The 55,731-nt window shown below is 69.1% G+C and carries 58 protein-coding genes, 5 tRNA genes and 1 pseudogene (1 of these 64 only partly in view); 25 read left to right on the forward strand and 39 right to left on the reverse strand.

Annotation, left to right across the window (positions count from 1 at the left end; all coding sequences use genetic code 11):
* The 9 genes and pseudogenes from T333_RS30380 to T333_RS30420 all read right to left on the reverse strand — a co-directional run.
* On the reverse strand, window positions 1-854 hold an 854-nt coding region (locus T333_RS30380; protein ID WP_496426840.1), incomplete at its 3' end, for an FAD-dependent oxidoreductase.
* Window positions 855-874: 20 nt separating this feature from the next.
* The gene (gene fdxA / locus T333_RS30385) at window positions 875-1,210 is read right to left on the reverse strand and encodes a ferredoxin (RefSeq protein WP_354999539.1); all 336 of its coding nucleotides are present in this window, start codon (window positions 1,208-1,210) and stop codon (window positions 875-877) included.
* Entirely contained in the window at window positions 1,207-1,992 is a 786-nt protein-coding gene (locus T333_RS30390) for an ABC transporter ATP-binding protein (RefSeq protein WP_496426646.1), read from the reverse strand. Before T333_RS30390 ends, fdxA begins: the two co-directional genes overlap by 4 nt.
* Window positions 1,989-2,864, reverse strand: a complete 876-nt coding sequence (locus T333_RS30395) for an ABC transporter permease (protein ID WP_496426647.1) — start codon at window positions 2,862-2,864, stop codon at window positions 1,989-1,991. Before T333_RS30395 ends, T333_RS30390 begins: the two co-directional genes overlap by 4 nt.
* Window positions 2,865-2,896: 32 nt before the next feature.
* On the reverse strand, window positions 2,897-4,318 hold the full coding sequence (locus T333_RS30400; protein ID WP_357253860.1) for an ABC transporter substrate-binding protein: 1,422 nt from the start codon (window positions 4,316-4,318) through the stop codon (window positions 2,897-2,899).
* 21 nt (window positions 4,319-4,339) lie between these two features.
* Window positions 4,340-4,567 (reverse strand): 4Fe-4S dicluster domain-containing protein, encoded by a 228-nt coding sequence (locus T333_RS30405; protein ID WP_067782630.1) that lies wholly within the window; start codon window positions 4,565-4,567, stop codon window positions 4,340-4,342.
* Window positions 4,567-7,232 (reverse strand): annotated as a pseudogene (locus tag T333_RS30410) (fumarate reductase/succinate dehydrogenase flavoprotein subunit). Before T333_RS30410 ends, T333_RS30405 begins: the two are co-directional and overlap by 1 nt.
* An 11-nt stretch (window positions 7,233-7,243) precedes the next feature.
* Entirely contained in the window at window positions 7,244-8,029 is a 786-nt protein-coding gene (locus T333_RS30415; protein WP_357253862.1) for a GntR family transcriptional regulator, read from the reverse strand.
* A 134-nt stretch (window positions 8,030-8,163) separates the two neighbouring features.
* On the reverse strand, window positions 8,164-9,084 hold the full coding sequence (locus T333_RS30420; protein ID WP_357253864.1) for a LysR substrate-binding domain-containing protein: 921 nt from the start codon (window positions 9,082-9,084) through the stop codon (window positions 8,164-8,166).
* Window positions 9,085-9,205: 121 nt separating this feature from the next.
* On the opposite strand from T333_RS30420, the gene T333_RS30425 reads away from it, so the two are divergent.
* Both T333_RS30425 and T333_RS30430 read left to right on the forward strand, forming a co-directional pair.
* Window positions 9,206-10,408, forward strand: a complete 1,203-nt coding sequence (locus T333_RS30425; RefSeq protein ID WP_496426648.1) for a YeiH family protein — start codon at window positions 9,206-9,208, stop codon at window positions 10,406-10,408.
* A gap of 228 nt (window positions 10,409-10,636) precedes the next feature.
* Window positions 10,637-11,281 (forward strand): histone deacetylase, encoded by a 645-nt coding sequence (locus T333_RS30430; RefSeq protein WP_496426649.1) that lies wholly within the window; start codon window positions 10,637-10,639, stop codon window positions 11,279-11,281.
* Between the two features lie 136 nt (window positions 11,282-11,417).
* Here T333_RS30430 and T333_RS30435 read toward each other — a convergent pair whose 3' ends face one another.
* The 8 genes from T333_RS30435 to T333_RS30470 all read right to left on the reverse strand — a co-directional run bounded on the left by T333_RS30435 (window position 11,418) and on the right by T333_RS30470 (window position 20,128).
* Window positions 11,418-12,563: an acyl-CoA dehydrogenase family protein gene (locus tag T333_RS30435; RefSeq protein ID WP_496426650.1), complete on the reverse strand. Its 1,146-nt coding sequence runs from the start codon at window positions 12,561-12,563 to the stop codon at window positions 11,418-11,420.
* 204 nt (window positions 12,564-12,767) lie between these two features.
* Window positions 12,768-13,817 (reverse strand): alpha/beta hydrolase, encoded by a 1,050-nt coding sequence (locus T333_RS30440; protein WP_496426651.1) that lies wholly within the window; start codon window positions 13,815-13,817, stop codon window positions 12,768-12,770.
* Between the two features lie 67 nt (window positions 13,818-13,884).
* Window positions 13,885-14,745: a lysophospholipid acyltransferase family protein gene (locus T333_RS30445; RefSeq protein ID WP_354999529.1), complete on the reverse strand. Its 861-nt coding sequence runs from the start codon at window positions 14,743-14,745 to the stop codon at window positions 13,885-13,887.
* Between the two features lie 331 nt (window positions 14,746-15,076).
* The gene (hflX, locus tag T333_RS30450) at window positions 15,077-16,522 is read right to left on the reverse strand and encodes a GTPase HflX (protein ID WP_354999858.1); all 1,446 of its coding nucleotides are present in this window, start codon (window positions 16,520-16,522) and stop codon (window positions 15,077-15,079) included.
* Between the two features lie 172 nt (window positions 16,523-16,694).
* Window positions 16,695-17,576 (reverse strand): diaminopimelate epimerase, encoded by an 882-nt coding sequence (dapF, locus tag T333_RS30455; RefSeq protein ID WP_496426841.1) that lies wholly within the window; start codon window positions 17,574-17,576, stop codon window positions 16,695-16,697.
* Between the two features lie 31 nt (window positions 17,577-17,607).
* Window positions 17,608-18,444 (reverse strand): TrmH family RNA methyltransferase, encoded by an 837-nt coding sequence (locus T333_RS30460; RefSeq protein WP_354999528.1) that lies wholly within the window; start codon window positions 18,442-18,444, stop codon window positions 17,608-17,610.
* Window positions 18,441-19,361, reverse strand: coding sequence for a tRNA (adenosine(37)-N6)-dimethylallyltransferase MiaA (gene miaA, locus T333_RS30465; protein ID WP_496426652.1), 921 nt, complete (start codon window positions 19,359-19,361; stop codon window positions 18,441-18,443). Before miaA ends, T333_RS30460 begins: the two co-directional genes overlap by 4 nt.
* Entirely contained in the window at window positions 19,361-20,128 is a 768-nt protein-coding gene (locus T333_RS30470) for a class III extradiol ring-cleavage dioxygenase family protein (RefSeq protein ID WP_496426653.1), read from the reverse strand. Before T333_RS30470 ends, miaA begins: the two co-directional genes overlap by 1 nt.
* Window positions 20,129-20,394: 266 nt before the next feature.
* Between T333_RS30470 and T333_RS30475 the strand changes: the two genes are divergently transcribed.
* Both T333_RS30475 and T333_RS30480 read left to right on the forward strand, forming a co-directional pair.
* A complete protein-coding gene (locus T333_RS30475) occupies window positions 20,395-21,774 on the forward strand; it encodes a DUF349 domain-containing protein (RefSeq protein WP_354999525.1) in 1,380 nt (459 codons plus the stop codon).
* A gap of 48 nt (window positions 21,775-21,822) precedes the next feature.
* Entirely contained in the window at window positions 21,823-22,401 is a 579-nt protein-coding gene (locus T333_RS30480; RefSeq protein ID WP_496426654.1) for a VanZ family protein, read from the forward strand.
* Between the two features lie 165 nt (window positions 22,402-22,566).
* On the opposite strand, the gene T333_RS30485 is transcribed toward T333_RS30480, so the two are convergent.
* Both T333_RS30485 and miaB read right to left on the reverse strand, forming a co-directional pair.
* Entirely contained in the window at window positions 22,567-23,145 is a 579-nt protein-coding gene (locus T333_RS30485; RefSeq protein WP_496426842.1) for an Rv2732c family membrane protein, read from the reverse strand.
* 230 nt (window positions 23,146-23,375) lie between these two features.
* Window positions 23,376-24,908, reverse strand: coding sequence for a tRNA (N6-isopentenyl adenosine(37)-C2)-methylthiotransferase MiaB (gene miaB, locus T333_RS30490; protein ID WP_496426655.1), 1,533 nt, complete (start codon window positions 24,906-24,908; stop codon window positions 23,376-23,378).
* Between the two features lie 263 nt (window positions 24,909-25,171).
* Here miaB and T333_RS30495 point away from each other — a divergent pair, with 263 nt between their 5' ends.
* From T333_RS30495 to T333_RS30510, 4 genes are all read left to right on the forward strand, one after another.
* Window positions 25,172-25,900: an amino acid ABC transporter ATP-binding protein gene (locus T333_RS30495; protein WP_357254202.1), complete on the forward strand. Its 729-nt coding sequence runs from the start codon at window positions 25,172-25,174 to the stop codon at window positions 25,898-25,900.
* A gap of 49 nt (window positions 25,901-25,949) precedes the next feature.
* Window positions 25,950-26,783 carry a glutamate ABC transporter substrate-binding protein gene (locus T333_RS30500; protein ID WP_354999522.1) on the forward strand — a complete coding sequence of 278 codons (834 nt, stop codon included), beginning with the start codon at window positions 25,950-25,952 and terminating at the stop codon, window positions 26,781-26,783.
* Between the two features lie 98 nt (window positions 26,784-26,881).
* Complete coding sequence (locus tag T333_RS30505; protein ID WP_141809667.1) at window positions 26,882-27,553, forward strand: amino acid ABC transporter permease; 672 nt, start codon at window positions 26,882-26,884, stop codon at window positions 27,551-27,553.
* Window positions 27,550-28,446, forward strand: coding sequence for an amino acid ABC transporter permease (locus tag T333_RS30510; protein WP_354999521.1), 897 nt, complete (start codon window positions 27,550-27,552; stop codon window positions 28,444-28,446). The genes T333_RS30505 and T333_RS30510 overlap by 4 nt, the downstream gene beginning before the upstream one ends.
* Before the next feature lie 75 nt (window positions 28,447-28,521).
* Here T333_RS30510 and T333_RS30515 read toward each other — a convergent pair whose 3' ends face one another.
* From T333_RS30515 to T333_RS30540, 6 genes are all read right to left on the reverse strand, one after another.
* Window positions 28,522-29,376, reverse strand: coding sequence for a 3-hydroxyacyl-CoA dehydrogenase (locus T333_RS30515; RefSeq protein WP_496426656.1), 855 nt, complete (start codon window positions 29,374-29,376; stop codon window positions 28,522-28,524).
* 250 nt (window positions 29,377-29,626) lie between these two features.
* Window positions 29,627-30,217 carry a recombination regulator RecX gene (gene recX / locus T333_RS30520; RefSeq protein WP_354999519.1) on the reverse strand — a complete coding sequence of 197 codons (591 nt, stop codon included), beginning with the start codon at window positions 30,215-30,217 and terminating at the stop codon, window positions 29,627-29,629.
* A gap of 349 nt (window positions 30,218-30,566) precedes the next feature.
* Window positions 30,567-31,610: a recombinase RecA gene (recA, locus tag T333_RS30525; protein WP_067841747.1), complete on the reverse strand. Its 1,044-nt coding sequence runs from the start codon at window positions 31,608-31,610 to the stop codon at window positions 30,567-30,569.
* Window positions 31,611-31,827: 217 nt separating this feature from the next.
* A complete protein-coding gene (locus T333_RS30530) occupies window positions 31,828-32,280 on the reverse strand; it encodes a nuclear transport factor 2 family protein (RefSeq protein ID WP_354999518.1) in 453 nt (150 codons plus the stop codon).
* An 18-nt stretch (window positions 32,281-32,298) separates the two neighbouring features.
* A complete protein-coding gene (locus T333_RS30535; protein ID WP_496426657.1) occupies window positions 32,299-33,180 on the reverse strand; it encodes a pyridoxamine 5'-phosphate oxidase family protein in 882 nt (293 codons plus the stop codon).
* 16 nt (window positions 33,181-33,196) lie between these two features.
* Window positions 33,197-33,658 carry a VOC family protein gene (locus T333_RS30540; protein WP_496426658.1) on the reverse strand — a complete coding sequence of 154 codons (462 nt, stop codon included), beginning with the start codon at window positions 33,656-33,658 and terminating at the stop codon, window positions 33,197-33,199.
* A gap of 155 nt (window positions 33,659-33,813) precedes the next feature.
* Between T333_RS30540 and T333_RS30545 the strand changes: the two genes are divergently transcribed.
* The gene (locus T333_RS30545; RefSeq protein WP_357253891.1) at window positions 33,814-34,329 is read left to right on the forward strand and encodes a CGNR zinc finger domain-containing protein; all 516 of its coding nucleotides are present in this window, start codon (window positions 33,814-33,816) and stop codon (window positions 34,327-34,329) included.
* Window positions 34,330-34,332: 3 nt separating this feature from the next.
* Here the strand turns inward: T333_RS30545 and T333_RS30550 are convergent, their stop codons facing one another.
* Both T333_RS30550 and T333_RS30555 read right to left on the reverse strand, forming a co-directional pair.
* Window positions 34,333-35,574 (reverse strand): aminoglycoside 3'-phosphotransferase, encoded by a 1,242-nt coding sequence (locus T333_RS30550; protein ID WP_496426659.1) that lies wholly within the window; start codon window positions 35,572-35,574, stop codon window positions 34,333-34,335.
* Entirely contained in the window at window positions 35,571-35,765 is a 195-nt protein-coding gene (locus tag T333_RS30555) for a DUF3046 domain-containing protein (RefSeq protein ID WP_067782853.1), read from the reverse strand. The genes T333_RS30550 and T333_RS30555 overlap by 4 nt, the downstream gene beginning before the upstream one ends.
* A gap of 253 nt (window positions 35,766-36,018) precedes the next feature.
* Between T333_RS30555 and T333_RS30560 the strand changes: the two genes are divergently transcribed.
* Together T333_RS30560 and T333_RS30565 are read left to right on the forward strand one after the other, a co-directional pair.
* On the forward strand, window positions 36,019-36,627 hold the full coding sequence (locus T333_RS30560; protein ID WP_496426660.1) for a TetR/AcrR family transcriptional regulator: 609 nt from the start codon (window positions 36,019-36,021) through the stop codon (window positions 36,625-36,627).
* A complete protein-coding gene (locus tag T333_RS30565; RefSeq protein WP_354999512.1) occupies window positions 36,624-37,514 on the forward strand; it encodes an alpha/beta fold hydrolase in 891 nt (296 codons plus the stop codon). Before T333_RS30560 ends, T333_RS30565 begins: the two co-directional genes overlap by 4 nt.
* A 30-nt stretch (window positions 37,515-37,544) precedes the next feature.
* Here T333_RS30565 and T333_RS30570 read toward each other — a convergent pair whose 3' ends face one another.
* Both T333_RS30570 and T333_RS30575 read right to left on the reverse strand, forming a co-directional pair.
* Entirely contained in the window at window positions 37,545-38,708 is a 1,164-nt protein-coding gene (locus T333_RS30570) for a glycosyltransferase (RefSeq protein ID WP_354999511.1), read from the reverse strand.
* A 190-nt stretch (window positions 38,709-38,898) separates the two neighbouring features.
* Window positions 38,899-39,606, reverse strand: coding sequence for a PIG-L deacetylase family protein (locus T333_RS30575; RefSeq protein ID WP_354999510.1), 708 nt, complete (start codon window positions 39,604-39,606; stop codon window positions 38,899-38,901).
* An 81-nt stretch (window positions 39,607-39,687) separates the two neighbouring features.
* Between T333_RS30575 and T333_RS30580 the strand changes: the two genes are divergently transcribed.
* Window positions 39,688-40,275, forward strand: a complete 588-nt coding sequence (locus T333_RS30580; protein WP_496426661.1) for a peptidylprolyl isomerase — start codon at window positions 39,688-39,690, stop codon at window positions 40,273-40,275.
* 114 nt (window positions 40,276-40,389) lie between these two features.
* Here the strand turns inward: T333_RS30580 and T333_RS30585 are convergent, their stop codons facing one another.
* The 6 genes from T333_RS30585 to pgsA all read right to left on the reverse strand — a co-directional run bounded on the left by T333_RS30585 (window position 40,390) and on the right by pgsA (window position 44,531).
* Complete coding sequence (locus tag T333_RS30585) at window positions 40,390-40,563, reverse strand: hypothetical protein (RefSeq protein ID WP_169810825.1); 174 nt, start codon at window positions 40,561-40,563, stop codon at window positions 40,390-40,392.
* A gap of 149 nt (window positions 40,564-40,712) precedes the next feature.
* Window positions 40,713-41,594 (reverse strand): phage shock envelope stress response protein PspM, encoded by an 882-nt coding sequence (pspM, locus tag T333_RS30590; RefSeq protein WP_496426662.1) that lies wholly within the window; start codon window positions 41,592-41,594, stop codon window positions 40,713-40,715.
* 162 nt (window positions 41,595-41,756) lie between these two features.
* Window positions 41,757-42,584: a PspA/IM30 family protein gene (locus T333_RS30595; RefSeq protein WP_067782544.1), complete on the reverse strand. Its 828-nt coding sequence runs from the start codon at window positions 42,582-42,584 to the stop codon at window positions 41,757-41,759.
* 200 nt (window positions 42,585-42,784) lie between these two features.
* On the reverse strand, window positions 42,785-43,231 hold the full coding sequence (locus tag T333_RS30600) for a helix-turn-helix domain-containing protein (protein ID WP_496426663.1): 447 nt from the start codon (window positions 43,229-43,231) through the stop codon (window positions 42,785-42,787).
* Window positions 43,232-43,371: 140 nt separating this feature from the next.
* Window positions 43,372-43,863 carry a CinA family protein gene (locus T333_RS30605; RefSeq protein ID WP_354999506.1) on the reverse strand — a complete coding sequence of 164 codons (492 nt, stop codon included), beginning with the start codon at window positions 43,861-43,863 and terminating at the stop codon, window positions 43,372-43,374.
* On the reverse strand, window positions 43,860-44,531 hold the full coding sequence (pgsA, locus tag T333_RS30610; RefSeq protein ID WP_354999505.1) for a CDP-diacylglycerol--glycerol-3-phosphate 3-phosphatidyltransferase: 672 nt from the start codon (window positions 44,529-44,531) through the stop codon (window positions 43,860-43,862). Before pgsA ends, T333_RS30605 begins: the two co-directional genes overlap by 4 nt.
* Before the next feature lie 143 nt (window positions 44,532-44,674).
* Between pgsA and T333_RS30615 the strand changes: the two genes are divergently transcribed.
* The gene (locus tag T333_RS30615; RefSeq protein ID WP_354999504.1) at window positions 44,675-45,241 is read left to right on the forward strand and encodes an amino-acid N-acetyltransferase; all 567 of its coding nucleotides are present in this window, start codon (window positions 44,675-44,677) and stop codon (window positions 45,239-45,241) included.
* A gap of 26 nt (window positions 45,242-45,267) precedes the next feature.
* Window positions 45,268-45,552, forward strand: a complete 285-nt coding sequence (locus tag T333_RS30620) for a YciI family protein (protein ID WP_354999503.1) — start codon at window positions 45,268-45,270, stop codon at window positions 45,550-45,552.
* 68 nt (window positions 45,553-45,620) lie between these two features.
* On the opposite strand, the gene T333_RS30625 is transcribed toward T333_RS30620, so the two are convergent.
* Window positions 45,621-46,610 (reverse strand): TerC family protein, encoded by a 990-nt coding sequence (locus T333_RS30625; RefSeq protein ID WP_354999502.1) that lies wholly within the window; start codon window positions 46,608-46,610, stop codon window positions 45,621-45,623.
* A gap of 480 nt (window positions 46,611-47,090) precedes the next feature.
* Here T333_RS30625 and T333_RS30630 point away from each other — a divergent pair.
* From T333_RS30630 to T333_RS30670, 9 genes are all read left to right on the forward strand, one after another.
* Window positions 47,091-47,163: transfer RNA gene (locus T333_RS30630), tRNA-Trp, on the forward strand.
* Window positions 47,164-47,267: 104 nt separating this feature from the next.
* Window positions 47,268-47,341: transfer RNA gene (locus T333_RS30635), tRNA-Leu, on the forward strand.
* Between the two features lie 23 nt (window positions 47,342-47,364).
* Window positions 47,365-47,438, forward strand: a tRNA-Arg gene (locus tag T333_RS30640).
* Window positions 47,439-47,442: 4 nt separating this feature from the next.
* Window positions 47,443-47,515, forward strand: a tRNA-Gln gene (locus T333_RS30645).
* Window positions 47,516-47,521: 6 nt separating this feature from the next.
* A tRNA-Gln gene (locus T333_RS30650) sits at window positions 47,522-47,593 on the forward strand.
* A gap of 198 nt (window positions 47,594-47,791) precedes the next feature.
* Window positions 47,792-47,941 carry a hypothetical protein gene (locus T333_RS30655; protein WP_354999501.1) on the forward strand — a complete coding sequence of 50 codons (150 nt, stop codon included), beginning with the start codon at window positions 47,792-47,794 and terminating at the stop codon, window positions 47,939-47,941.
* 187 nt (window positions 47,942-48,128) lie between these two features.
* Window positions 48,129-48,377: a hypothetical protein gene (locus tag T333_RS30660; protein ID WP_496426664.1), complete on the forward strand. Its 249-nt coding sequence runs from the start codon at window positions 48,129-48,131 to the stop codon at window positions 48,375-48,377.
* 12 nt (window positions 48,378-48,389) lie between these two features.
* Window positions 48,390-48,953 (forward strand): class I SAM-dependent methyltransferase, encoded by a 564-nt coding sequence (locus tag T333_RS30665; RefSeq protein WP_496426843.1) that lies wholly within the window; start codon window positions 48,390-48,392, stop codon window positions 48,951-48,953.
* Between the two features lie 77 nt (window positions 48,954-49,030).
* Window positions 49,031-49,711 carry a GAP family protein gene (locus T333_RS30670; protein WP_354999500.1) on the forward strand — a complete coding sequence of 227 codons (681 nt, stop codon included), beginning with the start codon at window positions 49,031-49,033 and terminating at the stop codon, window positions 49,709-49,711.
* 7 nt (window positions 49,712-49,718) lie between these two features.
* Here the strand turns inward: T333_RS30670 and T333_RS30675 are convergent, their stop codons facing one another.
* A complete protein-coding gene (locus T333_RS30675; RefSeq protein ID WP_496426665.1) occupies window positions 49,719-52,283 on the reverse strand; it encodes a DNA translocase FtsK in 2,565 nt (854 codons plus the stop codon).
* A gap of 105 nt (window positions 52,284-52,388) precedes the next feature.
* Window positions 52,389-53,012, reverse strand: coding sequence for a TIGR03085 family metal-binding protein (locus T333_RS30680; RefSeq protein WP_354999499.1), 624 nt, complete (start codon window positions 53,010-53,012; stop codon window positions 52,389-52,391).
* A gap of 103 nt (window positions 53,013-53,115) precedes the next feature.
* Between T333_RS30680 and T333_RS30685 the strand changes: the two genes are divergently transcribed.
* Together T333_RS30685 and T333_RS30690 are read left to right on the forward strand one after the other, a co-directional pair.
* A complete protein-coding gene (locus T333_RS30685; protein WP_354999498.1) occupies window positions 53,116-53,484 on the forward strand; it encodes a DUF4189 domain-containing protein in 369 nt (122 codons plus the stop codon).
* Between the two features lie 59 nt (window positions 53,485-53,543).
* Window positions 53,544-54,095, forward strand: coding sequence for a WKL family lipoprotein (locus T333_RS30690; RefSeq protein ID WP_496426666.1), 552 nt, complete (start codon window positions 53,544-53,546; stop codon window positions 54,093-54,095).
* Between the two features lie 56 nt (window positions 54,096-54,151).
* On the opposite strand, the gene T333_RS30695 is transcribed toward T333_RS30690, so the two are convergent.
* Window positions 54,152-55,731, reverse strand: the 3' portion of a protein-coding gene (locus T333_RS30695) for a ribonuclease J (RefSeq protein WP_496426667.1). The gene runs 550 nt beyond the window's last position; 1,580 of the gene's 2,130 nt are visible here — the last part of the coding sequence; its start codon lies off the right edge, out of view; the stop codon is at window positions 54,152-54,154.

The raw sequence follows: 55,731 nt of genomic DNA on the forward strand, positions 1-55,731 counted from the left end.
TGGGTGCGCTCGGTGCGCAGACCGACGACCTTGCCGTTCTCGTCGCCGAGCACCTCGGCCGGGGACTCGAAGAAGTGCAGGAACAGCTTGTGCGGGCGGTTGCCCTGGTCGCGGATGGCCCACTGCTCGAGGGTGTTGGCGACCATGTCGACCTGCTTGGAGTGCCGCCGCGCGGCCTCCGAACCCTCGTCGTAGTCGATGTCCTCCGGATCGACGATGACCTCGATGGTCGGCGAATGATCCAGCTCGCGCAGCTCCAGCGGGGTGAACTTCGCCTGCGCCGGACCGCGACGCCCGAACACGTGCACCTCGACGGCCTTGTTCTGCTTGAGGCCCTGGTAGACGTTCGGCGGGATCTCGGTCGGCAGCAGCTCGTCACCGGTCTTGGCCAGCACACGCGCGACGTCCAGCGCCACGTTGCCCACACCGAGCACCGCGACCTTCTCCGCCTCCAGCGGCCACGAACGCGACACGTCCGGGTGCCCGTCGTACCAGGACACGAAGTCCGCGGCGCCGTAGGAGCCGTCCAGGTCGATGCCGGGGATCGGCAGCGCGCGGTCGGCGTTGGCGCCGGTGGAGAAGATCACCGCGTCGTAGAAGCGACGCAGGTCCTCCAGGGTGATGTCGGTGCCGTAGTCGATGTTGCCCAGCAGTCGCACCTGCTCCTTGTCGAGCACCTTGTGCAGGGCGGTGATGATGCCCTTGATCCGCGGATGGTCCGGCGCGACGCCGTAGCGGATCAACCCGAACGGCGCGGGCATGCGCTCGTAGAGGTCGATGCTCACATCGGCATCGGACTTCATCAACGCGTCGGCGGCGTAGATCCCGGCCGGTCCTGCGCCCACGATCGCGATGCGGAGCGGGCGAGCCGCGCTCACCGCTGGTACTCCGCGACGTACGGCGTATCCACCCCTAGTTCGCCCACCTTCGCGGCGCTGCCGGGCGAGCCGAGCGCGGCGTCGCGGCCGGGCAGTGGCTCGCCGAAGAACCGGGCGTTCTCGGCCACAAAAGCCCGTTGCGCTTCCGGGATGTCGTCGTCCAAGTAGATCGCCTCGACCGGGCAGACCGGCTCGCACGCACCGCAGTCCACGCATTCGGTGGGATGGATGTAGGCCATCCGCCCTCCGGTGTAGATGCAGTCCACGGGGCATTCCTCCACGCACGCCCGGTCCATGACGTCGACACAGGCGGCGCCGATCACGAAGGTCATGACGCGCTCCGCACATCGATCGCCGCGTCGGCCGTCTCGGCGGACTCGCCGAGCGCGGCCAGGATTTCGTAACGCCTGCGGGCGAATTCGGGTTCGAAGCGGGCGCCGGGCGCCCGCGGGTGCTCGATCTCGACGACACGCTGGATACGGGCCGGTCGCGGCGTCAACAAGACGATGCGGTCGGCGAGCAGCAGCGCCTCGTCCACGTCGTGGGTGACGAACAGGACGGTGGTCTCGTGCCGCTGCCACACCGAGATCAGCAGCCGCTGCATGTCCGCGCGCGTCTGGGCGTCCAGTGCGCCGAACGGCTCGTCCATCAGCAACACCCGGGGATGCGCGGCCAGGGTGCGGGCCAGCTGCACCCGCTGACGCATGCCGCCGGACAACGCGCCGGGCAGGTGATCGCCGAAGCCCGCGAGACCGACCTGATGCAGCAGGTCGAGCGCTTCGGCGCGGCGCCGCCCGCGCGGCACGCCCCGCAACTTCAACGCGAACTCGACGTTCTTGCGGGCCGTGCGCCAGGGCAGCAGCGCGTCCTCCTGGAACACCATGGCGCACTGATCGGCCGCCGCGCCGACGGTGGCGCCGTCCACCGACACGGTGCCGCCGATCGGCGGGAGCAGTCCCGCCATGGCCCGCAGGATGGTGGACTTCCCGCATCCCGAGGGCCCGAGCAGCACCACGATCTCTCCCGGATCGACCGTGAGATCGACTTCCGCGGCGAGGCTTTCGCCATAGGCGATGCGCAGACCGGTCAGCCGGACGGCCGCTCCGGCGCTCATCGGACGGCCCTAGGCAGCCAGCGGTTGACCCGGCGGCCGACCAGTTCGACGAGGAACGCGGTGGCCCAGCCGAGCACGCCGATGGAGAGCATGCCGACCACCACGCTCGGATAGTCGAGCAAACCGTAGGACTGCCAGGTGAAGTACCCGATCCCGAACTGGCCGGAGATCATCTCGGCACTGATGACGCAGATCCACGCGACACCCATGGCGACCGAGAGTCCGGAGAAGATGCCCGGTAGCGCACCCGGCAGTGCGATCTGGAACAGGATGGCCCCGCGGCGCGCACCGAGCGTGCGGGCCGCTTCCTCCCACACTTTGGGCAAGGCGTGCATGGCGTGGATGGTGCTGACCGCCACCGGGAAGAACGCGGCGAAGAACGTGATGAACACGATGCCCTGTTCGCCGGTGGGAAACAGCAGGATGGCGAGCGGCACCAGCGCGATCGCGGGAATCGGGCGGAACACCTCGACGACGGGGCGCACCAGCGCGCTGACCAGTGCCGACCGGCCGATGGCCATGCCGATCAGCACACCGGCGACGGTGGCGAGGCCGAAGCCGACCAGGATGCGCCGGGTGCTGGCGAGGATGTTGCTGTAGTACGAGCTGGTGCCCAGTTGCGCACGGAGCGACTCGAACACCGCACCTGGCGTCGGGATCTTGTCGAAGCGCAGCCAGAACACCACCTGGTTGATGGTCAGCAGATACCAGAGCAGCACCAGCGCCGCCAGCGGAATCGCGGTGAGCAGCGCGGCACGCAGCTTGGGCGGAATAGGGTTTCGGAGGGATCGCCCACTGCTCGGATGGGTCGTTGTCGCGGCGTCGGTGGACGCGGCGGGGACGGCGGAAATCGGTTCCGCGGATACCGTCATGGTCGGCTCCTCGATCTCGAAGATGATGCGGGTCAGCGCGCTTGGAGTGCGGCGCGGTAGTCCAGGACCGTGCTGCCCGGATGGGCCCCTGCGTACGCCTTGGCGTCGGCCTCGACGGCGAACGGCCGGAGCCGCTGCTCGGGCGCGGCGGCCGGATCGCTCACCCAGGTGGCGGTGGCGGCGAAGATCCGGATCCCGGTGGCGGCGTCGGGCACATAGGCGGCCCGGACCTCGCCGCCGCGCTCGGCGATCTGGCGCAGCAGACAACTCGGCGTCCTTGCGACGGAGGTGCCCTCCTGTCCGGCGAACCACACCTCCGAGGCGGTGGCCGGATCGTCCAGCTGCCCGCCGCAGACCGGGTCGACGCCGGTCAACGGGCTCGGCGGCGCGGTGCCGGCGCGCTCGGCGTCGTACTCGGTGCCGTAGAGCGCACGCAGATACTTGTCCTCGACGAATTCGTCCAAGTCCAGATCGGCCAGCGCGCCAAGGCTTTTCAGGAACGGCAAGAGCGTGCCGAGCCCGTCGACGAGCGGCTGCTTGATGGTTGGGTCGAAGCTGACCAGACCGTGCGGGCCGTTGTACAGGTAGACGACCTCGGCCGGTAAGCCGGTGATCTCGGCGACACGTTGCGCCGCGGCCAGCGGATTGCGGTTGAGATAGTCGGTCGTTTCGCGCTGCGCGGCCAAGAACGCCGCGACGACGTCGGGGTGATCGGCGCCGAACCGCTTGGTGGACACCACGGCGTGGAACGTCGGGATGTTCGCGTTGCCGCCGTCGTAGAGCAGCCGTGCCTTGCCGTCGAACACCAGCTTCTGCGGCCACGGCACGAACTGGGCCAGCGCGGCGACCTGGTCTCCCTGGAGCGCCGAGGCGCCGACAGGCGGATCCTGGCCGAGCAGCTTCACGTCGTCGAGGGTCATGCCCGCGGCGGACAAGCCGGTGGCGAGCATGCCGTGCGCGGCCGAACCGACGCTGGTCGAGACCACCTCGCCGCGCAGGTCGGCGAGCGTCGAAGCGGGCGAATCCACCGGTACCACGACCTGATTCAGTGAGCCACGCAGGTTGTAGCCGGTGACCGCGATCAGCTCCGAGGCGACGTCGGGATGATCGCGGGTCTTGGAGCCGTTCACCAGGATCGGAGCGTCGCCCATCGAGCCGATGTCGACCTGGCCGGCCAGCATCGCCGCGGTAAGTGGCGGGCCGGAGGCGAAGTCCTTCCATTCCACGCGGTAGCGCACGCCTTTGGCCTTGCCGAGTTCGTCCAGCTCGGCCTCGAAGGCGGCGCGGTCGCGCAGCAGCGTGCCCGCTGTGACGGTGTTGATGGTCTTGGACTGGTAGCCGATGTCGACGGTGATCGTGTTGTCGTCGCCGCCGGAGCCGCAGCCCGTGAGCAGTGTGGCCGCGGTGGCGGCGCCGAGCAGCAAGGCCGCGAGCCGGGTGGGTGGTTTCCTCATCGTGTGTTCCTCCGCCCGGATTCAGCGCAGCAGGTACGGGATGTTCACGGTGACCGCCCCGACCGGGCAGCGCGCGGCGCACGGTCCGCAGTACCAGCACTCGTCGACGTGCATGTACGCCTTGCCGGTGTCGGGGTGGATCGCCAGCGAGTCGAGCGGGCACATGTCGACGCAAAGCGTGCAGCCGTCGATGCACTTGGCTTCGTCGACGGTGACCGGGACGTCGATGCGGGTGGTGACCTGGGCCATCAGAGTTCCTTTCCGGAGTTGGCAATGCCGATGCGTGCGAAGGCGCGGACATCGGCGTCCGGGTCTTCCAGTGCGGTGCGGAGGGCGGCGGTGACCTCCGGTCGTTCGGCGATTCGCTCGGCCAGACCGCGCACGGCGGCCTTGCGGACGTCGAGGTTGCCGTCGATGACGGCCGAGATCAGCCGCGGGGCGGCGAGTTCGGGGTCGGCGACGGCCAAGGCGATCGCCGCGCCCTGGCGTACCTGCCAGGCGGGGTCGTCCAGGGCGGCCGACGCGACGGCCGCGGCGTCGTCCCCGCAGCCGGTCTGCGCGAGCGCGGTCAATCCCGCTGCCCGCACCAGCGGTTCCGGATCGCCCGCCAGCCGGAGCAGGGTCGCCGTGCCGCGCGGGTCACCCACCGCGGCAATGCCTTTCGCGACCGCGATGCGTACGTTCGGTGCCGGGTCGGCGGCGGCGGCGTCGAGTTCGACGAGCGCGTCCACCGAGGTGAGGCCCGCCACCACGGTGCGGCGCACCGCGGCGTTGGCATCGGCGAACCAGCCGGCCAGTTCTGTCGCGTCGGTGCGGCGGTGCCGCCACAGCGCCTCGATCGCGGCGGCGCGCACCGCGGGCTCCTGCGCCGTCGCGGCGGCACGCAGCGCGGCATCGAATTCCGTTCCGGCGACCAGCACTTCGAGAAGCTCGGTGAGCAGGCCGATGGCGGCGTGGCGCACGGACACGTCCGGATCGGACAGGCCCGCCGCGACCAGAGGTGAGGATTGCGCCCACTCCTCGGTGGTCTCGCTGAGCACCGAGAGCGCGGTGCGGCGCACCTCCGGGTCGGGGTCGGTCAGGAACGGCCGCAGCTCGGACAGCTGCGGGCATTCCTCGGCGAGGTCCATCAGCTCGAGCAGCCGGGCGCTCATCGGGCGCTCCACGCGCCGACCAGCTCCGGCGCCGCGACGTCGGGAACGCCGTCGGGCCGCGTGAAGCCGGGCACCGGAACGATGTAGGGCGCAACCGGACGGGTCAGGAACCGCATGTCGCCGGACTCACCACGGTAGAGGTTGAGGTGGCAGAACCACTCCGCGTCGTCGCGCGCGGGCCAGTCGGAGCGCTGATGGTAGAGGCCCCAGCGGCTTTCGGTGCGCCGCAAGGAGGCCCGTGCCGCCATCTCCGCGCAGTCGCGGATGAATGTCACCTCGGCGCAGCGCATCAGCTCGTGCGGGGTGTGCCCGCTCATCTGGGCGATGTCGGCGTGCATCCGCTCGAACGCGGCCAGACCGAGCGAGAGGTAGCGCTGGGTCTTCGGGGGTTGCAGGTAGTCGTTGACGAAGCGGCGCAGTTTGTATTCGACCTGCGACTGCGGCGGGCCGTCCGGATTGCTCAGCGGACGGTAGATCAGCGCGTGCGCCGCCTCGATCTGATCCTCCGGCAGCACGGGCCGCGCCGCGCCCCGCGCGTATTCGGTCGCGCTCTCGCCCGCGATGTCGCCGTAGACGAAGGCGCCGATCATGTAGTTGTGCGGCACCAGGGCCATGTCCCCCGCCGCGTAGAGCCCCGGCACGGTGGTCGCCGCGTGCTCGTCGACCCACACGCCCGACGCGGAATGTCCGCTGCACAGACCGACTTCGGAGATGTGCATCTCGATGTCGCTGGTGCGGTAATCGGTGCCGCGGCCCGCGTGGAAGGTGCCGCGAGTCGGGCGCTCGGTGGTGTGCAGGATACCCTCGATCTCCTGGATCGTGGCGTCGGGCAGGTGGCTCAGTTTGAGATAGATCGGGCCGCGCGCGCTGTCGAGTTCTCGCTTGACCTCGGCCATCATCTGCCCGGACCAGTAGTCGCAGTCGACGAACCGGTTGCCCTCGGCATTGACCTGGTAGCCGCCGAACGGGTTGGCGACGTAGGCGCAGGCGGGTCCGTTGTAATCCTTGATGAGCGGGTTGATCTGGAAGCACTCGATACCGGAGAGCTCCGCGCCCGCGTGGTAGGCCATCGCGTAGCCGTCGCCCGCGTTGGTCGGGTTCTCGTAGGTGCCGTACAGGTAGCCGCTGGCGGGCAGCCCGAGACGACCGCACGCGCCGGTCGCCAGGATCACCGCGCCGGCCGAGATGGTGACGAATTCGCCGGTGCGCGTATCGAATCCGACAGCGCCGACGGCTCGGCCGTCCACCGTGAGTACCCGCACGGGCATCACTCGGTTGCTGATGGTCACCTTGGCGCGGACGTCGCGGGCACGCAGGGTGCGATACAGCACTTTCTTCACGTCGCGTCCCTCCGGCATCGGCAGCACATAGCTGCCCGAGCGGTGCACCTTGCGCACCGCGTACTCGCCGTGCTCGTCCTTCTCGAACTTGACGCCGTAGCTCTCCAGCCGCTGCACCATCTCGAAACCGCGGGTCGCGGTCTGATAGACGGTGCGCTGGTTGACGATTCCGTCGTTGGCCACGGTGATGTCGGCGACGTAGTCCTCCGGAGTCGCCTTGCCGGGCACCACCGCGTTGTTGACCCCGTCCATGCCCATCGCCAGCGCCCCCGAATGGCGCACGTGCGCCTTCTCCAGCAGCAGTACGTCGGCGCCGTGCCTGGCGGCGGTGAGCGCGGCCATGGTACCCGCGGTTCCGCCGCCGACGACCAGTACATCGCAGCTCAGCTCCCGGCGCTCAGCGACGGGTGGAATGTCCATCGACATCCGGATCAGCTCCTTTCCTTCGGTTCGGCCGCACCGCGATTCGGTGTGACCGGGATGCGGTGCAGCCGGCCGGACAGCGAGAACCGGTCGCCGCGATAGCGCACGTACTCGAGGTCGACGGGCCGGCCGGAATCGGTGTAAGTGAGTCGTTCCAGGAACAGCAGCGGCGAGCCGGGCCGCACCGCGAGCAGCCCGGCTACCGTCGGATCGGCGGCGACGGCCTCGATGGAGACCGCGGCCGAGCCGAGCGGCAGCCCGAGTTCCGCCTCCAGCAGGCCGAAGACGTCGCAGCCGGTGAGATCGCACTGCAACAGCGGCGCGCCGACGTCGGCGGTGAGATAGCTGGCGTCCAGCGACAGCGGCGCGCCGTCGAGATGGCGGACGCGTTCCAGCGCCACCACCGGTGTGCCCGGCTCCAGCTCGAGCCGCTCGGCGACGATCGGTGTGGCGGGCACGAGTTCGGCCAGCAAGACCGTGTTGACCACGCGGGCGCTGCCCGTCTCGAAGGTCTCGGCCAGGCCGCGCAGTCGGTCGAGACCTTGCACTGCCTTGTCCGCCACCACGAAAGTGCCCGCGCCGGGCACCCGGTCGACGAGCCCCTCGTCGCGCAGCAGGGTGAGCGCGTCGCGCACGATATTGCGGCTTGTGTCGAAGTCGGCCGCGAGTTGGCTCTCCGAGGGCAACGGCAGATTGCCGTAAACACCGCTGCGGATCCGTGCCCGCAGAATGTCCCTGACCCGCCGGGCGGGCGCCGAGCGGCGTCCGGTGCCGGGATACGTTCTGCCTGTCATGCGGCAAATGCTGGGAACGGATCGTTACGCGCGACGTTTCCGGTGATTACCAGGTGGTTACGCCAGTTCCGTTTCCGAGCGCGGAGCTCTCACCTGCGAAAACGCGGGGGCTCCCGCGAGTATCACCAGTTGACTCAGCCGTCCGATTCGGTTCGCTCGGCGATCTCGGCCAGCAGACGCGCCGGACCCGAGAGCGGGAAGCGCGGCCGCCACACCACACGGAACCGCCGAGTCAGCGCGGTGGATTCGGTCAGCGATACCTCGACGAGCGTCCCGCGCTCGAGTTCGGGCGCGGCGATCAGCCTGCTGACCACCGCCGGCGCCACCGCGGTGCGTGCGGCGGCGATGATCGTGGCCGCCGAGCCCAGTTCCGCGGCCGGTCGGGCAGGCTCGCCGAATCCCTCCAGAACCTCCCGGACCGCGTCGCGAGTTCCGGATCCCGGCTCTCGCCACAGCAATGGAGTGGCGGCCAACTCCCGCGGCGACACCCCGCCGCGGCGGCGGCGTGCCCACGGGTGAGCGGGAGAAACCACGACGACGAGTTCGTCCGTACCGAGCACCCGGCTACCGAGATCGGCGGGCGGATGCGGCCCCTCGACGAAGCCGAGGTCGGCGGCCTCGCGGCGAACCAGTTCCAGCACTTGACTGCTGTTGGCCACCTCCAAGGCGACCGCCACTTCCGGGTGGGCGCCGCGCAGCACCTGCAACCACTGCGGAATCCGATGGTCGGCAATGGTTTTGGAGGCGGCGATGCGCAATCGCGGAACGTTGTCCGCGCGCAGGGCGGCGACCGCCGTGCCGAAGGAGCGAGCCGACTCGAGCACGGGGCGCGCGTGGTCGACCACCGCGCGACCCGCGTCGGTCAGCGCCGAGCCGGTCGGCCCGCGGTCCAGCAGCCGCAGGTGCAGCCTGCGTTCCAGTGCGCTGATTCGCATGCTCGCGGCGGGCTGGCTGATGCCGTGGCGGCGGGCCGCCGCGCCGAGACTGCCTAGTTCCGCGACAGAGACGAGCAGATCGAGAACATCCAGATCGGGCGTTCCCGGTGGCAGCGTCATGAGCACCGATTATGGGCCCGGCGGCGACCCGGTGCGTGACCCAAGGACATAAGCGAATCTTATGAGGTCCTCGGGATGCGCTCTCTACCGGGGTGGCCTGGGTGGCGCGAGGGTGACAAGCGTGCGCCGTCTACCTCGTCTTCTCCCCGGGCTCGCGCTGGTTGCCGGGCTCGCCACCGCCGCGACACTGATCGACCGGGCGGCGCCCGTCGTCGGGGCGCCGGTGTTCGCCCTCGGCGCGGGCGCGCTGGTCGGACTCGCGCGCAGAAGGGCGGTCGACGAGGACGGCGTGTTCGGCCCAGGACTGGCGGTGACCAGGCAGCGTGCGCTCGGGCTGGCCATCGTGCTGCTCGGATTGGGGCTGCCGTTCGGCGCGGTGCTGAGCGTGGGGCGGCAGACGGCGGTGGTGTTGGTCGGCACGGTGATCGCGGGCGCGACCGCCGCGGTCGTGGTCGGCAGGCTGCTGGCCCTCGACCGGGAATCGGCGACGCTCGTCGCGGTGGGGTCGACGATCTGCGGAGCGTCGGCGATCGCGGCGGCGACCGCCGTCATCAAGCCGGACCGGGAGCGGGTCGCCTACGCGCTCGGGACCATCTTCGTCTTCAATGTCCTTGCGGTGCTGGCATTTCCGCCGCTCGGCCGGTTGCTCGGCATGTCCGAGGAGGCGTTCGGGTTGTGGGCGGGCACGGCGATCAACGACACCTCCTCGGTGCTGGCGGCGGGCGCGATCTTCGGCCCCGCTGCGGCGCAGTTCGCGGTGATCGTGAAATTGGTGCGCAGTCTGCTGATCGTGCCGATGTGCGTGGGGTTGCATCTCGGGCAGCGGCGGGTTGGGACGTCCGGCGGTGGGCGACACGGCGCTTGGCAGCGCGACGACAGCCTGCGACTCAGCGCTGGCCATTGCGACGACAGCCAACCCGACAGCGGGCGATACAGCGCCGGGCAATCCGACAACAACCCATCCGACGACGGGCTGCACGGCGCATGGCAAGCCGACAGCGGACCCGGCAGTGGCCACCGCAGAACGCCGCAAGCCGAGGCCGACCACCGTCCAGCGGCATGGCGGGTGATCCCGCTGTTCGTGGTGCTCTTCGTGGCAGCCTCGGTGATCGCCGGGTTCGGGTTGGTGCCGGAATCGTGGTCCGGGCCGCTCGGCGCGGTGAGCGCGTGGTTGATCGCGGCGGTGCTTGCCGCCATCGGGACGTCGCTGTCGTGGCAACGGGTGCGAGCGGCGGGTGTTCGGCCGCTGGTCTTCGGGGGAGCGCTCAGCCTGGTACTTGCGTTGTCCTGCTTGGCCATCCAGCAAGTCACCGGGTGGTTGTGAGGACGTCGACCGGGCCCGAGCGAGTGTGCAGGTGATCGCCGCGCCCCGGACGGCGATCGAGACTCAGCTCTTGCTACGCAGCACACATAACGGCCGGTCCCGCTGGTCGCGGCGGGACGATCGGCCCGTTACGCGCGGTGTCCTGCCCTGAGACCGATCGGATGGCTATGCGGCCACCCGATCGCGGCCATCGAGCAGACATCCGCCGACACGAGGGACAATGTCAGGGTGACGTGCCTCGTGTGGTACGCCGCCTACGGCTCCAACATGCATCACCGCCGCCTGCACTGCTATCTGGAGGGCGGCCGACCCGAAGGCGGCGCGATCGAACTTCCCGGGTGCCGCGACCATTCCGCGCCGCGGCGATCCCGGCCGCTCATGCTGCCCGGCCTGCTCTACTTCGCCACCGAATCGCTCACCTGGACCGGCGGCCGCGGCTTCTACGCGCCGGACGCCGCGGGCGAGACCGCCGCCCGCGCCTACCTGCTGACGGCCGCGCAGTTCTCCGACATCGTCGCCCAGGAGATGTACCGCCCGCCGGGCGACGACCTCGACCTGACCGACGTGCTCGCCAACGGCCGCACCGCGCTCGGCCCCGGCCGCTACGAAACCCTGGTCCGCGCAGGAACTCTCGACGGCCACCCGATCCTCACCTGCACCGCCCCTTGGCGCCACACCGACCTCCCCGGCAACCCGCCCTCCCCCGCCTACCTGCGCCATTTGGCCGCGGGCATCACCGAATCACACGGCTGGCCGCTCCCCCGCACCGCCGCCTACTTGGCCACCCGCCCCGGCGCCGACCTGCACTGGACCCCGACTTCCGTCACCAACCTTCTCCGCACCACCGATCCCCCGCCGGTCCCCGCCGAATGATGCCCGCAGGTTCACAAGCCTGGCGGAGCTGTGCGGTCTGCGAGCGCCGAAGGGGTCCGCGTGGTCGTTCGCCCGCCACGGGAAAAGCGTCCGGCCGCACGGGTTTCCGTGCGGCCGGAGACGTACAGGCGAGAGATCAGAACAGGTTCAGCGAGCGGCCGATGATCTCCTTCATGATCTCGGTGGTGCCGCCGTAGATGGTCTGGATGCGTGCGTCCATGTAGGCCTTGGCGATCGGGTATTCCTTCATGTAGCCGTAGCCGCCGTGCAGTTGGAGGCAGCGGTTGATGAGGTCGAGCTGTTCCTCGGTGCTCCACCACTTGGCCATGGCGGCGTCTTCGACGGAGAGCTTGCCCGCGTTCAGGTCCTCGATGAAGCGGTCGACCATGATGCGCACGGCGGTGGTCTTGGTGGCCAGCTCGGCGAGCACGAAGCGGGTGTTCTGCAGGGCGCCGATCGGCTTGCCGAACGCCTTGCGGTCGCGCACGTACTGACAGGTCATCTCCAGGCAGGCCTCCATCGCGGCGGCGGCCATGACGGCGATGGACAGGCGCTCCTGCGGCAGGTTGTGCATCAGGTGGATGAAGCCCATGCCCTCGGTGCCGAGCAGGTTCTTGCCGGGCACCCGCACGTCGGTGAAGCTCAGCTCGGCGGTGTCCTGGGCCTTGAGGCCGATCTTGTCCAGGTTGCGGCCGCGCTCGAAGCCCGCCATGCCGCGCTCGACCACCAGCAGGCTGAAGCCCATCGCGCCCTTCTCGGGATCGGTCTGGGCGACCACGATGACGATGTCGGCGTTGACGCCGTTGGTGATGAAGGTCTTGGCGCCGTTGAGGATCCAGTCGTCACCGTCGCGGACCGCGCGGGTCTTGATGCCCTGCAGGTCCGAGCCGGTACCGGGTTCGGTCATCGCGATGGCGGTGATGATCTCGCCGGAACAGAAGCCGGGCAGCCAGCGCTGCTTCTGCTCCTCGTTGGCCAGATCCAGCAGGTAGGGCGCGATCACATCGTTGTGCAGCGTGAAACCGAGGCCGGAGTACTGGCCTTGCACGGTTTCCTCGGTGACGATCGCGTTGTAGCGGAAGTCCTTGACCCCGCCGCCGCCGTACTCCTCCGGGACGGCCATGCCGAGGAAGCCCTGCTTGCCCGCCTCGAGCCAGACCTCGCGGTCGACGATGCCCTGCTCTTCCCACTTCGCGTGGTTCGGTGCGACGTGCTGATCGAGAAACTTGCGGAACGACTCCCGGAACAAATCGTGTTCGGGCTCGAACAGTGTGCGCTCCACACCAACCTCCTAGTGACCACACCGGGCGGTCCACACCAGCCCGTCGTTACCGCATACGGTACCCGGAACCGGAATGGCAGTTCACTTCACGTCCGAAATTCGCGGGTTCACCTGGTCTGGCAGCTTCGAAACGGGCGCAGACGTGACGATTCGCGACAAACCTGAGGCAAGATTGATACATAGCGTTCCGCTATGAAAGTCGGTTCAGGCGGGTAAGTCGAGGCCCTTGGCCAGGATCGGCCAAGACGCGACGAGAGCGTCTTCCCAGTAACCCCACGAGTGTGTGCCGACCGGCTGAAAATCGAAGGTCGCGGGGATGCCGAGCTGGTTCAGGCGGGCCTGCATGTTGTGCGTGCAGTAGTTCGAGGCAGCCTCGAGCGCGCCGCCGACAGTGAGCTGATTGGCCAGCCCGCCGACGCCGGGCAGGGTGTACGGGCCATCGAGGGTGTCCCATTGTCCCGGGATGCCACTGCCCGTCGACAGGAACAGCTCGAGCCCGCGCAAACCCTCGGCGTTCAGGTAGGGATCATTGGCCGCCCACAGCGGATCACCCTGCGGGCCGTACATGTTCGCAGTGTCGCCGCCGCCCGCGGAGACCACCGTCCTGACGAAGTTGTAGCCGACCGGGTCGCTGATCTGGGCGCAGCCGCTGTAAGCCGCGGCCGCGCGGTACAGCCCGGGCGCGGCGATCGGCAGTTGCAGCACCGACGTGCCCGACATGGACAATCCCGCGATGGCGTTGGTGCCGTTCGTGCCGAGAGCGCGGTCGATCAACGGCGGCAGTTCCTCGGTCAGGAACGTTTGCCACTTGTTGACCCCGAGCGCGGGATCGGCCGAGCGCCAGTCGGTGTAGTAGGTGAACGCCCCGCCGACCGGCTGCACGACGTTGACATCCTTTCCGGCCAGAAACTGCAGCACGGTGGTGCGCTGTTGCCAGGTCGCCGTGTCCTCGCCACCGCCCGCGCCCGCGAGCAGGTACAGCGTCGGACGAGGCGACGAGGCGTCGGCCGGACGCTGCACGTCGATGTCGATGGTCCGGCCCATGGCCGCCGAATACACCTGAAGCCGCAGGTTGCGCTCGTCCAGCACGGTGGTGTCGACGATGCGGGAGCCGTCGGCTTGCGTCCTGAAGCCTTGCGCGGCGAGCGAATCGTCGGCTGCCGCGATCGGGTTCCCGCCGCCCGCCGTGGCCGCGCCGCAGAGAAGGGCGATGGCGGCGGCCGCGGCGGCCGATCTGCTTCGTTTCCTGCGCATCTCCCCACGCTACGTACCCGTAGCTGAGAGATTGCCAAGTGAATTCTCGAGATCTTCTCAGAAAGGTTCAGAACGGCAGCAAGCCGCGCACCCGACCGATCAGGGTGCGACCGGAATCACGGTCGCGCTCGCCGAACAGGAACTTCAACTCCTCTTCCAGCGCCTTGCGTACCACGTCGCGCAGGTCGGAAGCCGCGACGTCGAGGTCGTCGGCGTCGCACCACGGCGCCGGGTCGATCGGGGTGCCCGCGGAGAAGTAGAACCGTTCGGGGCGCGGGATCAGGGTCGGGCCGACGCCACGCAGTAGCGGCGGGGTGAGGTCGCGCTTGAGGCCGAGCGCCTCGACCGTCCAGCGCAGCGGACGCATCACCGGGTGATCGCCGTCGAAGACGATGTCGAAGGCGTCGTCCACGCCGATCATGGCGACCGGAACGATGGGCGCGCCCGCCTCGATCGCCATCCGGGCGAATCCGGTGCGCCCTTCCCATTTGAGCACGTACTTCTCGTTCTTGCGGCGCACCGCCTCGCGGCCGCCGCCGGGAAAGACGATGACCGCCTCACCCTTGGCGAGCAGCGCCATGCAGTTGTTCCGGTTGCCGCGGACCGCGCCGTAATAGTGCAGGAAGTGGCGCAGGCCGGGCACCGCGATCAGCACGTTCTCGGCGAGGCCGCGGATCAGCCTGCCGCGGCGGCGCAGCACCTCGGGCATCAGCAGCGGCGCGTCGATGCCGCCCATCAGGTTGTGGTTGCCGACCAGCAGCACCGGGCCGTCGGCGGGAATGTTGTCCAAGCCGTAGAAGCGCGGACTCGTCCACGCGCGCACCGGCGCGAGCAAGGCTTCGATCAGTCGGATGTCGGTCTCGTCGAGACGCACCTCCAGCGGCGCCCCGTCGGTCAGCACCGCCGCGGTAGGCGAGGATTCAGGCATTGGTGGCTACCCCATCGCATGTCGGATCCCGGCACATCGTCGTACGGAATTAAGGTCCCCTGCGCCGCAGTCGAATACGGCATCCGGGCCGATGCTACCGGATGACGTTGGAACAAGTTGCAACATGGGTGGTCGTCAAGTGTGACCCGCCACAACCTTTGCCACGACGGAGTGGCGACAGGGCCGCCAACCGAGCCTCGAAAAATACTGTGGGCGAACGGGATACGGCACCGAAACGGATGAACGCCCGGCGGAACGACAAACCGTCACGTCCGTTATCGGCACGAGAGCGAACGTGACGGTCGGTTCTATTTCCGTCCGATTCCGCGGTCTACGCGGACGGCCCTTCGTCGGGGCCCGCGCCGTCGCCGCCCGCGTGCGCGTATTCCGACAGCGCCGCGGCCAGCGCGTGCGGTACCCGCGCCCGGACCCGGGTGCCCGCCTCCTCGTGAGTGGAGGACAGGATCCGGCCGTCGGCGTGGATGCGCGCGAGCAGGTCGCCCCGGGTGTACGGCAGCAGCACGCCGACCTCGACGTCCAGTCCGCCGAGCACCTCGGCCAGCCGGTCGAGCAGGCTCTCGATGCCCTCGCCGGTCTGCGCCGAGACGAACTCGGCGTCCGGCAGCAGCGCGCGCAGCCTGGTCAGCTCCATCGGATCGACGGCGTCGATCTTGTTGAGCACCAGCAGTTCCGGCGGTGCGGCCGCGCCCTGCTCCTTGATCACGTCGGTGATCACCTCGCGCACGGCCTTGATCTGCTCCGCCGGCATCGAGTCGGAGCCGTCCACCACGTGCAGCAGCAGATCGGCGCCGGTGACCTCCTCCAGCGTCGAGCGGAACGCCTCGACCAGCTGGGTCGGCAGATGCCGCACGAAACCGACGGTGTCGGTGAACACGACCTCGCGGCCGTCGTCCAGATCGGCGCGCCGGGTGGTCGGATCCAGGGTGGCGAACAGCGCGTCCTGGACCAGGAGGCCCGCGCCGGTGAGCGCGTTCATCAGGCTGGACTTGCCCGCGTTCGTATAGCCGACGATGGCGACCTGCGGAATGCCCGAGGACGTCCGCCGTGCCCGCTTGGTCTCGCGCGCGGTCTTCATCTCCCGGATCTCGCGCCGCAACTTGGCCATCCGCTCGCGGATGCGGCGGCGGTCGGTCTCGATCTTGGTCTCACCGGGACCGCGCAGACCGACGCCGCCGTTGCTGCCCGCGCGACCACCGGCCTGCCGGGACATCGACTCACCCCAGCCGCGCAGCCTGGGCAGCATGTACTCCATCTGGGCCAGCGCGACCTGCGCCTTGCCCTCGCTGGAGGTGGCGTGCTGGGCGAAGATGTCCAGGATCAGGGCGGTCCGATCGATCACCTTGACCTTGACCACCTTCTCCAGCGCGGTCAGCTGGGCCGGGGTCAGCTCACCGTCGCAGATGACGGTGTCGGCGCCGGTCTCCAGCACCACCGAGCGCAGCTCGTCGGCCTTGCCGGAACCGATGTAGGTGGCCGGGTCCGGCCGGTCGCGGCGCTGGATGAGCGCCTCGAGCACCTCCGAGCCCGCGGTCTCGGCGAGCGCGGCGAGTTCGGCCATGCTCGCCTCGGCCTGGGCCGCCGAGCCCGAGGTCCACACGCCGACCAGCACGACCCGTTCCAGGCGCAGCTGCCGGTACTCGACCTCGGTGATGTCGGTGAGTTCGGTGGACAGACCGGCGACGCGGCGTAGCGAGCTGCGTTCGTCCAGCTGCAGCTCACCGACCGTCGGCTCCATCGTCCAGCCGTTGCGCTTCATTCGGGCGGCACGCTCGGCCACCACGTCACCGGAGCGCGCGGTGTCGTCGGCCGAGTCGACGAAGTCGAAGTCGTCGTCGGCCGGATTGATGTCGTACGTCTCTGAATTCCTCATACACCATCCATGCTGCCAGGTGCGACGACCCGGCGCATTCCGTTATTTCGGGGCGCGCTCAGCGCCCGTTCCACCACTGTTCGGCCAGCGTGCCGGTGGCGAGCAGCACCGAGGGTCCGCGCAGCCATGCCGCGCCGCCCTCGAGGCCCACGGTGACCGCGCCGCCGGGCACCCGCACCGTCACCTGGCCGGTGTCCTCGGCGATGTCGAAGCCGTCGGCGGCCAGCGCCGCCGCGGCCGCCGCGACGGTTCCCGTTCCGCAGGAACGGGTTTCGCCGACGCCGCGTTCGTAGACGCGCATGTCGACCGAACGGTCCGCGTCCAGGGAGGTCAGGATCTCGACGTTCACCCCGTGCGGGAAGAGATCCGGGTCGTAGCCGGGCGGGACGCTCAGATCGAGTTTGCCGAGCGCCTCGGCGGTCAGACCGGAGTCCACGCAGGCCAGATGCGGGTTGCCGACATCGATGCCGATCCCCTGATAAGCCCAACCGGCGATGGTCGCCGTTGATTCCCCGAGCTGCTTCACTCGGCCCATCGTGACGGTGACCTCGCCCACGACGGGCCCGCCCGCGTGCACCACGACCGGCCGAGCGCCCGCCCTGCTGCCCACCACGTACTCCGCGCGGGATTCGCGCCCGGTCGCGGTCAGGTAGTGGGCGAAGACGCGCACGCCGTTGCCGCACATCTCCGCGATCGAGCCGTCGGCGTTGCGGTAGTCCATGAACCAGTCGTCCGCGCCGACGCCCTCGGGGAGGTCCGCGAGCACGCCCGCGTCCCGCAGCGCACCGGCGCGCGCGACCCGCAGCACGCCGTCGGCTCCGAGGCCGCGCTGCCGATCGCAGAGCGCGGCGACGCGGTCCTCGGTCAGTTCGAGCCGGACATCCTCGTCGGGCAGCACCACGAAGTCGTTCTGGGTGCCGTGCCCCTTCGTGAACTCGATGTCCGTCACGTGTGTGTTCTCCTCGTCGTCGTCATCTGGCAAACGTCCGGCGCTGCCGGGAAATTTCGTACAGTGCGACCGCGGCCGCCGAGGGCGCGCCGAGCGAGCTGGCGGTGCCGCCCATGGGGATGGAGACCAGGTCGTCGCACGCATCCTGCCAGGCGGCGCTCATCCCGCTGGTCTCGTTGCCGATGACCAGGATGGTCGACTCGGTGAAGTCCTGGTCGAACACCGCGTGCGAACCGTGCTCGTCGGTGCCGACGATCCTGGTCGGGATGCCGCGGGCGACCTGGCGGTCGCGCAGCGCGAGCACCTGCGCGGGTCCGGCGGCGCGATAGACCGGGACCGCGAACAGCGAGCCGGTGGAGGCGCGCACGGACTGCGGGTCGTACTGATCGGCGCCGTGACCGGTGACGATCACCGCGCAGGCGCCGAAGGCGTCCGCGGACCGGATCAGGGTGCCGAGATTGCCCGGCGAGTTCGGGCGGTCGAACACCACGATCACCGGCGCGTCCTCGCCGGGTTCACCGGGTTCGAAGGTGTCCAGCTCGGGCTGGCGCGAGATCGCGACGGCGACCAATTCCGGTATGTTGCTCGCCTTCTCACCGAGTTCCGCCATCAGCTCCGGCACCAGCCCGACCTGCGGCACGTCGGTGGTGTCGAGCACCTCCCTGGCCCAGCCGGACAGGTCGGGCGCGCCGAGCCGGTAGAGCAGGGTCTCCAGCGGCCATCCGTTGGCGATCGCCTGGGTGATCGGTCGCACGCCCTGCACCAAGAACCGGCTGTCGCGGTGGCGCTTGGTGCGATTGTTCAAGTAGGCCTGCCACACCTGCACCGAGGCGTTTCGGGTGCTGACACGTCGGGTCACAGCGAGTTCCGTTCTGTGTTGTCGATCTGCCGCATCGCCGCGCCGAACAGGTCGGGATCGGCACCGTCCACCCAGCGCACCCTGGGATCGCGGCGGAACCAGGAACGCTGTCTGCGCACGTAGCGGCGAGTGCCGATCAGGGTGCGTTCCCTGGCGTGGTTCAGGTCGTATTCGTCGTCCAGGTAGGCGAGGACTTGCGCGTAGCCGATGGCGCGGCGCGCGGTGACGCCCTCGCGCAGGCCGTGCTCGAGCAGGCCGCGCACCTCGTCGACGAGTCCGGTCTCGAACATGAGCGCGGTGCGCCGCTCGATGCGCGCGTCCAGCTCGGCGGTGTCGCGGTCGACGCCGAGGATGACGGTGTCCCAGCGCGGCGCGCCGATGGTGGGCGCCGAGGCCGCGAACGGCTGCCCGGTGAGCTCCACGACTTCCAGCGCCCGCACCATGCGACGGCCGTCGGTGGGCAGGATGGTGTCGGCGGCGACCGGATCCGCCGCGCGCAGCGCCGCGTGCACGGCGGCGACGCCCTGCTCCGCGAGCACCTGCTCCCAGCGGGCGCGCACCACCGGATCGGTGGCCGGGAACTCCCATTCGTCCAGCAGCGCCTGCACGTACATCATCGAGCCGCCGACGATGACCGGCGTGCGGCCGCGAGCCAGGATGTCCTCGACGTCGGCGGAGGCCGCGCGCTGATAGGTGGCCACGCTCGCGGTCTCGGTCACCTCGAGCACGTCGAGCTGGTGGTGCGGGATGCCGCGGCGTTCGGCGACGGGCAGCTTGGCGGTGCCGATGTCCATGCCGCGGTAGAGCTGCATGGCGTCGATGTTCACGATCTCGCCGTCGAGGCGGGCCGCGAGATCCAAGCCCAGATCGGACTTGCCGGTGGCGGTGGGGCCGACCACCGCGATCGGCACTCTCATCACACCTCCCGTTCCGGTCGCCAGACACTCACGTGATAGCCAACTCCGAAAGGCGCGTCCCGGTAATGGGTTTCGACGGAAGGATCGGACGGATCCACGGCGAACAGACCGCCCAGAACTTGATAGGCGGCGCGCCCCGACACGGCCAGCTCGGCGCACAGCGCCGGATCGAGCGCGCGCAGCGCCGCCCGGTCCCCCGCGCTCAACGCCCGGTCGAGCTCGGCTTGCAGCGGGACCGCGCGCTCATCGAGATATCCGGGCGACTTGACGGTCAAGGTGGCGGCGCCGTCGGCGACGACCAGGACGCCGCGCGGCTCGTCGTCCGCGTCGAGCTCGGCGCGTAGTTCGGCGCCCAGTTCCAGGCACCGCGCCGCCGAAGTGTCGGCCGCGGTCAGGCGCGCGGTGGCGCGGGCGTCCGGCGCGACCCGTCCCCGCAACCATCCGGCGATCAAGACGGGCAGCGGCAGCCGCGGATCGGCGGCAAACCCGGGCGCGGTGGCCGAATCAGCCAGCGCGACACGGAGATCCACGCCGAAACCTTGGAAGGTTCCGGCGGATTCGGGTCCGAACACATCGTCGGCGGATCCGACGCCGAGCACCGTCCACCGCCGCGTCACCGCCGCGAGCGACCGGGCCGCGTCGAGCGCGGCGGCGCGCAGTACCGCGGGTGGGTCGTCCGGATCCGCCCCGCTGCCCACCGCCGCGGCGCCGCCTAGTTCGGGCACCAGGATCGGCGGCGACGGGACCAGGGCCGCAATACTGAACACGCGGTAAACCGTATCTGTTCGGGCAGCGGGGCCGGCGCACGGCGGTACCGAGACGCACCCCGGTCGGCTTCGAGTGTCTGTAGCGTCAATTCGCCATGAGATTGATAGTGTCGACATGCGACAACCCAGGTCACCACGGGTTGCCGGTCCCGGGTCCCAGCCCGGGAAGAGCGTAGATCAGATGGTCTCGAGGGCTCGGACCGGGTTCAATGGGATGAGCTAGGGCGTAACCAGGCAGCCGTGACGCGCGGCAGGGACGGAGAACAATGACCGACAGCAACGGAACCGCGAAGGCCAATCCCGGCACGACACCGCGCCCCTCCGGTGCCCCGAAGCCCGGTGGCCCGTCAGCCCATCCCAAGCCGCACGCGGTCAAGCCCGCCCCGGGCCCGGCCGCCCAGCAGCACCCGCATCCGGTGGTCGTACCGACCGTCACCGACCCCAGCCGCTGGGGCCGGGTCGACGAGGACGGCACCGCCTGGGTGAAGACGGCCGAGGGCGAGCGGATCGTCGGCTCCTGGCAGGCGGGCGACGCCGCCGAGGGCCTCGCGCACTTCGGCCGCCGCTTCGACGACCTCGCCACCGAGGTCGCGCTGCTGGAAGCGCGGCTCGCCGCGGGCGCCGACGCGCGCAAGACCAAGGCCGCCGCGCTCGCGCTGGCCGAATCGCTGCCCACGGCCGCCGTCATCGGCGACATCGACGAGCTGGCCAAGCGGCTCCAGGCGATCACCGAACACTCCGAGGAAGCGGCCGCGCACGCCAAGGAGGAGAAGGAGCGGGCCCGCCACGAGCACACCGAGCGCAAGGAAGCGCTGTGCGCCGAGGCCGAGCAGATCGCCGCCGAATCCACCCAGTGGAAGGCCGCGGGCGATCGGCTACGCGAGATCCTCGACGAGTGGAAGTCGATCCGCGGCGTGGACCGTAAGGTCGACGACGCGCTGTGGAAGCGCTACTCCAAGGCCCGCGAATCCTTCAACCGCCGCCGCGGCGCGCACTTCGCCGAACTCGACCGCGAGCGGGCCGCCGCCAAAGCGCGCAAGGAAGAACTCTGTGTGCGGGCCGAGGAGCTGTCCGGCTCCACCGACTGGGTCGGCACCGCGGCTGTCTTCCGCGATTTGCTGACCGAGTGGAAGGCCGCGGGTCGCGCCCCGCGCGAGGCCGACGAGGCGCTGTGGCGGCGCTTCAAGAGCGCGCAGGACGTGTTCTTCGCGGCGCGCAACGCCGCGGTTTCCGAGCGCGACGCCGAGTTCGAGTCGAACGCCGCCGCCAAGGAAGACCTGCTGCACCACTACGAGCACATCGACCCCGCGGGCGGTCTGGACACCGCGCGGGCGCAGCTGCGCGAGTTGCAAGACAAGTGGGACGCCATCGGCAAGGTCCCGCGCGAACGCATCCAGGAGCTCGAGGGCAAGCTGCGGACCATCGAGAAGCGGGTCCGCGACGCGGTGGACGCCCAGTGGCGGCGCACCGACCCGGAGGCCGTGGCGCGCGCCGCCCAGTTCCGCGAGAAGGTCGCTCAGTTCGAGGAGCAGGCGGCCAAGGCGCAGGCGGCGGGCAAGCAGCGCGACGCCGAGAAGGCGCTCGAGCAGGCCAAGCAGTGGCGCGAGTGGGCCGAGGCCGCCGAAGGCGCTGTCAGCAACCGCTGATTTCGCTGGCGGCCAAGGTTTTTCGGCCGCTCCGGTAGCGTCGGCCTGGTGCGACAGGTGTGGGATGCGTGGGGCCACGTATTGACCGTGTGGGCCTGCGCGGCGCCCGCGGTGCTCGCGGCGATCTGGTGGACGACGCGCTGGCGGCTGCGGCGCGGGTGGGACCGGAATCCCGCGTTGCGGTACACGGTGGCCGAGGTCGGTCTGGTCGCGGGCACGCTGCCGTGGATCTGGATGATCTTGACTCCGGTCGACGGCGTCGGCTCGATCAGCGCGGTGCCGCTGCGGGATCTCGTCGCGACGCTGACCGACTCGTCGTCGAGCGCGGTCGTTCAGGTCGGGGCGAACACGCTGCTATTCGTACCGCTTGGTTTCTTTCTTCCGCTGCGCCTGCCTCGGTTCGCGGGCGTGGCCCGGATGGTGTTGGTGGGCGCGACGGTATCCGCGACGTTGGAAATCGCCCAGTACGTGTTCGACCTGGGCCGAGTCTCGTCCGTGGACGACGTGCTCATGAACGCGGCGGGGGCGGGCTTGGGCGCGCTGCTCGCGCGGACGCATGTCACACGCCGCGAGACCGGCCGCTCACAGAGCGAGCGAATGTTGCTTCGCCTCGGCTGGAGCACCTGACAGCGCACATCGTGTAGATCAGCGCTGCGATCGACGCGCGCACGGGGCGGGATCATCGCGTCGAAGGCGCACGATCGCCGCGACGACAATCGCCTCACGCACGGCGCGGGATCATCGCGTCGAGGGCGGACAATCGCCTCGAGGCAATCGCCTCGCGGGGCGGATTCAGTCGCCGAGCAAACGGCGGCGGTCGCGTTCCTCGGCGGCGGCCGCGGCGTTGCGGCGCTGCTCCTCGGCGGCCAGTTGCATAGCCGTGCGGCTCCACACCACGCGGATCCAGTGGAAGGTGAGCACCATGACGGCCAGCGTGCCGAGGATCAGGCCGATACCGGGACCCGCGCCGATGTAGTTGCCGAGGCCCGGGGTCTGGCGGTGCCAGATGGCGAAGACGCCGAACACGCTGGCGATGGCCGAACCAGCGACCGCGATCCAGGCCAGCACCCACCGCCTGGTCATCAGCGCCAGCAGCGAGAAGCCGATGCCGAACACCACGACGAACCAGACGAAGATGCGCGAGGGCAGCCCGATGTGCTCGATGCGGGTGGTGTCGGTGCTGAGCAGCACGTCGAAACCGCGCGCGCTGCCCGCGTGCGAGAGCACCAGCGAGAACAGCAGCAGGAACACCGCACCGGCCACCACCATCGCGCGCACGCCGGGATCGATCTCCCCGGCGATGCGGCGCTCGACGGCGTCGAGGTCGTCGCGGAACTGCTCGAAGTCCCCGCTGCTCTCGACCGAGTTCACAGCACTGTTGTCTCCTTCGCGCACGGCGCTGTCGTCTCCTTCGACTGGATGATCGTGCTTGTCCGGGTCCACTGTGCCAGCACCGTCGGTCGCGGCGTCGGCCGACCCACTACGCGCGGTAGTACCGGATTCCGATTCGGGCGTCGCGCCTTGCACGGAGTCCGCGCCCCGCGCGGAATCGTCGGAGCCCTTGCGAGGGTTCTCGTCGTCTCCCGCGCCGGGGCGCGTGCTCATGCGTCGCAGCCTGTCGCACAGCCGGAGGCGACCGGCTCGAGGACCGGCGCGCCGATCGTCGGCAGTCCGAGGCCGACGCCGATCGGTTCGGTCTTCGGCGTGACGCCGCGCTCGTGCGCGTCGCCCGCGCGGGTGCGGCGGTGGGTCTTGATCGGCGCGTCCGCGATCAGGTGGTGCGGCGCGGCCTCGGTGATGTCGACGGTGATCACGTCTCCGGGGCGGACCGTCTCGGCGGTGCCGCCGGGCCGGAAGTGCACCAGCCTGCCGTCGCGGGCGCGCCCGCTCATCCGCGCGGTCGCGGCGTTCTTCTTGCCCGCGCCCTCCGCGACGAGCAGTTCGACCTCGGTGCCGATCAGCGCGCGGTTGGCCTCGAGCGAGACCTCCTCCTGCAGCGCGATGAGCCGGTCGTACCGCTCCTGAACCACCTGCTTGGGCAGCTGGTCGGGCATGTCGGCGGCGGGGGTGCCGGGCCGCTTCGAGTACTGAAAGGTGAACGCGCTGGTGAACCGGGCCTGCCGCACCACGTCCAGGGTCTCCTGGAAGTCCTCCTCGGTCTCGCCGGGGAAGCCGACGATGATGTCGGTGGTGATGGCGGCGTGCGGCATGGCCGCGCGGACCTTCTCGATGATGCCCAGGTAGCGGGCCTTGCGGTAGGAGCGCCGCATGGCCTTGAGCACCCGATCCGAGCCGGACTGCAGCGGCATGTGCAGCTGCGGGCAAATGTTCGGCGTCTCGGCCATCGCCTCGATCACGTCGTCGGTGAACTCGGCCGGATGCGGCGAGGTGAAGCGGACGCGCTCGAGACCGTCGATGTCGCCACAGGCGCGCAGCAGTCTCGCGAACGCGCTGCGGTCGCGCGGCTCGGTCGGGTCGACGAAGTTGACGCCGTAGGAATTGACGTTCTGACCCAGCAGAGTCACCTCGAGCACGCCCTGGTCGACCAGCGCCTGCACCTCGGCGAGCACGTCGCCGGGACGGCGGTCGACCTCCTTGCCGCGCAGCGACGGCACGATGCAGAAGGTGCAGGTGTTGTTGCAGCCCACCGAGATCGAGACCCAACCGGCGTAGGCGGATTCGCGCTTGGCGGGCAGGGTGGAGGGGAACGCCTCCAGCGATTCCAGGATCTCGATCTGGGCCTCTTCGTTGTGCCGCGCGCGCTCGAGCAACACCGGCAGCGAGCCGATGTTGTGCGTGCCGAACACCACGTCCACCCACGGCGCCTTGCGCACGACGGTGTCGCGGTCCTTCTGCGCCAGGCAGCCGCCGACCGCGATCTGCATGCCCGGTCTGCCCGCCTTGATCGGGGCGAGGTGGCCGAGCGTGCCGTAGAGCTTGTTGTCGGCGTTCTCGCGGACAGCGCAGGTGTTGAAGACCACGAGGTCCGCCGTATCCCCCGGCGCGGCCTTCACGTAGCCCGCGTCCTCCAGCAGGCCGGACAAGCGTTCGGAGTCGTGCACGTTCATCTGGCAACCGAAGGTGCGGACCTCGTAACTGCGTACTCCCGCCACAACCTGTTCGATCGAATCCACCCATTAAGGGTACGGGGGCCCGTCGAGCGGGCTTCCAGCGCATCGCCGCAGGCTCCGGGCCTCGCCGCGGTCGGAGCGCGGAAGCCGCCGCCAGGTTACAGAGCTGTGACGACGCGGTGTGGCGTCACGGTGTGTCGCGGAAACCGGGGCAAATTCGGTTTTTCCCCTTAAGGTCGAGAACCATGACCGACGCCGCCGCCGCGCCCGACACGACCGGGGACGCCACGAGCTTGGACAAGGGCCCCGCCACCAGCGCGCCGCCGATGATCTCGATGCGCAACGTTGACAAGCATTTCGGTGACCTGCACGTGTTGCGCGATATCAACCTCGAGGTCCCCAAGGGACAGGTCGTCATCGTCCTCGGCCCTTCGGGTTCCGGGAAATCGACCCTGTGCCGCACCATCAACCGGCTCGAGCCGATCGACTCCGGCGACATCGCCATCGACGGCGTGCCGCTGCCCGCGGAGGGCAAGGCGCTCGCCGCGCTGCGCGCCGATGTCGGCATGGTGTTCCAGTCGTTCAATCTGTTCGCGCACAAGACCATCGTCGAGAACGTGATGCTCGCGCCGCTCAAGGTGCGCAAAGTCAAGAAGGACCAGGCACGAAGCCGCGCCATGGAGTTGCTCGAGCGCGTCGGCATCGCCAACCAGGCCGAGAAGTACCCGGCCCAGCTCTCCGGCGGGCAGCAGCAGCGCGTGGCCATCGCCCGCGCGCTGGCGATGAACCCGAAGGTGATGCTGTTCGACGAGCCGACCTCGGCGCTGGACCCGGAGATGGTCAACGAGGTGCTCGAGGTGATGGTCTCGCTGGCCAAGGAGGGCATGACCATGCTGGTGGTCACCCACGAGATGGGCTTCGCGCGCCGCGCGGGCAACCGGGTGCTGTTCATGGCCGACGGTCAGGTGGTCGAGGACACCGAGCCCGAAACGTTCTTCACCGCGCCGAAGTCCGAGCGCGCCAAGGACTTCCTGGGCAAGATTCTCAGCCACTGACGCGCCCGGCACAGACGACGGCATCGAAACACAAGGAGTTAGGAACTCGATGAGGATCAACCGTGCACTTCGACTCGGTGTCGGGGCGATCGCCCTGGCTTTGGCCGCTACCGCCTGCGGCGGCGGTGACGAGGGCAGCGCCCTCGATCACGCCAAGGAAGGCAAACTGACCGTCGGCATCAAGTTCGACCAGCCAGGTCTCGGTCTGCGCAACAAGGACGGCTCCTACAGCGGCTTCGACGTCGAGGTCGCCAAGTACGTCGCCGGGAAGCTCGGCGTGCAGCCGGACGCCATCACCTTCAAGGAAGCGCCGACGCCGCAGCGCGAGACGCTGATCGAGAACGGCCAGGTCGATTTCATCGTCGCCACCTACTCGATCAGCGACAAGCGCAAGGAGAAGGTCGATTTCGCGGGCCCGTACTACGTGGCGGGCCAGTCGCTGCTGGTGAAGGCCGACAACACCGACATCACCGGCGTCGAATCCCTCACCGGCAACAAGAAGCTCTGCTCGGTGAAGGGCTCGACGCCCGCGCAGAACGTCAAGGAGAAGTACGCCAAGGACGTTCAGCTGCAGGAGTTCGACACCTACTCGCTGTGCGTGGAGGCGCTGCGCAACGGCTCGGTCGACGCGGTGACCACCGACGACATCATCCTCGCCGGCTTCGCCGCGCAGTCGCCGGGCCAGCTGAAGGTGGTCGGTAAGCCGTTCACCACCGAGAACTACGGCATCGGCCTGAAGAAGGGCGACCAGGAGACTCGCGACAAGATCAACGACGCCATCGAGGCGATGATCGCCGACGGCTCCTGGGCCAAGGCGATCCAGCAGACGGTCGGCGGCGCGAGCTTCACGCCCTCGCCCGCTCCGCAGGTCAACCGCTACTAGAGATTCCACACACGGGTGGTCCGGGGCGATCCTCCGGACCACCCGCTCGGCTCACCACCGATGAACCACACCGCACCGATGGGAGGGACGCGCCCGCCGTGTTCGATCTGATCTCGGAATACGACACCAAGATCCTGGAAGCCTTCTGGGTCACGATCAAATTGACCGCGTTCTCCGCGGTCGGGGCGCTGATACTCGGCACGATCGTCGCCGCGATGCGCGTGTCCCCCGTACCGGTCGCCCGCTGGGTGGGCACCGCCTACGTCACGATCTTCCGCAACACCCCGCTGACGTTGATCATCGTCTTCTGCTCGCTCGGCCTGTACTCCGCGCTCGGCTGGAAGCTGGCGGGAGATTCCATCGAGGACAACAACTATCGCTGGGCGATCGTCGGCCTCAGCGTCTACACCGCCGCGTTCGTCTGCGAGTCGCTGCGCTCGGGCATCAACACGGTGCCGCTCGGCCAGTCCGAGGCGGGCCGGTCGCTGGGCTTCAGCTTCACGCAGAACCTGCGGCTGGTGGTACTCCCCCAGGCCTTCCGTTCCGTGATCGCGCCGCTGGGCAGTGTGCTGATCGCGTTGACCAAGAACTCCACCATCGCCGCCGCGATCGGTGTCGCCGAAGCCGCCAAGCTCATGGCGGAGATGATCGAGGTGGAGGCCGCGCTGCTGGCCATCGGCGCGATCTTCGCCCTCGGCTTCGTCATCATCACCCTGCCGACGGGCCTGCTGTTCGGCTGGCTCGCCAAGCGATACGAGGTCGCCCGATGACCAGCGCTTCCGTTCTCTTCGACGCGCCGGGCCCGAAGGCACGGCTGCGCAACAACCTCTACACGGCGGTGGTCATCGTCGCCGTGCTGGCGGCCGGGTACTTCCTGTTCCGCGCCTTCGAGCAGAAAGGCCAGTTCGAGGCCGAGAAGTGGAAGCCGTTCCTGGAGGGCGACGTCTGGTCGACCTACCTGTGGCCGGGTCTGAAGGGCACCGTCGTCGCGGCGCTGATCTCGATCGTCTTCGCGCTGGTGATCGGCATGGTCTTCGGCATACTGCGCCTCTCGGAGCACCGCTCGGTGCGGCTGATCGCGGGCGCCGTCGTCGAGTTCGCCAGGGCCATCCCCGTGCTGATCCTGATGATCTTCCTGTTCGCCCTCTACAGCGAATACGACCTGTTCAAGTCCGACGACCTCGCGCTCGCCGCGGTGGTGACGGCGCTGACGATCTACAACGGCTCGGTCATCGCCGAGATCGTGCGCGCGGGTATCCGCTCGCTGCCCAAGGGCCAGACCGAGGCCGCGGTCGCGCTCGGCATGCGCAAGAACCAGCTGATGCGGCTGATCCTGCTGCCGCAGGCCATCACCGCCATGCTGCCCGCGCTGATCTCGCAAATGGTTGTGGCACTGAAGGATACGGCGCTGGGTTACCAGATCACCTACATCGAGATCGTCCGCTCGGGCCAGCAGCTCGGCGCGGCGGAGCGGAACACGATTCCGGCGCTGATCGTCGTCGCGATCATCATGATCGCGCTGAACAGCACGCTGACGCTGGTGGCGACCAAGTTGGAGCGACGGCTTCGGGCCCGCAAGCGCGGTAAGGGCGGGACCGTCCTGGCGGCGGATTCGATCATCACCGACGCCGCGCCGGGTGTCGACGTGGTGAAGAAGCCGTAAGGAAGTTCGGGAGAGAAGTGGTGGCTCGCCGTGGTGGGTTACCACTTCTCTCCCGTCGTTTTTCCAGGATGGGCGCTAGTACCGGTAGAACCCTTCGCCGGTCGCGATACCGAGCTTGCCCTTGTCGATGTAGTTGTCCTTGAGCCAGGTTGCCAGGCGCTGCGCGTCCTCGTCGCCGTGCACGAGGATGTTGTAGGGGGTGGTGAGGCCGATGACGTCGAGGATCTGGAACGGGCCCATCGGCGCGCCCGTGGCGATCCGCCAGGTCTTGTCGACCGCCTCCGGGTCGGCGTAGCCGCCCGCGCCGAGCGCCATGGCCGAGTTCAGGAACGGCACGAGCAGCGAGTTGAGCACGTAACCCGCCTTCTCCTTGTGCACTTCGATCGGGACCATGCCGATCGCCTCGGCGAAGTCGACGAGGGCGCGGAACACCGCGGGATCGGTCTCGGGTGTGCCCATGATCTCGGCGGTGTTGAACTTCCACACCATGTTCGCGAAGTGCAGCGCCAGAAACTTGTCGGGACGACCGGTGGAGTCCTTGATGTCGCTGGGCAGCAGGGTCGAGGAGTTCGTCGCGAAGATGGTCCGTTCGGGGGCGACCTCGCCGAGGTGGCGATAGAGCTCCTGCTTGAGGGTCAGCACCTCCGGCACCGCCTCGATCACCAGATCGGCGTCCTTCACCGCGCCCGCGAGATCGGTGGTGAGCGCGAGGCTCGACGCCGTCTGCTCCGCCTTGCCGCCCTCGGCGCCCGCCACCTCGGCCACGTAGATCGCCGCGAGCTTGGCGAAACGCTCCCGCGCGGCCTCCAGCGCGGGTTCGTCGATGTCGTAGGCCGTGACGTCGAAGCCGCGGAACGCGGTCTGAAACGCGATCTGTGAACCCAGCACCCCGGTCCCCAGGACCGTCACCTTACGAATATCGATGGCCATACTCGTTCTCCTCCCTTGTCGCGGGGCACGAACCACCCCGACATGTGCACGGCAGCGAGACGGACCCCACGATCACCGGAGCCACGGCGCGGACTTCGCGCGACACGACCCCACTTTCCGTGGACTCCATAACCTCATCATCGTCGCGCGCACCCCGTCCCGCCGCCGAACGACCGCCCGGTATCGGACATAAGCGACAGGCTCGAGTAACAATGCGGCAAACCGCCCGCCGCCCACCGGGCGAGGGAGATCAGTCCGGTGGGTCGTCCGGCTCGTCGAGCGGTTCGGAGGCCCAGTCGGCTTGGGCGAGTTCGGCTTTCACCACGGTGAAGGCGGTGGATTGGCCGTAGCCGCGGCGGGCGAGCATGCCGACGAGGCGGCGGATGGCCTTGTCACGATCGAGGTCGCGGGGCAGGGTCCGGAGTTTGCGGCGGACCAGTTCGATGGCGCGGGCTTGTTCGTCGTCGGAGCTGATCGCTTCCAGTGCGGGCGCGGCGTCAGCGGGGGCGACGCCCTTGCGGCGCAACTCCTGGGCGAGGGCCTGTTTGCCCTTGCCGGAGAAGGCATGCCGGGAGTGCACCCACTGTTCGGCGAAGGCGGCGTCATCGATGAGACCGACCTCGACGAGGCGGTCGAGCGCGTGCTCGGCGACCTCGGCGGTGTATCCCTTGGCGGCCAAGCGCTGCGCCAGTTCGGCGCGGCTGCGGGCGCGGACGGCGAGCAGACGAAGACACGCCTCCTTCGCCTGCTCGACCGTCCCGCCTTCGGGGGTGCGTTCCGACGTCGACCGGCTGGCGCCCGCCTCCGTCTCCCGCGCATCCCCTTCGGATCCGGCCGCCACCGGATCCACCCGTCGGCCGGTGTTTCGACCAGTATCGACCGATCGGGAGTCGTTGCGGCGGTAGGTGTTCCGCCGTTCGCGCCGGGACTGGTGCGGGGCCCCGGTCGAGCCCGCCCGCTGCGGATCGGGCGAGCTCGACCGGGCTCCCAGGATGTCCGAATCGGCCGAACCACCATCGGCCGACCGGACCGGTCCCGGCTCCCGTCCGACGGGGCGGGGTCCGCGGCTTTCCACGGATCGCCCCTCGGCGGACAGGAGTTCGTGCAGTCGGCGCCGCATGTCGTGCACCGGATCGGGCCGCTCGGTGGCGGCTCGATCGGTACGGCGTGGCGGCCGACCGGAGGCGGACTCAGAAATCGGCGGGCACCTCGCCCGCGGCGTCCGCGGTCACGTCGGCGCCGATACCGAGCTTCTCCTTGATCTTCTTCTCGATCTCGTCGCGCACGTCGGTGTTCTCCAGCAGGAACTTGCGGGCGTTCTCCTTGCCCTGGCCCAGCTGGTCGCCCTCGTAGGTGTACCAGGAGCCCGACTTGCGGATGAAGCCGTGCTCGACGCCCATGTCGATGAGCGAGCCCTCCTTGGAGATGCCGTGCCCGTACAGGATGTCGAACTCGGCCTGCTTGAACGGCGGCGAGACCTTGTTCTTGACGACCTTGACGCGGGTGCGGTTGCCGACCGCGTCGCTGCCGTCCTTGAGGGTCTCGATGCGGCGCACGTCCAGACGCACCGAGGCGTAGAACTTCAGCGCCTTACCACCGGTGGTGGTCTCGGGCGAGCCGAACATGACGCCGATCTTCTCGCGCAGCTGGTTGATGAAGATGGCCGTGGTGCCGGAGTTGTTCAGCGCGCTGGTCATCTTGCGCAGCGCCTGGCTCATCAGGCGGGCCTGCAGACCCACGTGGCTGTCGCCCATCTCGCCCTCGATCTCGGCGCGCGGCACCAGCGCGGCGACCGAGTCGATGACGATGATGTCGATGGCGCCGGAGCGGACCAGCATGTCGGCGATCTCCAGCGCCTGCTCACCGGTGTCGGGCTGGGAGACGAGCAGCGCGTCGGTGTCGACGCCGAGCTTGCGCGCGTAGTCCGGGTCGAGAGCGTGCTCGGCGTCGATGAACGCCGCGACGCCGCCAGCCGCCTGCGCGTTGGCCACCGCGTGCAGCGCGACGGTGGTCTTACCCGAGGACTCCGGGCCGTAGATCTCGACGACGCGGCCCCGCGGCAGACCGCCGATGCCGAGGGCGACGTCCAGCGCGATGGATCCGGTCGGAATCACCGAGATGGGCTGACGGGCCTCCTCGCCCAGCCGCATCACCGCGCCCTTGCCGAAGCTCTTCTCCACCTGGGCGAGCGCGAGCTCGAGCGCCTTGTCGCGGTCGTACGCCTGTGGTGCCATGTCCTTGGTCCCCTTTTCGACGGGTAAGTCTCTCGATCTGTGGTTGGCGCCCACATTAGAGGGCGGCACCGACAAGTTCTGGGGACAAGACTAGACGAACAGGTGTTCGAGTCAAGCGACGCGCCCGGCGACACGCGCCGCGCGTTCCGCGAGCAGCAATTTCCGCGCAATCCGGCGGCGGGCACCCGGCGAATCCACCCGCCGCCCAGGCTTTCGCCTACCGCTGCGGCAGTACGGCGTCCGCCTCCTCCGGCGCGCGCGGACCGAAGATGCGGCGCTCCGATTGCTCGATGCGCACGTCGTCGATGCTGGCCTCGCGCCGCGCCATCCGTCCGTCGGGCGCGAATTCCCACTGCTCGTTGCCGTAGCTGCGCCACCACCGGCCGGATTCGTCGTGCCATTCGTACTGGAAGCGCACGGCGATGCGGTTCCCGTCGAACGCCCACAGGTCCTTGCGCAGCGCGTACCCGTTCTCCTTCGCCCACTTCCGGGTGAGGAACTCGACGATGGCGGCGCGCCCGGTGAAGAACTCGTCGCGATTGCGCCACACCGAATCCTCGGTATACGCGGCGGCGACGCGTTCGGGATCGCGGGTGTTCCAGGCGTCTTCGGCGGCGCGCACCTTCACCTCGGCGGATGCACGGTCGAACGGCGGCAATGGGGGTCTCATGAGTCGACCTTTCGGGGATCAGGGGTTGAGGGGGGACAGTTCCGGCGGGCTCCAGCGCAGGGGGCCCGCGGCCCGCCACACCACTTCGGTGATGGCGAAGTCGATCGAGCACTGCGCACCGGCGGCGAACGTGCTCGAGTCCCAGTTCAGTTCGGCCGTGCCGGTGAGCTGGAGCGCTCCGCCGGTCGGCCAATGCGGGATCAGCAGTCCGCAGTGCGGGCGCACCGCCAGATTGCCGAGCGTCATGAACATCGAGTTGCCGCGATAGTCCGGCCAGCGCAGCCGCGTCGGCGAGAGGACGCGCAGCACGCCGGGATTCCCGCCGCGATGCGAGGCGTCGGCGTGCCCTTCGGCGTCGGCACTGGCCACGAAGAAGGTGTCGGCCGCCGCGACGATCCGCCGTTGCCGGGCGTCGAGCGCAGGCCCGCGCCGTGCGTCGCTCGGCGCGGCCCCGGGGTCGTAGGCCGTCACCCACCGGCGTGCGATGTACTTGGGGCAGTTCGAATACACCTGGTCGGTGGCTATCCGCAGCCCGTCGTCGTGCGGGCGCGCGACCCCGTTGACCCGCATGCGCCTGCGCCGTCCCGGCTCCAGCGCGATCATGCCGACCCGCCCCGGCCGGGTCAGCGCCTCGGCCAGCGGGTCGCCCGCGTCGGGCCGCGCGTCGACGGCGATCTCGGCGTCCACGGCGCGGACGAACCCGGGCCTGCCGACGAGCGAGCTCGCCCACAGCCGCCCGGCGAGGTCGGCGGCGGCGAGCACCACCATCGGCTGTGCGGCGAGGAAATCCGCGGCGACCGAGGGGATGTCGCGCCGGATCATGCGACCGACCTTCGCCGCGACATCCGCCTGCCCCATGCGCCGCTGCACGGCCAGTTCGCCCGGGTGGTAGAGCGCCATCTCGAAACCGCTCGTCTCAGAAGAATCCGCACGTGGGTGCGGCACCGCTCGGCGCGGGCGCGGATTCCGCCCCGGCGGGTGCGTACACCTCGAGCCGGATGCCGTCCGGATCGGTGAAGAAGATGCCGCCGGAGGCCACTCCTTCGCCGTGCGCGACCACACCGTCGTGCACGAAGCGCACAGACAACTCGCGCAGCACGGATTCCACCGCGCGCACCTGCTCGATGTCTTCGACCTGGAACGAAAGATGGTGCAGCCCTGGCGTTTCCGTGGAGAAGACGCCGTCGGACTGCTCCCACAGGGTGATCACCAGCTTCCCGTCCGCACCGAGAAACGCCCACCTGCGCCCGGCCGCGTCGCCCGCGGCGAGTTGTTCGAAACCGAGCGCGCGCCGGTAGAAGTCCACCGAGCGGTCGAGATCCGAGACGTTCAGTCCGATGTGCCCGGTCGCGAGAACAGGTGCGGTCACCGCGGTCATGATGTGTCCTCCTGGAATTGTCAACCACTGTTCATTGTTTCAACGGTTAGAAGATAATCCGGCGTGACCCGTTCGGTCAACCCTTCATTTATGTTTTATCGGTTAGAACGGTGGTGGTCGACCTGACTCGCCGAGACGGCTCGTTACCCTCAGTCATGCTCGATCCACGCCCCCACCTCGGTGAACCGCTGGCGCTCGACCTGCTGAACACGCGGTGGATGGAGGACGGCCCGCAGGATCTGCTCACCGATGTCGACGGCCTGCGCGTCTGGCTGAGCTCGGCGGGCTTGGCGGACAAGGCGCCCGCCGACGAACGGACTCTTGCCGCGCTACTCGCCGCGCGCAGCGCGATCTACGACGTCGTGCGGCACGGTACGCACGCGGCGCTCAACGACGTGCTCGAACACGGCAGGATCAAGCGCCGCCTCACCGACGACGGACCGGACGACCTACCCGAAGTGACCGACCCGGCCTGGCTGCCCGGCTGGCTCGCCGCCGAGAATCTGCTGCACCTGATCGCCAAGGCCCCGGACCGAATCCGCCAGTGCGCGCACCCGGAATGCGTGCTGTTCTTCTACGACACGTCCAAGAACGGCACCCGCCGCTGGCACTCGATGGCGACCTGCGGCAACCGCACCAAGGCCGCCAGGCACTACGCCAAGAAGACCTGAGGCTCAGAACAGCTCGTCGAGCAGACGGTAGTAGTCCAACCGCGCCCGATCCGGCGCGTCGAGGCCGTAGGCGGCGAAGAAGGCGCGGACCTCGTCGTCGCCGAAATCCTCGCGCAGGTCGCGTTCGGCAAGGGCCAAGTCGCGGTAGCGGTCCGCGACGCCGAGACCGCCGACATCCAGCAGGATCCCGTTCTCGAGCACGTTGGGCGGCGTGAAATCGCCGTGCGCCACCACGAGGTCCTCGGTCCGCGGACGCTCGGCGAGCAACCGATCGAGGACCTGTTCGGGGGCGAGGTCGCTGTTGTCGTCGTCGAAATCGTCCGGATCCACCAGTCCTTCGAGCACGTGCCTGCGGGCCTGCGCCAGCACGGTGTCGAGCCTGCCGTCGAACGGGCATTCCGCGACGGGCAGCGCGTGCAACCGCCGCAGCAGCTCACCCATGATCGTGCCGATCGAGGGCGACGCGGTCCGGCCGTCCGACTCACGTGCGGCGAGGCTCGGCGCGCCCGCGTCGGCGAGCACGAGCACGTCCTCGGCGAACGCGGCCACCTCCGGCACCCGGATTCCCCTGGCGCGCAACCAGTCCAACCGATCGTGCTCGGCGGTCGCGCGCGGTCCGCGCTTCACCCAGTAGGCGCCGTTCACCAAGGCGACGCCGCCGCTGAGACCCTCGTGCTCGCTCGAGAACTCCGGGTCCGCACCGACCACCGCCAGCACGGCGGGCGGCAGCGGAATACGCAACTCCGCGAGTCCCTCCAGCGCGGTGCGACTGGATTCGATCAACTCGGCGTCACCCTCCGCGACCCGCAACTTCAGCGCCTCGGTCAGTAGTTCGCGAGCCTCGGCGAGGCAGCCCTGTTCGGCCAGCGCCTTGCCGAGGTGCTGGGCGGCGAAGGAGAGCGCCTCGGCGTCGGTGCCGCGGGCGGCCTCGACGGCGCGCCGGTAGAGGATCTCGGCGGTCGGCGCGTCGCCGCGATACCGGTACACGTCGGCCAGGTTGATCCAGACCGAGATGCGCTGGCGCGGCGTGCCCGCCAGTTCGAGCGCCCGGTCCAGGTGATCGAGCGCCTCGTCGTGGCGGCCGAGCAGCATCAATTCGAGGCCGGTCTGCCGGAAACTCGGGAAATCGTCCGGGTGCGCCTGCGCCACGCGGGCGGCCAGCCCCTCCGGGTCGACGGGGACCATCCGCAGTCGCTCGTCGAATCGGTACGGCCTGCGCTCGGCCACCGGGTCGGGGGCGGTCACCAGCGCACCTTCGGTACGTCGAAGTCGGCGCACAGTGCGCGCCACACATCCCGCGGATCCACCCCGGCCTCGATGGCGGCGGCGCCGGTCCGGCCGCCGAGGGAGGGGATCACGTGGTCGGTCAGCAGCGCGTCACCGCGCGCCACTCCGAATTCGGTATGCAACAGTTCCTGGAACTCAGTCAACCGCACCGTATTCAAGATACTCCGGTCCCCGCGACCGACATCAAACGGTTGTCCGACGGCGCTCTCGCGGCGGTAGACCCGCGTGCTGTCGGTACTGCGACCGGCCGCCGAAGCCGTTCCGGAGTAGACGGGCACATCGTTACCGTATACGATACGGCACGTGTCGTATCCAAAAGGCGCTTCCGCGACAGAACCGCGACAGACCCGACGCGGAGGACGTCCACGAAACGACGAACGCGAGAGCGAGATCCTCCGGGTAGTGACCGCGTTGCTGACCGAACGCGGCTACGACGGTGTCACCTTCGAGGAGGTGGCGCGCCGCGCCGGAGCGTCGAAACCCACCCTCTACCGACGCTGGAAGTCCAAGCGAGACATGGTCATCGCCGCGTTGAAGGCAGGCCCTGCCGGTCGAGAAGGACCGGACGACATCGACACGGGCAGCCTGCGCGGTGACCTGATCGCCTTGTGCCGACGACTCGTCACGACGATGCGATCGACAGACGGACAGACCGCGCTGCTGCTGCTTCAGGCGGGTCTGGAAGACCCCGAGCTCTGCGAGGAGATCGAACGCGCGGTCGGCCCGACCGGCGCACGGCTACCCACCTCGGTCGTGGACGCCGCCATCCGTCGCGGAGAGCTACCCGCGACCGCGGATCCGTTCGCCTTCGAGGAAGTGGCCGGGGCCGTGCTGCTGCTGCGGCGGCTCAACGGCCTCGATACCGGCGACGCCTATCTCGAAGCACTCGTCGATTCGATCCTCATCCCCGCGTTGCGGGCCGAAACGACCCGCCCGACACAGCTACCCGCCGGGATCTTCTCCGGACGCCCGTCCGCGCATTCGACCACAACCAGTGAAGGACGCCCATGACCACACCGACCATCGACGGATTCCGCTACCAGACCCTGCCCGGCGCGGGAGGCGTCGAACTCAACGTCGCGGTCGCTGGCGCCGGACCGGCTGTTGTTCTGCTGCACGGCTTTCCGCAAACCCACTACATGTGGCGCGACGTCGCGGCAGACCTCGCCGAGGATCACACGGTCATCGTCCCGGACCTTCGGGGCTACGGCGCGAGCGGCAAACCGCCGGAGAACGGTCCCCACACCTACTCCAAACGCACCATGGCCGAAGACATCGTTCAGGTCGCCGACCGGCTCGGGCACGAGCGCTTCGGACTGATCGGCCATGACCGCGGCGCCCTGGTCGGCGTCCGGGCGGGCCTCGACCACCCTGACAGGATTCGGTACCTCGGGGTGCTCGACGTCCTGCCCACTCTCGACACCTGGGAAGTGCTGCACGGGGTCGACGCGAAAGTCGCCTGGCACCTGTATCTCATGGCGCAACCAGCCGGGCTGCCGGAAAAGATGATCGCGGCCGTGGCAGACGAGTTCTTCGCTTCCTTCCTCGACGCCTGGGACACCGACGGTTCCACCTTCGCACCGGAAGTACGGCAGCACTACATCGACAGCTCGGTCGGAGCCGTCGACTCGATCGTCGCCGACTACCGCGCCAGCGCGAGCATCGACCTGACCATGGACCGGGAGGACCGCCAAGCTGGCCTGACGCTCACCATGCCGGTCGGTGTGATCTCTCAGGACTGGGGCGCCCGGCTGGGCTTCGACGCGGCCGCGCTGTGGCGGGCGTGGGCGCCGGACCTGACCTACGAACCGATCAGCGCCGGGCACTTCATGGCCGAGGAGCAACCGGGCGAGATCGCGCGCTTCGTTCGCGAACTCGCGACCAGGTGCACAATCTGATCCCTGCCAACCGACCGTGCGCGCGCAGCACTACGACGCGCGCACGCCCTCGCGCACCCGGTGGCACAGTTCGACCGGGTCGGCGACGTCCGCGATGCTCATGGCCGCTTCCTCGGCCGCGGCGGTATAGCGAGGATGGTCCAGCACCGCGAGCACGGCGGCACGCACGGACTCCACGGTGAGCGGTCGCACCACGATCGAACTACCTTGGCGGGCGGCGCGATTGGCCAGTTCCCACTGGTCGCCGCCGCCCGGAACGGTGACGATCGGCACCCCGGCGAGCAGCGATTTGGCGAGCAGCCCGTGCCCGCCGCCGCCGACCACGACGGCCGCGTGCCCGAGCAGTTCGTCCTGGCGGCCCAGGCCCGCGGTGGCCCAGGACGGGAGCCCGGTCGGCGGAGTGTCGATCATGGAGACGGCGACGCGGACGCCCGCACCGTCGAGAGCCTCGAGCACCGTCTCGACCATGCCCGTGACGCCGGTGTGCGCGGTGGACGGCGCGACCACGACCAGCGGATCGTCGCCGGGCGGCGGCGTGAGGATGTCGTCGGTGGGCTCCCACAGCAGCGGGCCGACGACGTGGGCGTTGTCGGGCCAGTCGGGGCGCGGCACCTCCAGAGCGGGCAGCGTGGCCAGCAGACGGGCGGCCGGACCCGGATCGACGGCGGGCAGCCCGACGCTCTCGCGAGCCCTCGCGCGCTGCTTCGAGCCGTTGTGGATCGCGCGCGAGGACATGGTGCGCAGCACGTGGTCGCGCAGCCTGCCGAGCAGATCCTCTCCTGGCGCGAGCCCGCTGCCGATCGGCGGCAAACCCTTCGACGGCAGGTAGAGCGGGTGCGGCGAGAGCTCCACCCACGGCACACCGAGTCGCTCGGCGGCCATTCCCCCGCCTGCGGTGAGCACGTCGGAGACGACGAGTTCCGGCAGCATCGCGCTCAGGTCCGGCAGGATCTCGGTCGAGATGTGCGCGGCGCGCTGGTGGATGCGCTGGCCCGCGTCACCGTCGTCGTCGACCGCGCGCGGCGCGAGGCCCTTGAGCCTGCGCACCGCGATACCCGCGTTCTTGGCGGCGTCGAACCAGCGGGGTCCGGTGAACAGCACCGGCTCGTCCCCCGCGGCCAGGAAGCGCTCGCACAGCGCCAACGCCGGAAAGGCATGCCCCGGATCGGGACCGGCTACGACGGCAACACGCATCCGCCCAGCCTGCCACACCGCCCCGCCGAACCGACGGCACCCGCCTTGAGATGCCCATCCGCTACCGCGTGCACCGCGCCGCCATCCGGGCGCAACGCCGCAGACCGACGCCGAAGACATTCTGGCGCAGATCATTCCGGCAGGGACAGTCCTGGTGCGCCGTGCTCGAACGCGTGGCAGGCGAAACCGTTCAGCCGAAGTAGTACAGCTCGAAACCCACGGCGCGCTCGGCGGGGAACCCCTCCTTCGGCCCGGTGGCCATGTCGACGATGGCTTCGACCTGAGCGGCGACCGGCTCGGAGCTGAGCACCTCCAGGTACCGGCGGTGTTCGGTCAGGGAAGCGGCGGCCCGCTCGACGGTGGCGGTGACGTCGACGGCGTGCGTCGCGACCGGGCCGACGACCGCGGCCCAGCGCGGCGACCAGGGCGGCAGATCGGACAGCTCCGGGAAGATCCACTCGTTGCCCGCGTCGGAGACGGCGTCGAGCCCGGCCCGGCCGACGGCGCGGTGGTCGGCGCTGTTGGCGTAGCCGGGCGCCCAGGTGTCGCCGAAGTTGAACAGCACCAACATCTCCGGGCGGTGCCTGCGGATCGCGGCCGCCAGATCGCGGCGCAGCTCCAGGCTCTCCTGCACCCGGCCGTCCGGATAGCCCAGGAACTCCACCTGCTCGACCCCGACCACCTTCGCCGACGCGATCTCCTCGGCCTGGCGCAGCGGACCGGCCTCCGCCGGCGGCATTCCGGCGATCCCCGCCTCGCCGCTGGTGACGAGCACGTAGCGAATGTCCTTGCCCTGCCCTGTCCAGCGCGCGACGGCCGCGGCCGCGCCGTATTCGATGTCGTCGGGATGCGCGACGATCACCAGGCCGCGCTGCCAGTCCTCGGGAACCTGCTCCATGGCCCTATTGAAACACCCAAAACAGCCACGCGGCGGGTCCGGTTGCCCGCCCGAATCGGTGCTGCTGTAGACAGTGTGGCCATGACGAAGATCACACGCGCCGCCGCTGTCCTCGGTCTCGCGCTCATCGCACTGTTCAGCCCCGGTCCGCTGACCGCGGCGCCCGCCAAGGCCGACCCGCTGCCCCGGGTGTTCTTCGACGTGTCGGTGGCGGGCATCCCCACCGGCCGCATCGTGATCGAGCTGCGCTCGGACGTGGTGCCCGAGACCGCGGAGAACTTCCGCGCGCTGGCCACCGGCGAGCAGGGCTTCGGCTACAAGGGTTCGGTGTTCCACCGCGTGATCCCCGGCTTCATGGCTCAGGGCGGCGATTTCACCAACGCCGACGGCACCGGCGGCAAGAGCATCTACGGCCCGACCTTCGCCGATGAGAACTTCGAGCTGACCCACGCCGTTCCCGGCACGGTCAGCATGGCCAACCGCGGGCCCGGCACCAACGGCTCGCAGTTCTTCATCACCATGAAGGACACCCCGTGGCTGGACGGCAAGCACGTGGTGTTCGGCACCGTGGTCGAGGGGATGCACGTGGTGCACGCCATCGAGCAGGTGGGCTCGCCCTCCGGAGCGCCGGGACGCCCGGTCGTCATCGACAACAGCGGTCAGCTCTGACCCGAGAACACCACGGGCCGTGCGTCATCCCTTCCGGATGACGCACGGCCCGTTCGCTTTTCGACGCTGCCGCCCCTAGCCGCGCACGGCCGCAACGGAGGTACGCACTTCGCGCTACAGCTTGCTGACGGTGGAGTTGTCCGAGCCCGACACCGCCTTGTACAGCAGGTACAGGCCGAACACCACGGCGCTGATCACCAGGATCGGGAACAGCCCCTTGATCAGCGCGCCGATGATGGCGAGCGCGATCCATACGACCGCGACGACACCGATGATCTTCCACAGCATTTCCAGCCTCCTGGACGTTTCTCCCGAACCGCCCGTCCGGCGATCCGATATCTCCATGCTGGCAGCCGCGAGACCGGAAATCACCAGGTCAGGCGCGATATCCGGGTGTAAATCAGGGTTCACCCCGACACCGCGCGAACGCGGGACGCTCAGTTCGGCAGTCCGGGAGGCGGCGGGGAGACGGTGAGAGTGGGGCGATCGGCGATCTCGGTGAGCGCCTGCGCCCAGCCGTCCAAGCGGTCCGCGGCGTGCCTCAGCTCCGCGACGATGCCGTCGAATTGGTGTGCGACGACAGTGGTTTCGGGCACCGCGAGCACACCGCTGGCCGCGGCGACGACCTGCTCGTATTCGGCGATACCGGATTCCAGCCTGGTCATCGCGAACCGCACGTTGCCGGTGAGCGCGGCGGTGGCCTCCGAATTGGTCCGGCCGACCACGGCGGCGGCGCGCTCCATCTGGACGATGTCGGCCGCGAGCGCGTGCAACGCGGCGGCGCCGGAGGCGGCCGTCTCGATCATCTCGGCGAGTTCTTCGTGGGGCAGCCTGCGCGAGGCGGCGATCTGCGCGGTGAGCCCGTGCAGCGCCCGTTCGGCCTGCATCAGGCGCGCGATCGGGGCGCGGGCGGCCGAGCGCAACGGCGGCTGCTTGCGCGGCAGGAAAGCGGCCTGCGGCAACGGAGTTCGGCGCAGCCGCAGGTAGCGCCGCGCGCTGAGCGCGGCCCCGGTGACGAACGCGACCGCGCCGCCGCCGAGGACGACCACCGCCCAAGCAGGCGCCGAGACGACGACCAGACCGACGGCGCCCGCGGTGGTCAGCCCGGAGACGGTGCCGAGCTGATAGCTGCGCCGCCGGGCGCGGCGGCGTTTACGGAGTTCCCGCTCGCGGGGGTCGGCCCAGCGGCGCACCGCGACGAGCGCGTGTTCGCCCATGTCGCGCAACGTGTCCGGGAGCGGGCCCTGCGGCATCCCGAACGTCGGCTGCGCCGGCACCGCCGGAACACCGGTCTTCGGGGGGATTCGCTTGCGAATCATGCGCTTTCCTCACACCGTTCGAGCCGGATCGCAGTCCGGACCGGCCGACGACGCGGCGCGCGCGTCGCGGCCGCGGGGCGTGACGAGGGCGCCCCTCGGCGATGCGCCGATATCGCGCTGCCCGCGTCCTGCACCCCACTTGTCCTTGCCTGTATCGAGCTGTTACTGCTGGGCGGCCTGGCCCTTGTTCATCTGCGGCTGCGCTGGATTCGCCTGCGTCTGAGCGGGATTGATGGCGGACTGGCCGCCGCCCGCGGGCAATGCCTCGCCGCGCATCGAGGCGCGGATCTGCTCCAGCTTGCTGTGACCGGCCATCTGGATGCTGGCCTGCTGCACCTCGAGCATGCGGCCCTGCACCGAGTTCTGCGCGAGCTCGGCGGCGCCGAGCGCGTTGGCGTAGCGGCGCTCGATCTTCTCACGCACCGCGTCCAGGCTCGGGGTGGTGCCGGGCGCCGACAGTGTCGAGTCCATCTGCTGCAGCGACGCGGAGACCTGCTCCTGCATCTTGGCCTGCTCGAGCTGGCTGAGCAGCTTGGTGCGCTCGGCGACCTTCTGCTGCAACAGCATCGCGTTCTGCTCGACGGCCTTCTTGGCCTGGGCGGCGGCCTGCAGCGACTGGTCGTGCAACACTTTCAGGTCCTCGACGGACTGCTCGGCGGTGACCAGCTGGGCGGCGAACGCCTCGGCGGCGTTGGTGTACTGGATCGCCTTCTCGGTGTCGCCCGCCGCGGTGGCCTGGTCGGCGAGCATGACGGCCTGGCGCGCGTTGGCGTTGAGCTTTTCGACCTCGTCGAGCTGGCGGTTCAGCTTCATCTCCAGCTGACGCTGGTTGCCGATGACCGACGCGGCCTGCTGGGAGAGGGCCTGGTGCTGGCGCTGAGCTTCCTCGATAGCCTGCTGAATCTGCACCTTCGGATCCGCGTGCTCTTCGATCTTGGCATCGAAGAGGGCCATCATGTATTTCCAGGCCTTGACGAACGGATTAGCCATCGATTGATCCCGCCTCCATCTGATGTACCGCTTGACGCGGCCCGGGTACACGACCCTCGCGCACCCGCTTGTGCCTATCCTCCACCATGCGGCACGTGGACCGGGGCGACCCGGCCCAACCGACGCCTACATACAGAATCTATCCGTTTTCGGCGTCGGCCCGCAGCGTTGCCGGCGGCTGGGCGTCCGGCGTTCTGTTGTCAGTTGTTCCTCACCAGGACCAGCATGTCGGCCTTCGGCGCCGGGATGACGATCCGGGTGTCCTCGGCGATCTGCGGCGGGGCGGCCGACATGGAGGCGGACGCCGGAGCCAGCGCGGGCGCGGCCTCGGCGGATTCCGCCGCGGCGGTCGTCTGCTCGGCTTCCGCGGCGGGTGTCGCGGCGGCCTCCGCGGGCTCGCCGACCGGTAGCCCGTCGACGCCCGCCATGATCGTGCTCACATCCCATAAGACCTGAGACAACGGCACGTCCAGTGCGGCGCAGATCGCGGCGAGCAGTTCGCTCGACGCCTCCTTGCGACCCCGCTCGACCTCCGACAGATATCCGAGGCTCACGCGCGCCGAAGTGGACACCTCGCGCAGGGTCCGGTGCTGGGCGAGACGAGCACGCCGCAGACTGTCCCCGATCGCCTCTCGCAGCAGCGTCATCTCGATCTCCTTCGCTCCGAACACCGGGCGCCGCGTGGCGCAGTCGCCTGGCGAGCACCGTTCTTTCTGGCACAACGTCCGGGGGCGCCCGGTTGGTTCCCGGCGGGCGAACTCGTCACGCGAATCCACGCGCCACGCGCTCAGCCGCCCTGAACGCACCGAAGCAGTTCCCGCACCGCGCTCTCGGTCGCGGTGAGTCTGATGGTCCACCGGTCGCCGGACAGTTGCAACCGCATCACCTCGGTATGCCACGGACTGGACAGCCCGAGGAAGACGGTGCCGACGGCGTGACCATCCTGGTCGTCGGGTCCGGCGACGCCCGTCAGGCCGATTCCCCAGTCGGCGGCGCAGCGGGTACGCGCGCCGACGGCCAGCTGTTCGGCGGTGCTCGCCGCCACCGGCCCCTCGGCGGCGAGCAGATCCGCGCTGACACCGGCCAGGCTGCTCTTGAGATCGGTCGCGTACACCACGAGTCCGCCGCGTAGCACCTTGCTCGCGCCGGGCACTCCGGCGATGGTCGCGGCCACCAGCCCGGCGGTGAGGGATTCGGCGGTGGCCACGGTTCGGCCCACCGAGCCGAGGGCGCGCACCAGTTCGGCGGCGGGAACGGACGCGGTCAGCGGATCCGTCATGCCCCGCGCGCCCGGCCTCCCGCGAACCAGACTCGCGCGGCCTGCCCGACGTAGTCCAGACCGGTGACGACCGTCAGCAGCACCGCCAGGTACATCAGCGCCATGCCCGCGGTCTCGAAGCCGCCGGACAACGGCAGCAGCAACACCGCGATGGCCAGCGACTGCACCAGCGTCTTCAGCTTGCCGCCGCGTCCCGCGGGAATCACCCCGCGCCGCACCACGAGCAGCCGCAGCAGCGTGACGCCGACCTCGCGCCCGCAGATCACCAGGGTGATCCACCAGGCCAGATCGCCGAGCACGGACAGTCCGATCAGCGCCGCGCCGATCAGTGCCTTGTCGGCGATCGGGTCCGCCAGCTTGCCGAAATCGGTGACCAAGCCGTACTTGCGCGCCAGCTGTCCGTCGAAGCGATCGGTGATGGCGGCGAGCCCGAACAGCGCCGCCGCGGCGATCCGCCACGCGGTCTCGTGTCCACCGCCCGCGAAGAGCGCGGCGACGAACAGCGGAACGATCGCGATGCGCGCCATGGTCAGCACGTTCGCGATGTTCATCAGCGGCACGGCGGTGTCGGCCGGAGTGGCCGCCAAGCCACCGGAACGCTCGGCTCCCTGACGCAGGACACCCGCGTCGGGCCAGCGACGATCGATCTCTTCCGGTTGCACGCTCATGCCCTCGCCTCGAGGGCGCGCGATCCGAGGACGGCCACGTCTCCATCCGGTTGCGCTACCCCGGCGCGATGCGGTGAGCGGAACGACAGGATGTGCGGCACATGTTCAGACTATCGGTAAGGGTGCCGACTACTGTGCACCCCATGACCTCTCGGGGACCACTAGGTGGTTCGACCAGCGACGCGAATACCAGCGCGGCCTCCGCCGTGCCCGGCTCTGGCCCGGTTGTGCGACGCGCCCGAACCTCGGACGTCCCCGAAATCAAACGCCTCGTCGACGTCTACGCGGGCCGCATCCTGCTGGAGAAGAACCTGGTCACCCTCTACGAGTCGGTCCAGGAGTTCTGGGTGGCCGAGGTGGACGGGCGCGTCGTCGGCTGCGGCGCCCTGCATGTGCTGTGGGCCGATCTCGGCGAGGTGCGCACCGTCGCGGTGCATCCGGACGCCAAAGGCACCGGGGTGGGCAAGCTCATCGTGCAGCGGCTCGTCGCGGTGGCCAGGGAACTGGAACTGCGCAGGCTGTTCGTGCTGACCTTCGAGGTGGAGTTCTTCGGCAGGCACGGGTTCGTCGAGATCGACGGAACGCCGGTGACCGCCGAGGTGTACGCCGAGATGTGCCGGTCCTACGACACCGGTGTCGCCGAGTTCCTCGACCTGAGTTATGTGAAGCCGAACACGCTCGGCAACACCCGCATGCTGCTGACCCTCTGAAGCGCCGACCGAGAAAGCGATACGCCGTGCCGATCTTCGCCGTCCACTACACCTACTCCGAGGCCACCGTTCCTGGCCGCGACACCCACCGTCCCGAGCACCGCGCCTGGTTGTCCGGGCTGGTCGAGGCGGGCACGCTGCTGTCGAGCGGGCCGTACCCGGACGGGTCGGGCGCGTTGCTGATCTTCCGAGCCGCGGACGAGGCGGCGCTGAAGGACCTGCTCGCGCAGGATCCCTTCGCGCGGGAGGCGCTCGTCGACTCGGTGCGCGCCGTGGAGTGGTCGCCCGTCATGGGCGCTTTCGCCGACTGATCGCACGACGCCGACCGATCGCACGACAGAGCCCCGCACCCGTGTCGAGGTGCGGGGCTTTTCGCGGTCTACTCGGCGTCTTGGCGCGCCGCGCCCCGCGTCTTGACGAGGCTGGCGACGGTGGCCACGACCAGCACGCCGATGATCACGCCCAGCGAGACCGGGGTGGAGATCTCCGGCACGCTGACGTGTTCACCGCCGTTGACGAACGGCAGCGTGTTCTCGTGCAGCGCGTGCAGCACGAGCTTGATGCCGATGAACGCGAGGATCGCGGCAAGGCCGTAAGACAGGTACACCAACCGGTCCAGCAGGCCGCCGATCAGGAAGTACAGCTGGCGCAGGCCCATCAGCGCGAACGCGTTCGCGGTGAAGACCAGGTACGGCTCCTCGGTGAGGCCGTAGATCGCGGGGATGGAATCCAGCGCGAACAGCAGGTCGGCGAAGCCGATCGCGAGCAGCGCGAGCAGCAGCGGGGTGACCGCCCTGCGGCCGTCGACCCGGGTGACGAGCTTGTCGCCGTCGTACTCGTCGGTGGTCGGCAGCACCCGCTTCGCCAGCGCGACGATGCGGCTGTCGCGCTTCTCCTCGGCCTCCACCTCGTGCCCGCTCTCGCGCAGCAGCTTGACGGCTGTGTAGATCAGGAACGCGCCGAACAGGTAGAACACCCAGCTGAACGCGCTGATCGCGGCCGCGCCGACGGCGATGAACGCACCGCGCATGACCAGCGCGAGCACGATGCCGATGAGCAGCACCTTCTGCTGGTAGATCCGCGGCACGGCGAAGGTGGTCATGATGATCAGGAAGACGAACAGGTTGTCCACCGAGAGCGCCTTCTCGGTGACGAAACCGGCGAAGTACTCCCCGCCGAAGGTCGAGCCCCATCGCCAGGCGACGAAGCCGCCGAAGGCCAGGGCGAGACTGATGTAGACCGTCGACCAGAAGGCCGACTCGCGGAAGGTCGGTTCGTGCGGCGTGCGCACGTGAGCGAAGAAGTCGAAGACGAACAAGCCGAGGATCACCGCGATGGTGATCCCCCATTCCAGTGCGGTCACCTGCATGCTGCGGCCCGATCGGAGGCGGTAGTCATGACGGCCATCATGCCCGATTTGTCCGTTCTTGTCGGCTAGCGGGTCGGTTGCTGACCATCCTGTCACACTCCCGCGGCAGCCTCGGGCGCGCATAAGACGTGCGTCCAGCGCACCGGACACCGCGTCACAACGATTGCGAGCGCGTTGCGGCACCCTCCGAAATAGTTCGCCCGACCAGTCTCGAAAAATCGGTTTCCCCAGGCGGATCGGGGTGTTAGCGTCGAAGACGACGAAGAACCGCTCCCGAAAACCCGAGAGGCACAGGCGATGACAGCGCGAACCCGGCAACAGCGACAGTGGTCGCTCGGCGCCGCGCGCCCGAACGCCGCCCTGCGCCTACTCGACGCCCACTGGATGCGCGTCCGGAGCGGTCCCTGAGTTCTCGACACCCGAGAACCTTTTCGAGGGGCCATTCCGCGGCGATCCGCCGGGAACGGCCCCTTTTCGTATGCGGGGGTAGCTCAACTGGTAGAGCACCGGTCTCCAAAACCGAAGGTCGGGGGTTCGACTCCCTCCCTCCGCGCCGTCCAACTTCATAGTGAACGGCAGCACACGCGAGCCGACTAACGATCTGCTCACGCACTTGAAACTTCTGCTGCCACATGAGTTTCGGCCTCCGGGCCGCACTCCCTCGTAGCCCAACTGGTAGAGGCACCGGCATTAGGAGCCGGGAGTTGCGAGTTCGAATCTCGCCGGGGGAACTGGTTCGCATACCAGCGAACAAGCGTTTGTAGCTCAGCTGGAAAGAGCGCCTGCCTACGAAGCAGGAGGTCGGAGGTTCGAGTCCTCCCAAGCGCGCTGATGGAGCGTGGTGTAACCCGGCAGCACGGCGGACTCTGATTCCGTTGGTTCAGGTTCGAATCCTGGCGCCCCAGCATCGATGGAGTGTGGTGTAAGGGCAAGCATGGCGGATTTTGGTTCCACCGGTTCAGGTTCGAATCCTGGCACTCCAGTCCCGGCTCACGCAGGCTGGCCGCTGGGCTCTCATAAGGCCCGGTCGCGTTGGTTCGATTCCACGGTGAGCTACAGACGCGCTCGCGCGATCAGCGACGAGGAAGCCGGTTCGACGCCGATAAGGGTCGGACAGTGCGGAAATCGTTGACCGGACTGATCGTCCGGCCCGGCGGGATCGCGCGGCACCGCATGCCGCCGTGAAGCTGCTCGAGCAGCAGGATCCGGCCGAGGCGAACAACTTCCGCGACACCGTTCTCGTCGCCGTCGAAGCGGCCGCCCATAGCCAGCCCAGCCCAGCCGTGGCCGCGATGACCCGCAAGATCACCGCGGCCCTCGACGCCGCGTAACGGGTAAGCCCGACCATGCAGCTCGCGACGGGGTCCCGCCGGGACCCCGCCCGGGGTACGGCGTTCACCGAGACGAAGTCGAGGCCGTCGATGCCCCACCGAAGCATCGCGGGCTTTGGTTCCACCGATTCGGGGGTCGAAATATTCGGGTGCGGCGGGGCCGGTGGCCGTGCGACAGTCGGTGACTATGGCCGACGACTATCGCACCCTGAACAGGGCGAACTGGGATGAGCGGGCGCCGATGCATGCCGCGTCGCCGGACTATCGGCTGGCGCGGTTCGTGGCGGAGCCGGAGTTTCTCAGTGCGGTGGTGCGTTTCGATATGCCGCTGCTCGGTGACGTGCGCGGGTTGCGCGGCGTGCACCTGCAATGTCACATCGGCACGGACACGATCTCGTTGGCTCGACTCGGCGCTCGGATGACCGGTCTCGACTAAAGCCCGGCGTCGCTGGCGCAGGCTCGCGAACTCGCGGAGCGAACAGGGGCCGACGTCGATTTCGTCGAAGCCGATGTCTACGAAGCGGTCTCGGCGCTCGGCAAGGAGCGATTCGATCTGGTGTTCACCGGTATCGGCGCGCTGTGCTGGCTGCCGAGCATCGAAAGGTGGGCGCGGACCGTGGCCGGGTTGCTGCGACCGGGCGGTCGCCTGTTCCTGCGTGAAGGCCATCCGATGCTGTGGACCGTCGACGAGTCCGTCACCGACCGATTGACCCTCGGCTACCCGTATTTCGAGACGACCGAGCCGATGGTGTTCGCCGACGACAACACTTACGTGGAGACCGTCGGTCGCCTCGAGCAGACCACCACGCACGAGTGGAACCACGGCATCGGCGAGATCGTCTCGGCGCTGCTGGCCAACGGCCTCACACTCACCGGACTCACCGAACATCGCAGCGTCCCGTGGAATGCCCTGCCCGGCCGGATGACCTGCGACGAGCACGACGAGTGGCGGCTGATCGAGCATCCCGAGCGCGTCCCGCTCAGCTACACCTTGCGGGCGCGCAAGAGCTGAGACCCACAATCTGAGGGCGGACCCACGCCGCGAGGCCGATCGGGGCCACCAGATCCTCGCGTATGTTCGGTGTGGTCATGGTGACTCTGCTCTTGGCGCTGACCGGCTTCGCCTTCCTCGATTCGCTCGATCTGCTGCTCGTCGGCGTCACGGTGGCGATCGTGTACGACAGCAAGCTCGCGCGCCGGTCCCCGCTGCCGGGCGGACTGAGTTTCGTCGCGGGCGTGTTCGCGATGACCACCACGTTCGGGATCTGCGCCGTCCTCGGCATCACCTGGCTCACCTCGCTGCTCGGCTTCGAACTGACGCCGACCATCCGCTACTGGGGCGAACTGGTGGTGGGCGTGGTGCTGCTCGTGCTCGCCGTGCTGCCGTCCGGCGCCCGCCGCGACCCGCCCGCGTGGGCGACGAAAGCCCGGCGACGGCCCTGGGTGCTGGCCCTGGTGGGCATCGCCATCGGCTTCGCGCAGGCGCCGACGGCGGTGCCGTATCTCGCGGGCCTGGCCATGCTGTCGGCGCACGATCCGCTGCCGCCGCTGTGGCCCGCGATCATCGTCGCCTACTGCGCGGTCGCGCTACTGCCGCCACTGCTGATCCTCGCCCTGTCCATGCGCGGCACCCCGCGGGCCCGCCGGGTGTATCGCGCGATCGTCCGCGTTCTGACCGAGTACGGACCGCTCTCGGTGCGAATCATCTTCGGCCTGTTGGGCGCCGCGCTGATCACCGACGCGCTCGTCCACCACGCCCATCTGTGGTGAGGGATCCCTACTCCTCGTCCTCGCCCGGCTCCGCACCCCCGCCGCGAATCGACCACAGCAACCCCTCCAGCTCGTCCGGCTTGACGAGCACATCCCGCGCCTTGGACCCTTCGCTGGGACCGACCACCCCGCGGGTCTCCATGAGATCCATCAGGCGGCCCGCCTTGGCGAAGCCGACGCGCAGCTTGCGTTGCAGCATGGAGGTGGAACCGAATTGTGAGGTGACGACCAGTTCGATGGCCTGGAGCAGCACGTCGAGGTCGTCGCCGATATCGGGGTCGACGTCCTTCTTCTCCCCGGCCTTCGCGGCGGTGACGCCCTCTTGGTACTCGGGCTCGGCCTGGTTCTTGGTGTAGTCGACGACGGCGTGGATTTCCTCGTCGCTGATGAACGCGCCTTGCAGGCGGGTGGGTTTGTTCGCGCCCATGGGCAGGAACAGTCCGTCGCCCATGCCGATCAGCTTCTCGGCGCCCGGCTGGTCCAGGATGACCCGGGAATCGGTGAGCGAGGACGTCGCGAACGCCAGGCGGGATGGCACGTTGGTCTTGATCAGACCGGTGACCACGTCCACCGACGGCCGCTGGGTCGCCAGCACCAGGTGGATGCCCGCGGCGCGCGCCTTCTGGGTGATGCGGACGATCGCGTCCTCTACGTCGCGCGGCGCGGTCATCATGAGGTCGGCGAGTTCGTCGACGATGGCGAGGATGTAGGGGTAGGGCCGATAGACCCGCTCGCTGCCCAGCGGCGCGGTGATCGCTCCCGACTTCACCTTCTTGTTGAAGTCGTCGATGTGGCGCACCTTGTTGGCCTGCATGTCCTGGTAGCGCTGCTCCATCTCCTCCACCAGCCAGGCCAGCGCGGCGGCGGCCTTCTTCGGCTGCGTGATGATGGGCGTGATCAGGTGCGGAATGCCCTCGTACGGGGTGAGTTCGACCATCTTGGGGTCGATCAGGATCATCCGCACCTCGTCGGGGGTGGCGCGCTGCAGCAGCGAGACCAGCATCGAGTTGACGAAGCTGGACTTACCCGATCCGGTGGAACCCGCGACAAGCAGATGCGGCATCTTCGCCAAATTGGCAGAGACGAATTCGCCCTCGATGTTCTTGCCCAGACCGATCACCAACGGGTGGTGGTCGTTTCGGGTGGACGGCGCTTTCAGCACGTCGGCCAGCCGCACCAGTTCGCGGTCGGAGTTGGGCACCTCGATGCCGACGGCGGACTTGCCGGGGATCGGCGCGAGCAGCCGAACATTCTCGGTGGCGACGGCGTAGGCGATGTTGCGGGCCAGCGCGGTGATCTTCTCGACCTTCACGCCCGGGCCGAGCTCCACCTCGTAGCGGGTGACCGTCGGGCCGCGCACGAATCCGGTGACCGCCGCGTCGATCTTGAACTGCACCAGCACCTCGGTGATCGCCTCGATCATCGATTCGTTGGCGGCGCTGCGCTTCTTGGGCGGGTCGCCGTCGGTGAGCAGGGTCAGCGGCGGCAGCGTGTAGTCGCCCTCGATCACTCGGTCCGCGACGAACTCGGGTTCCTTGGGCGGCGGCGGGGTCTGGTCCTGCACCTTCGGCGCCGCGCGCTTCTTCGGCTTGGGCGGTTCCGGCGGCGGTTCGGTGGCGATCGGCTTGGCATCGCGCAGCGGCGGCTCGCCCAGCGATTCGGTGACCGCGTCGGATCCGGCGAATTCGTCGGGTGGATAGTTCTCGACCGGGGTGCGACCGCGGCGCCGAGACGCGGTGCGGTGCGCGGGGAAACCGTCGGCGTCGTACTCGGCGGGGTCGTAGTCGCGTCGCGGCTCGAAGTCGCCGTACTCGCCGCCAGCGGCGGTGCCGAAGTATTCGCGCAGCCGCTGTGGCACCTCGCGGACCGTGGTCCCGGTGAGCAGCAGCACGCCGAAGACGATGGCGAGCAACAGGATCGGCACGGCCAGCCACGCGGTGAGCCCGCCGGCCAGCGGGCCGCCGATCACGTAGCCGACGAAGCCCGCGGCGCGGGAACGACCGTGCGCGTCGGTGGGCGCGCCCGCGGCGAGATGCCAGATGCCGAGCAGCGGCAGGCCGACCAGCAGACCGCCGAGCACCAGCCGCGGCCGGATCTCGGGATGCGGTTCCGTGCGCATGAGGACGATCGCGATGCCGGTCGCGACGAACGGCAATGCGGCCGAGGCGGAACCGGACACGGCCCGGATCGCTTCTTCGACCCAGTGCCCGATCGGACCGCCCGCCGAGAGCCATACCGCGGCCGCGATGACGCCGCTCAGCGCGATCAGCGCGAGCGCGATGCCGTCGCGCCGGTGTCCGTGTTCGATCTCGCCCGCCCTGCTGAGCGTGCGGGTGGTGGCGCCGAGACCGCGGGCGAGCATGTTCCAGCCACTGGTGATGCCGCGGCCGAAGACGGCCAACGGCGCGGTGTCGGACTTGCGGCGAACGGGTCTGCGGGCCGGTGTGGCGCGCCCGCGCGGTGCGGAACCACCCCGGGGTGTGGTGGAACGAGACCGCGCCGTGGTGGTCCTCCCCCGGGCCGATCCCGCCCGCGCACGAGGTGTCGTGGTGCTGCGGGACTTACCTGCCATGGACCCAGGCTAGCCGCAAACGCCCCATCCAGACCATCCGCAACACCCGCATCGCGTGCCTCGAGCGCCCCGAAGCACTATCGGATGCCCCGCTCGAGCACCGGTTCAGACCGACCGGTCGAGTTTCAGCACGGCTTGCACGGCGTCCGGTTCGCCCGCGGTCTCGAGGCGCACCTTGTCGCGGCCGAACGCGTGCAGCACCAGCTCGGAGGGTTTGCCGGTGAGCGTCACCGCGGCGCCGTCGGCCGACTTCACTTCCGCCCTGCGCCCGTCGGGCGTCGCGAGCACCACCGGCACCGGAGATTTGCGATAGGCCATCTTGCCGACCCGGCGCGCCAGGTCCCACAGCTTGGACTCGTCGGCGTCGGCGAGTTCGCGTGGCTCCCAGTCCGATCCGGCGCGGCGCACGTCCTCGTGGTGGACGAACATTTCGCTCAGATTGATCGTCGCGTCCACCGGTTTCAGCGGCGACCACCAGGGCGGTCCGGTCCGCACGAGCTCGAGCAACTCGGGAAACGGTTTGCGCGCCACGCGCTCCTGCACCGACTCGAGGTAGCCCGCGAACGGCTTCAGCAGGATGCCGGGTGCGGCGTCGGGGCGGCGTTCCCGAACGATCAAGTGCGCCGCCAGATCTCGCACCGTCCACGTGCCGCAGAGGGTCGGCGCGTCCGGACCGGCGGCCGACATCGCGACGACAAGCGCCTGACGTTCCCGTTGTGCCATGCTCACGTGCCGACCTTATCCGACACCAGGACTGGCTTCCCGGATGGTTGCTAGGTAGCTTGTCACTCGTCCATAAGGGTCGTGGACTCTCAGTTCGAAGGGATTCACCTTGAAGAAGTTCTTCACCGCTGCCGCGGTCATCGTGGCAACGGTCGGTTCGATGCTGGCCACTACAGCACCGGCGCAGGCCGCGTACGGGTACTACGGCGCGATCGCCGTGTCGAGCGACGGCGCCTACGGCATCGCCAACAACTACGGAAGTTACAGCGCCGCAGAGGATGCGGCGGTCGAGGTCTGTGGGTACGGCTGCTCCACCCTGGTCTCCTGGACCAACGGCTGCGGCGTGCTCGCCAGCTCCAACACGCGCTGGAGCGCGTCGGCGCGGCCCAGCTACTCCGAGGCCCGCGCGGCGGCGATGTCGCGCCTGTCCGGCGGCTGGGTCGTCGACTGGCGTTGCACCGCGGGCTACTCGCTGTAAATCCGACACGTCGCGTCGTCCGCTTCGAGACCGCGACACCACTTCACCAGGGGAATATCGTGAAACACCGCTCCATTCGGGCCGCGGTCGCCGTCCTGCTGACCGCTTCGGCGTTCGCACTCGGCGCGTGCAGCTCCAGCAGTGACTCCTCCAGCACGGGCACGAGCACCTCGCCCGCGGGCAAGTTCGAGGAGGGCAAGAACGAGGACAAAGCGGTCGAGGGCAAGGCGCCCGCGACCACCACGGCGCCGAACCTGCCCAAGCCGGCCGCCTCGCTGCTCAACGAGCGCATCAACCGCGCGTTCGATCCGTCGGTGAGCTCCGAGGAGAAGATCAGCTGGATTCAGGACGCCGAGCGCGATCCGCAGCTGGTCGACAAGCTGGTCGACGCGGCCAAGCGCAACAAGGTGACCGTCGAGATCACCAATGTGCAGGAACCCAAGGACGGCAAGCTCAAGGCCGACGCGAAGGTCACCATCGACGGGCAGCCGGTGGAGAACGCGTTCGTCGAGTTCGTCGCCGAGGGTAGCGACTGGAAGGTCTCCCACCAGTTCACCTGCAACATCGTGCGCTCGGCGAAGCTGGACTCGGCGGCCTGCCAGGCTCAGTAGATCGGAAACGACAAGCGCCGGAAGACAATGTCTTCCGGCGCTTTCGCGTTTCGGGATCAGACGGCGATGACGGTGGGCACGATCATCGGACGACGGCGGTAGGCCTCGGCGACCCAGCGCCCGACCACCCGGCGCACGCCCTGGGCGATGCGGTGGGTGTCGGTGACGCCCTCGCCCGCCAGCCGCAGCAGCTCGGCCTCGACGAGTTCCGCGGCGGCGGCCAGCGCGGTCGGGTCGTCGGAGAAGCCGCGACCGCTCAGCTCCGGCGTGCTCACGGCCTTGCCGGTGGTCTCGTCGATGGCGACGGTGATGCTGATGAAACCGCCCTCGCCGAGCACCAGACGATCCGACAGCGTGGACTCGCCGACGTCGCCGACCGACAGGCCGTCGACGTAGACGTGGCCGACCGGCACCCGGCCGACGATGGACGCGATACCGTCCACCAGATCGACCACCACACCGTCCTCGGCGAGCACCACCCGGTCCTCGGGGACGCCGGTGGCCACCGCGAGCGCGGCGTTGGCTCGCAGGTGCCGCCATTCGCCGTGCACCGGCATGGCGTTGGTGGGCCGGACGGCGTTGTACAGGTACAGCAGCTCGCCCGCGGAGGCGTGTCCGGAGACGTGCACCTTGGCGTTCTGCTGGGTGATGACCGTCGCGCCCAGCCTCGACAGCCCGTTGACCACGGCGAACACCGAGTTCTCGTTGCCGGGGATCAGCGAGGAGGCCAGCACCACCAGATCGTCGGCGCGGATGTGGATCTGCCGGTGATCGCCGCGCGCCATCCGGGACAGCGCCGAGAGCGGTTCGCCCTGCGAGCCGGTGGAGATGAGCACCAGCCGGTCGCCGGGCAGGGTCGCGGCCACGTCGAGGTCGACGACCACGCCGTCGGGCACCGTGAGGTAGCCGAGGTCCTGGGCGATCTGCATGTTGCGGACCATCGAGCGACCGACGAAACAGATTCGGCGACCGTACTTCTGGGCCACGTCGACGACCTGCTGGATGCGGTGCACGTGACTGGCGAAGGACGCCACGATCACGCGGTTGCGCGCCTTGCCGATCACGTTGTCCAGCACGCCGCCGATCTCGCGTTCGGGCGTGACGAAACCGGGCACCTCGGCGTTGGTGGAGTCGACCAGGAACAGGTCCACTCCCTCGTCGCCGAGCCGGGAGAAACCGGCCAGGTCGGTGAGCCGTCCGTCCAGCGGCAGCTGGTCCAGCTTGATGTCGCCGGTGTGCAGCGCGACGCCCGCCGGGGTGCGGATGGCGACGGCGATCGCGTCCGGAATCGAGTGGTTGACCGCGAAGTACTCGCACTCGAACGGACCGTGGATGGTGGTCTCGCCCTCGACGACCTCCATGAGCTTGGGGTGCAGCCGGTGCTCGCGGCACTTCGCGGCCACCAGCGCGAGGGTGAACTTGGCGCCGATGACCGGGATGTCGCCGCGCATGCGCAGCAGGAACGGCACCGCGCCGATGTGGTCCTCGTGACCGTGGGTGAGCACGATCGCGACGACGTCGTCCATCCGGTCCTCGATGGGACGGAAGTCGGGCAGGATCAGGTCGACGCCGGGCTGTTGATCCTCGGGGAAGAGCACGCCGCAGTCGACGATGAGCAGCTTGCCGCCGTACTCGA

The organism is Nocardia sp. CNS-044, assembly GCF_059570515.1.

Excerpts from the sequence above, each read along its gene's own strand:
- T333_RS30570 (WP_354999511.1), bottom strand. The coding sequence starts at position 38,708 with ATGCGTGTTGCCGTCGTAGCCGGTCCCGATCCGGGGCATGCCTTTCCG.
- T333_RS30540 (WP_496426658.1), bottom strand. The coding sequence starts at position 33,658 with ATGACCGCGGTGACCGCACCTGTTCTCGCGACCGGGCACATCGGACTG.
- T333_RS30670 (WP_354999500.1), top strand. The coding sequence starts at position 49,031 with ATGGTGACTCTGCTCTTGGCGCTGACCGGCTTCGCCTTCCTCGATTCG.
- recA (WP_067841747.1), bottom strand. The coding sequence starts at position 31,610 with ATGGCACCACAGGCGTACGACCGCGACAAGGCGCTCGAGCTCGCGCTC.
- T333_RS30445 (WP_354999529.1), bottom strand. The coding sequence starts at position 14,745 with ATGCCTGAATCCTCGCCTACCGCGGCGGTGCTGACCGACGGGGCGCCG.
- T333_RS30545 (WP_357253891.1), top strand. The coding sequence starts at position 33,814 with ATGCTCGATCCACGCCCCCACCTCGGTGAACCGCTGGCGCTCGACCTG.
- T333_RS30580 (WP_496426661.1), top strand. The coding sequence starts at position 39,688 with ATGACGAAGATCACACGCGCCGCCGCTGTCCTCGGTCTCGCGCTCATC.
- hflX (WP_354999858.1), bottom strand. The coding sequence starts at position 16,522 with ATGAAGCGCAACGGCTGGACGATGGAGCCGACGGTCGGTGAGCTGCAG.
- T333_RS30395 (WP_496426647.1), bottom strand. The coding sequence starts at position 2,864 with ATGACGGTATCCGCGGAACCGATTTCCGCCGTCCCCGCCGCGTCCACC.
- T333_RS30660 (WP_496426664.1), top strand. The coding sequence starts at position 48,129 with ATGGCCGACGACTATCGCACCCTGAACAGGGCGAACTGGGATGAGCGG.
- T333_RS30440 (WP_496426651.1), bottom strand. The coding sequence starts at position 13,817 with ATGCGCAGGAAACGAAGCAGATCGGCCGCCGCGGCCGCCGCCATCGCC.
- T333_RS30515 (WP_496426656.1), bottom strand. The coding sequence starts at position 29,376 with ATGGCCATCGATATTCGTAAGGTGACGGTCCTGGGGACCGGGGTGCTG.
- miaA (WP_496426652.1), bottom strand. The coding sequence starts at position 19,361 with ATGAGAGTGCCGATCGCGGTGGTCGGCCCCACCGCCACCGGCAAGTCC.
- T333_RS30510 (WP_354999521.1), top strand. The coding sequence starts at position 27,550 with ATGACCAGCGCTTCCGTTCTCTTCGACGCGCCGGGCCCGAAGGCACGG.
- T333_RS30595 (WP_067782544.1), bottom strand. The coding sequence starts at position 42,584 with ATGGCTAATCCGTTCGTCAAGGCCTGGAAATACATGATGGCCCTCTTC.
- T333_RS30530 (WP_354999518.1), bottom strand. The coding sequence starts at position 32,280 with ATGAGACCCCCATTGCCGCCGTTCGACCGTGCATCCGCCGAGGTGAAG.
- T333_RS30535 (WP_496426657.1), bottom strand. The coding sequence starts at position 33,180 with ATGGCGCTCTACCACCCGGGCGAACTGGCCGTGCAGCGGCGCATGGGG.
- T333_RS30405 (WP_067782630.1), bottom strand. The coding sequence starts at position 4,567 with ATGGCCCAGGTCACCACCCGCATCGACGTCCCGGTCACCGTCGACGAA.
- pspM (WP_496426662.1), bottom strand. The coding sequence starts at position 41,594 with ATGATTCGCAAGCGAATCCCCCCGAAGACCGGTGTTCCGGCGGTGCCG.
- pgsA (WP_354999505.1), bottom strand. The coding sequence starts at position 44,531 with ATGAGCGTGCAACCGGAAGAGATCGATCGTCGCTGGCCCGACGCGGGT.
- T333_RS30575 (WP_354999510.1), bottom strand. The coding sequence starts at position 39,606 with ATGGAGCAGGTTCCCGAGGACTGGCAGCGCGGCCTGGTGATCGTCGCG.
- T333_RS30390 (WP_496426646.1), bottom strand. The coding sequence starts at position 1,992 with ATGAGCGCCGGAGCGGCCGTCCGGCTGACCGGTCTGCGCATCGCCTAT.
- T333_RS30495 (WP_357254202.1), top strand. The coding sequence starts at position 25,172 with ATGATCTCGATGCGCAACGTTGACAAGCATTTCGGTGACCTGCACGTG.
- T333_RS30415 (WP_357253862.1), bottom strand. The coding sequence starts at position 8,029 with ATGACAGGCAGAACGTATCCCGGCACCGGACGCCGCTCGGCGCCCGCC.
- T333_RS30625 (WP_354999502.1), bottom strand. The coding sequence starts at position 46,610 with ATGCAGGTGACCGCACTGGAATGGGGGATCACCATCGCGGTGATCCTC.
- T333_RS30420 (WP_357253864.1), bottom strand. The coding sequence starts at position 9,084 with ATGACGCTGCCACCGGGAACGCCCGATCTGGATGTTCTCGATCTGCTC.
- T333_RS30585 (WP_169810825.1), bottom strand. The coding sequence starts at position 40,563 with ATGCTGTGGAAGATCATCGGTGTCGTCGCGGTCGTATGGATCGCGCTC.
- fdxA (WP_354999539.1), bottom strand. The coding sequence starts at position 1,210 with ATGACCTTCGTGATCGGCGCCGCCTGTGTCGACGTCATGGACCGGGCG.
- T333_RS30615 (WP_354999504.1), top strand. The coding sequence starts at position 44,675 with ATGACCTCTCGGGGACCACTAGGTGGTTCGACCAGCGACGCGAATACC.
- T333_RS30475 (WP_354999525.1), top strand. The coding sequence starts at position 20,395 with ATGACCGACAGCAACGGAACCGCGAAGGCCAATCCCGGCACGACACCG.
- T333_RS30500 (WP_354999522.1), top strand. The coding sequence starts at position 25,950 with ATGAGGATCAACCGTGCACTTCGACTCGGTGTCGGGGCGATCGCCCTG.
- T333_RS30605 (WP_354999506.1), bottom strand. The coding sequence starts at position 43,863 with ATGACGGATCCGCTGACCGCGTCCGTTCCCGCCGCCGAACTGGTGCGC.
- T333_RS30565 (WP_354999512.1), top strand. The coding sequence starts at position 36,624 with ATGACCACACCGACCATCGACGGATTCCGCTACCAGACCCTGCCCGGC.
- T333_RS30400 (WP_357253860.1), bottom strand. The coding sequence starts at position 4,318 with ATGAGGAAACCACCCACCCGGCTCGCGGCCTTGCTGCTCGGCGCCGCC.
- T333_RS30675 (WP_496426665.1), bottom strand. The coding sequence starts at position 52,283 with ATGGCAGGTAAGTCCCGCAGCACCACGACACCTCGTGCGCGGGCGGGA.
- T333_RS30600 (WP_496426663.1), bottom strand. The coding sequence starts at position 43,231 with ATGACGCTGCTGCGAGAGGCGATCGGGGACAGTCTGCGGCGTGCTCGT.